The sequence below is a fragment of the Nostoc sp. 'Peltigera membranacea cyanobiont' 210A genome (assembly GCF_002246015.1).
GTDB lineage: Bacteria > Cyanobacteriota > Cyanobacteriia > Cyanobacteriales > Nostocaceae > Nostoc.
The window spans coordinates 57,672-115,342 of record NZ_NOLJ01000006.1 but is presented as its reverse complement, the minus strand read 5'-3'; the positions used below and the strand labels follow the sequence as shown (position 1 = coordinate 115,342).

Annotated in this window: 52 protein-coding genes, 1 pseudogene and 1 riboswitch (2 of these 54 cut by a window edge); of the genes and pseudogenes, 22 read left to right on the top strand and 31 right to left on the bottom strand. The window is 42.1% G+C overall.

Annotated features, from left to right (window positions below; genetic code table 11):
* Positions 1–372 carry the end of a DUF1838 domain-containing protein gene (locus CDG76_RS19610; RefSeq protein WP_094350621.1) on the top strand. The gene continues 444 nt to the left of window position 1, outside the view, so 372 of the gene's 816 nt are visible here — the last part of the coding sequence; its start codon lies off the left edge, out of view; the stop codon is at positions 370–372.
* Positions 373–467: 95 nt separating this feature from the next.
* Here CDG76_RS19610 and glsA read toward each other — a convergent pair whose 3' ends face one another.
* The gene (gene glsA / locus CDG76_RS19605; RefSeq protein ID WP_094350620.1) at positions 468–1,439 is read right to left on the bottom strand and encodes a glutaminase A; all 972 of its coding nucleotides are present in this window, start codon (positions 1,437–1,439) and stop codon (positions 468–470) included.
* Between the two features lie 899 nt (positions 1,440–2,338).
* Between glsA and CDG76_RS19600 the strand changes: the two genes are divergently transcribed.
* A complete protein-coding gene (locus CDG76_RS19600) occupies positions 2,339–3,442 on the top strand; it encodes a septal ring lytic transglycosylase RlpA family protein (protein WP_094350619.1) in 1,104 nt (367 codons plus the stop codon).
* Position 3,443: 1 nt separating this feature from the next.
* Here the strand turns inward: CDG76_RS19600 and CDG76_RS38480 are convergent, their stop codons facing one another.
* Positions 3,444–3,590 (bottom strand): hypothetical protein, encoded by a 147-nt coding sequence (locus CDG76_RS38480; RefSeq protein WP_223265299.1) that lies wholly within the window; start codon positions 3,588–3,590, stop codon positions 3,444–3,446.
* A 64-nt stretch (positions 3,591–3,654) separates the two neighbouring features.
* Between CDG76_RS38480 and CDG76_RS19595 the strand changes: the two genes are divergently transcribed.
* The 5 genes from CDG76_RS19595 (at position 3,655) to CDG76_RS19575 (ending at position 9,237) form a co-directional block, all read left to right on the top strand.
* Positions 3,655–5,262, top strand: a complete 1,608-nt coding sequence (locus CDG76_RS19595; protein ID WP_094350618.1) for a bifunctional pantoate--beta-alanine ligase/(d)CMP kinase — start codon at positions 3,655–3,657, stop codon at positions 5,260–5,262.
* Between the two features lie 516 nt (positions 5,263–5,778).
* Positions 5,779–6,381: a superoxide dismutase gene (locus CDG76_RS19590; RefSeq protein WP_094350617.1), complete on the top strand. Its 603-nt coding sequence runs from the start codon at positions 5,779–5,781 to the stop codon at positions 6,379–6,381.
* 270 nt (positions 6,382–6,651) lie between these two features.
* Positions 6,652–6,858 carry a hypothetical protein gene (locus CDG76_RS19585; RefSeq protein WP_069070599.1) on the top strand — a complete coding sequence of 69 codons (207 nt, stop codon included), beginning with the start codon at positions 6,652–6,654 and terminating at the stop codon, positions 6,856–6,858.
* 72 nt (positions 6,859–6,930) lie between these two features.
* Entirely contained in the window at positions 6,931–8,067 is a 1,137-nt protein-coding gene (locus CDG76_RS19580; protein WP_094350616.1) for an AIR synthase related protein, read from the top strand.
* A gap of 483 nt (positions 8,068–8,550) precedes the next feature.
* Positions 8,551–9,237 carry a PHP domain-containing protein gene (locus CDG76_RS19575; protein WP_094350615.1) on the top strand — a complete coding sequence of 229 codons (687 nt, stop codon included), beginning with the start codon at positions 8,551–8,553 and terminating at the stop codon, positions 9,235–9,237.
* Between the two features lie 71 nt (positions 9,238–9,308).
* On the opposite strand, the gene arsH is transcribed toward CDG76_RS19575, so the two are convergent.
* The 12 genes from arsH to CDG76_RS19515 form a co-directional block, all read right to left on the bottom strand.
* Entirely contained in the window at positions 9,309–9,977 is a 669-nt protein-coding gene (gene arsH / locus CDG76_RS19570) for an arsenical resistance protein ArsH (protein WP_094350614.1), read from the bottom strand.
* Positions 9,978–10,096: 119 nt separating this feature from the next.
* Positions 10,097–10,570, bottom strand: a complete 474-nt coding sequence (locus CDG76_RS19565; protein ID WP_094350613.1) for a phosphatase domain-containing putative toxin — start codon at positions 10,568–10,570, stop codon at positions 10,097–10,099.
* An 11-nt stretch (positions 10,571–10,581) separates the two neighbouring features.
* A complete protein-coding gene (gene arsC, locus CDG76_RS19560; RefSeq protein WP_094350612.1) occupies positions 10,582–10,986 on the bottom strand; it encodes an arsenate reductase, glutathione/glutaredoxin type in 405 nt (134 codons plus the stop codon).
* Positions 10,987–11,017: 31 nt separating this feature from the next.
* Positions 11,018–12,082, bottom strand: coding sequence for an ACR3 family arsenite efflux transporter (gene arsB, locus CDG76_RS19555; RefSeq protein WP_094351057.1), 1,065 nt, complete (start codon positions 12,080–12,082; stop codon positions 11,018–11,020).
* A 181-nt stretch (positions 12,083–12,263) separates the two neighbouring features.
* Positions 12,264–12,590 carry an ArsR/SmtB family transcription factor gene (locus tag CDG76_RS19550; protein ID WP_094350611.1) on the bottom strand — a complete coding sequence of 109 codons (327 nt, stop codon included), beginning with the start codon at positions 12,588–12,590 and terminating at the stop codon, positions 12,264–12,266.
* Positions 12,591–12,671: 81 nt separating this feature from the next.
* Positions 12,672–13,376, bottom strand: coding sequence for a precorrin-2 C(20)-methyltransferase (locus tag CDG76_RS19545; RefSeq protein ID WP_094350610.1), 705 nt, complete (start codon positions 13,374–13,376; stop codon positions 12,672–12,674).
* Between the two features lie 2 nt (positions 13,377–13,378).
* On the bottom strand, positions 13,379–14,005 hold the full coding sequence (locus tag CDG76_RS19540) for a precorrin-8X methylmutase (protein WP_094350609.1): 627 nt from the start codon (positions 14,003–14,005) through the stop codon (positions 13,379–13,381).
* Positions 14,006–14,053: 48 nt separating this feature from the next.
* Complete coding sequence (gene cobG, locus CDG76_RS19535; protein WP_094350608.1) at positions 14,054–15,622, bottom strand: precorrin-3B synthase; 1,569 nt, start codon at positions 15,620–15,622, stop codon at positions 14,054–14,056.
* Position 15,623: 1 nt separating this feature from the next.
* Positions 15,624–15,707, bottom strand: a riboswitch (adenosylcobalamin-variant (AdoCbl-variant) riboswitch).
* 213 nt (positions 15,708–15,920) lie between these two features.
* Entirely contained in the window at positions 15,921–17,288 is a 1,368-nt protein-coding gene (locus CDG76_RS19530) for an LLM class flavin-dependent oxidoreductase (protein ID WP_094351056.1), read from the bottom strand.
* 147 nt (positions 17,289–17,435) lie between these two features.
* Positions 17,436–18,572, bottom strand: a complete 1,137-nt coding sequence (gene ssuD, locus CDG76_RS19525; protein WP_094350607.1) for an FMNH2-dependent alkanesulfonate monooxygenase — start codon at positions 18,570–18,572, stop codon at positions 17,436–17,438.
* Positions 18,573–18,589: 17 nt separating this feature from the next.
* Entirely contained in the window at positions 18,590–19,636 is a 1,047-nt protein-coding gene (locus CDG76_RS19520; RefSeq protein ID WP_094350606.1) for a sulfonate ABC transporter substrate-binding protein, read from the bottom strand.
* A 121-nt stretch (positions 19,637–19,757) separates the two neighbouring features.
* Positions 19,758–20,534 (bottom strand): dienelactone hydrolase family protein, encoded by a 777-nt coding sequence (locus CDG76_RS19515; RefSeq protein WP_094350605.1) that lies wholly within the window; start codon positions 20,532–20,534, stop codon positions 19,758–19,760.
* Between the two features lie 149 nt (positions 20,535–20,683).
* On the opposite strand from CDG76_RS19515, the gene CDG76_RS19510 reads away from it, so the two are divergent.
* Complete coding sequence (locus CDG76_RS19510; RefSeq protein ID WP_094350604.1) at positions 20,684–21,097, top strand: GNAT family acetyltransferase; 414 nt, start codon at positions 20,684–20,686, stop codon at positions 21,095–21,097.
* Between the two features lie 103 nt (positions 21,098–21,200).
* Positions 21,201–21,548: a VOC family protein gene (locus CDG76_RS19505; RefSeq protein WP_223265298.1), complete on the top strand. Its 348-nt coding sequence runs from the start codon at positions 21,201–21,203 to the stop codon at positions 21,546–21,548.
* A 261-nt stretch (positions 21,549–21,809) separates the two neighbouring features.
* Here the strand turns inward: CDG76_RS19505 and CDG76_RS19500 are convergent, their stop codons facing one another.
* On the bottom strand, positions 21,810–22,295 hold the full coding sequence (locus CDG76_RS19500; RefSeq protein ID WP_094350603.1) for a molybdenum cofactor biosynthesis protein MoaE: 486 nt from the start codon (positions 22,293–22,295) through the stop codon (positions 21,810–21,812).
* A gap of 75 nt (positions 22,296–22,370) precedes the next feature.
* Between CDG76_RS19500 and CDG76_RS19495 the strand changes: the two are divergent.
* Positions 22,371–22,553, top strand: a pseudogene (locus CDG76_RS19495) (hypothetical protein); the annotation flags it as partial.
* 142 nt (positions 22,554–22,695) lie between these two features.
* Here CDG76_RS19495 and CDG76_RS19490 read toward each other — a convergent pair.
* Positions 22,696–23,112 (bottom strand): KTSC domain-containing protein, encoded by a 417-nt coding sequence (locus CDG76_RS19490; protein WP_094350602.1) that lies wholly within the window; start codon positions 23,110–23,112, stop codon positions 22,696–22,698.
* 794 nt (positions 23,113–23,906) lie between these two features.
* On the opposite strand from CDG76_RS19490, the gene CDG76_RS38475 reads away from it, so the two are divergent.
* Entirely contained in the window at positions 23,907–24,116 is a 210-nt protein-coding gene (locus tag CDG76_RS38475) for a hypothetical protein (RefSeq protein WP_223265297.1), read from the top strand.
* Positions 24,117–24,360: 244 nt separating this feature from the next.
* Positions 24,361–25,305, top strand: a complete 945-nt coding sequence (locus tag CDG76_RS19480; protein ID WP_094350601.1) for a tetratricopeptide repeat protein — start codon at positions 24,361–24,363, stop codon at positions 25,303–25,305.
* A 40-nt stretch (positions 25,306–25,345) separates the two neighbouring features.
* Here the strand turns inward: CDG76_RS19480 and CDG76_RS19475 are convergent, their stop codons facing one another.
* A complete protein-coding gene (locus CDG76_RS19475) occupies positions 25,346–25,918 on the bottom strand; it encodes a DUF411 domain-containing protein (protein ID WP_094350600.1) in 573 nt (190 codons plus the stop codon).
* Positions 25,919–26,364: 446 nt separating this feature from the next.
* Positions 26,365–26,826, bottom strand: coding sequence for a pyridoxamine 5'-phosphate oxidase family protein (locus CDG76_RS19470; RefSeq protein WP_094350599.1), 462 nt, complete (start codon positions 26,824–26,826; stop codon positions 26,365–26,367).
* A 639-nt stretch (positions 26,827–27,465) separates the two neighbouring features.
* Between CDG76_RS19470 and CDG76_RS19465 the strand changes: the two genes are divergently transcribed.
* Both CDG76_RS19465 and CDG76_RS38470 read left to right on the top strand, forming a co-directional pair.
* On the top strand, positions 27,466–27,843 hold the full coding sequence (locus tag CDG76_RS19465; RefSeq protein WP_094350598.1) for a hypothetical protein: 378 nt from the start codon (positions 27,466–27,468) through the stop codon (positions 27,841–27,843).
* 10 nt (positions 27,844–27,853) lie between these two features.
* Positions 27,854–30,166: a caspase family protein gene (locus CDG76_RS38470; protein ID WP_223265296.1), complete on the top strand. Its 2,313-nt coding sequence runs from the start codon at positions 27,854–27,856 to the stop codon at positions 30,164–30,166.
* A gap of 332 nt (positions 30,167–30,498) precedes the next feature.
* On the opposite strand, the gene CDG76_RS19450 is transcribed toward CDG76_RS38470, so the two are convergent.
* Positions 30,499–30,693: a DUF2281 domain-containing protein gene (locus tag CDG76_RS19450; RefSeq protein ID WP_223265295.1), complete on the bottom strand. Its 195-nt coding sequence runs from the start codon at positions 30,691–30,693 to the stop codon at positions 30,499–30,501.
* A 349-nt stretch (positions 30,694–31,042) separates the two neighbouring features.
* Between CDG76_RS19450 and CDG76_RS19445 the strand changes: the two genes are divergently transcribed.
* From CDG76_RS19445 to CDG76_RS19435, 3 genes are all read left to right on the top strand, one after another.
* Complete coding sequence (locus CDG76_RS19445; RefSeq protein ID WP_094350597.1) at positions 31,043–31,258, top strand: bromodomain-containing protein; 216 nt, start codon at positions 31,043–31,045, stop codon at positions 31,256–31,258.
* Between the two features lie 61 nt (positions 31,259–31,319).
* A complete protein-coding gene (locus tag CDG76_RS19440; protein WP_094350596.1) occupies positions 31,320–31,871 on the top strand; it encodes an alpha/beta hydrolase in 552 nt (183 codons plus the stop codon).
* 184 nt (positions 31,872–32,055) lie between these two features.
* Positions 32,056–32,613, top strand: coding sequence for an HdeD family acid-resistance protein (locus CDG76_RS19435; protein ID WP_094350595.1), 558 nt, complete (start codon positions 32,056–32,058; stop codon positions 32,611–32,613).
* A 157-nt stretch (positions 32,614–32,770) separates the two neighbouring features.
* Here the strand turns inward: CDG76_RS19435 and tnpB are convergent, their stop codons facing one another.
* The gene (tnpB, locus tag CDG76_RS19430) at positions 32,771–34,045 is read right to left on the bottom strand and encodes an IS200/IS605 family element RNA-guided endonuclease TnpB (RefSeq protein WP_094350594.1); all 1,275 of its coding nucleotides are present in this window, start codon (positions 34,043–34,045) and stop codon (positions 32,771–32,773) included.
* 154 nt (positions 34,046–34,199) lie between these two features.
* On the opposite strand from tnpB, the gene CDG76_RS19425 reads away from it, so the two are divergent.
* The gene (locus CDG76_RS19425; protein WP_094350593.1) at positions 34,200–36,296 is read left to right on the top strand and encodes a glycoside hydrolase family 10 protein; all 2,097 of its coding nucleotides are present in this window, start codon (positions 34,200–34,202) and stop codon (positions 36,294–36,296) included.
* A gap of 295 nt (positions 36,297–36,591) precedes the next feature.
* Complete coding sequence (locus CDG76_RS19420; RefSeq protein WP_094350592.1) at positions 36,592–37,029, top strand: NUDIX hydrolase; 438 nt, start codon at positions 36,592–36,594, stop codon at positions 37,027–37,029.
* 110 nt (positions 37,030–37,139) lie between these two features.
* On the opposite strand, the gene CDG76_RS19415 is transcribed toward CDG76_RS19420, so the two are convergent.
* A complete protein-coding gene (locus CDG76_RS19415; RefSeq protein WP_094350591.1) occupies positions 37,140–37,934 on the bottom strand; it encodes a GH25 family lysozyme in 795 nt (264 codons plus the stop codon).
* A gap of 101 nt (positions 37,935–38,035) precedes the next feature.
* Positions 38,036–38,677 carry a DUF4232 domain-containing protein gene (locus tag CDG76_RS19410; RefSeq protein WP_094350590.1) on the bottom strand — a complete coding sequence of 214 codons (642 nt, stop codon included), beginning with the start codon at positions 38,675–38,677 and terminating at the stop codon, positions 38,036–38,038.
* Positions 38,678–38,835: 158 nt separating this feature from the next.
* On the opposite strand from CDG76_RS19410, the gene CDG76_RS19405 reads away from it, so the two are divergent.
* A complete protein-coding gene (locus CDG76_RS19405; protein ID WP_094350589.1) occupies positions 38,836–39,342 on the top strand; it encodes a pentapeptide repeat-containing protein in 507 nt (168 codons plus the stop codon).
* Between the two features lie 105 nt (positions 39,343–39,447).
* Here the strand turns inward: CDG76_RS19405 and pip are convergent, their stop codons facing one another.
* The 7 genes from pip to CDG76_RS19370 form a co-directional block, all read right to left on the bottom strand.
* Positions 39,448–40,386, bottom strand: a complete 939-nt coding sequence (gene pip / locus CDG76_RS19400) for a prolyl aminopeptidase (protein WP_094350588.1) — start codon at positions 40,384–40,386, stop codon at positions 39,448–39,450.
* A 160-nt stretch (positions 40,387–40,546) separates the two neighbouring features.
* A complete protein-coding gene (locus CDG76_RS19395; RefSeq protein ID WP_094350587.1) occupies positions 40,547–43,969 on the bottom strand; it encodes a two-partner secretion domain-containing protein in 3,423 nt (1,140 codons plus the stop codon).
* A 258-nt stretch (positions 43,970–44,227) separates the two neighbouring features.
* Positions 44,228–44,959 (bottom strand): DUF928 domain-containing protein, encoded by a 732-nt coding sequence (locus CDG76_RS19390; RefSeq protein WP_094350586.1) that lies wholly within the window; start codon positions 44,957–44,959, stop codon positions 44,228–44,230.
* A 227-nt stretch (positions 44,960–45,186) separates the two neighbouring features.
* Complete coding sequence (locus CDG76_RS19385; protein ID WP_094350585.1) at positions 45,187–47,082, bottom strand: sensor histidine kinase; 1,896 nt, start codon at positions 47,080–47,082, stop codon at positions 45,187–45,189.
* Between the two features lie 252 nt (positions 47,083–47,334).
* Entirely contained in the window at positions 47,335–48,045 is a 711-nt protein-coding gene (locus CDG76_RS19380) for a response regulator transcription factor (RefSeq protein ID WP_094350584.1), read from the bottom strand.
* A gap of 533 nt (positions 48,046–48,578) precedes the next feature.
* Entirely contained in the window at positions 48,579–49,529 is a 951-nt protein-coding gene (locus CDG76_RS19375; protein WP_094350583.1) for an AAA family ATPase, read from the bottom strand.
* Between the two features lie 107 nt (positions 49,530–49,636).
* Positions 49,637–50,728, bottom strand: coding sequence for a DUF4350 domain-containing protein (locus CDG76_RS19370; protein ID WP_094350582.1), 1,092 nt, complete (start codon positions 50,726–50,728; stop codon positions 49,637–49,639).
* A gap of 626 nt (positions 50,729–51,354) precedes the next feature.
* Here CDG76_RS19370 and CDG76_RS19365 point away from each other — a divergent pair.
* Positions 51,355–55,860 carry an ELWxxDGT repeat protein gene (locus tag CDG76_RS19365; protein ID WP_094350581.1) on the top strand — a complete coding sequence of 1,502 codons (4,506 nt, stop codon included), beginning with the start codon at positions 51,355–51,357 and terminating at the stop codon, positions 55,858–55,860.
* Between the two features lie 267 nt (positions 55,861–56,127).
* On the opposite strand, the gene CDG76_RS19360 is transcribed toward CDG76_RS19365, so the two are convergent.
* The gene (locus CDG76_RS19360) at positions 56,128–56,439 is read right to left on the bottom strand and encodes a hypothetical protein (RefSeq protein WP_094350580.1); all 312 of its coding nucleotides are present in this window, start codon (positions 56,437–56,439) and stop codon (positions 56,128–56,130) included.
* A 289-nt stretch (positions 56,440–56,728) separates the two neighbouring features.
* Here CDG76_RS19360 and CDG76_RS19355 point away from each other — a divergent pair, with 289 nt between their 5' ends.
* Complete coding sequence (locus CDG76_RS19355) at positions 56,729–57,427, top strand: class I SAM-dependent methyltransferase (protein ID WP_223265294.1); 699 nt, start codon at positions 56,729–56,731, stop codon at positions 57,425–57,427.
* A 135-nt stretch (positions 57,428–57,562) separates the two neighbouring features.
* On the opposite strand, the gene CDG76_RS39145 is transcribed toward CDG76_RS19355, so the two are convergent.
* Positions 57,563–57,671, bottom strand: the 3' portion of a protein-coding gene (locus CDG76_RS39145) for a hypothetical protein (protein ID WP_262984344.1). 14 nt of this gene lie beyond the right edge of the window; the window shows 109 of its 123 coding nt (coding positions 15–123); its start codon lies beyond the right edge, outside the window; it ends in the stop codon at positions 57,563–57,565.

Here is a 57,671-nt window from a genome sequence, read left to right as displayed (position 1 = left end):
AATCCAATTTATCAGGCAGCGGAATTGTTTAAATTAACTGTGCCAACCGCAGATTTATTCAACCCAGCACTTAAATCAGTTTCTGAACTCAAACTTAGTTGGGATCGGATTGGTCAATGGCTTCCCTGGATGAAAATGGGCGATCGCCCCGGTCAACTAATCTACAGTGCTGTTGGCAGCAAAGTCAATGGTTTAACAGAACTGCCCCCCGTGCTACAAGACGAAATTAATAACCGTATTCCTCTATATAAACAAGCCCCAAAAGCATTGATAGATGGGGAAGATATGACTTCTTGGTTGTACTTCCAAAAGCACTTTCAAGCTTATTTAGCTGGTGAAATCTTCCCACTTCCGCAAGCAGAAGAGTTCTGAGTGATGAGTGCTGTTAGCGGATAGCTAGGCTTTAGCCCGTGCTGAGTTGGGAGTTGGGAGACAGTATTTATTCTCCCCTCTACCCAATGCCCACTTCACTCTTGACCTGAACAATCAAATAGATGTAAACCTAACCGTTGGGAAAGTTCTTCGCACACCTTTACCCCCCGCACACTATTACCACGCACATCCAGAAGCGGTGAAAAAACTCCGATGCCCATCTTATTGGGTACAACGGCAATAATCCCACCACAAATGCCGCTTTTTGCCGGAATCCCAATTTTATAAGCCCACTCACCTGCAAAGTTGTACATCCCACAGGTATACATAACACTCAAAATATCTTTGATGTAACGCTTATCTACCGCCCGTTCTTTAGTAATTGGATTAATACCTCTGTTCGCCAGAGTAGCCGCCATCACCGCCAAGTCTTGACAATTCACCATCACAGCACACTGCTGGAAATAAAGATCCAGCGCCTCTTCGATGTTTCGGTCAATCATGCCAAAGTTGAGCATCAAATGCGCCATTGCGCGGTTACGATGCCCTGTACTGCGTTCTGACGTAAAAACTGAAATGTCAACGAATACGTCGCGCCCAATATATCGGCGAAACATATCCAGCATTCGGTTGAGGCGTTCGGTGGGGCCGGAACCTTTGATTAAGCTGGTGGTTGCGATCGCACCAGCGTTTACCATTGGATTATAAGGTCGCTTCGACTGCTCATCCAAAACAATCGCGTTGAATGCATCTCCCGTCGGTTCCACGCCCACTCTAGTTAAAACATAATCCAGTCCATGATCTTCTAAGGCAAGTCCATAAGCAAACACCTTAGAAATTGACTGAATAGTAAAAAGTTGCTCGTAGTCCCCAACTTTGTAAACCTGACCATCTACTGTCACAATGCAAATGCTGAACAAATCTGGGTTTGCCTTTGCCAGTTCGGGAATGTATTTCGCTACTGCACCCTCCCGCAGTGACTTGTAGTGGGAATGCAACTCGTTGAGAAAAGCTAATAATGGCGATGGTTCTATTTCTATATCTCCTTGATGCACTTGGTTTGTCATTAGGCTGATGGCATTTCCCAAAATACCTACTATATATAGAAGAGGTGCAGCTGTACATCCCTACTGTTACAAAGATTTTGTCAAAAATAGCTTGCTCTAAAAAATCATACTTGAGCAATTACTGAGAAAAAACAAGATAAGCTGTACTTTTTGGTACACGCGACATCTGTTATCCGGGCGATCGCAAAGTTTTCTTAATTTTTAAGTCATTAATCATGAAAAATATTCATTTGAGTATTGTCCTTTTTTTTATACTCAGCAATACGGTCAAAGGAAGTTATATTTATCACCAATACTAGTCTAGTTGTGGAGAATAAAAGTAATGATTGATGTAAGTAGAAAAAACTTTGAAAAAATATATTAGACTCAAGCTAATCTGCATAATTTTTTAAGATGTAACTCATATCACGACTTACTCATAGTTAAATCTAAATATTTCATTAAATAAATGATTTTCAGTATTTATGCCGATGCTATTTAATTAAAGTTATATTACCTTCTTATAGGAAATAGCAAAAAGCAATGTGATCTAGAATACACGAATAGTTGCGAGCCTTTAGAAGCGATGTGAATAGGGTATCGCTACTTTAGTGTGAAATAAGCGTAAAGTTTTTTTAATAAATTTTTGACTTACGGAAAAAAGCGTTACATAGCCAAAGTCCGCTTTTGAGAAAGGTTTCGACCTTCAAATTGGAATGGGAATTTGAGAAAGTGGCCAATAGTTACGCTAAAACCCTGATCCCCAAGCCAAAAGGTTCGTGTTAGTCTGTTGCAGTTATAAAGAACAAAGTGAAAACGGAACGAGTTCGAGTTTTTCAAAAGGGAAATCACTTTCATTAGTGATAAATCCCACAAGTTATAAAACTTTAAGTTCTACAGTCGCTTTCAAAAACGGACGCATGAATCAAAGACATTTGTGGACTATTGTTGCCCTGTTTATGGCTGTTTTGGGAGTACCCTCAGTCGGTTGCACTCAAACCACCAAAGGAAATGGGCTAGCATCCCAAAAATCACCCGCCCCTGATGTGGTTAAGGTGGGAGAGTACCAATCAACAGCAGGGAAACAAACCTTGGATGTTGTGATTACAGAAATTCATCCTCACAACATTAGAGGACGTAAGGCGGCAACCCTTTTTATCAAAAATATACCTGTTCTCACATTTTTGAGTTCTGTATCAAATACGAATCTTGAGACTAAAAAAGTTGGTGCAATTGGCAATACTGGGGGCGTACAAGGGTACGCCCTTATTGCTAGCAATTCATCAAATGCATTAAATACTGGCAACATAACAGATGCGAGTAACCAGATTAGCTCCGCTGACAATGACCCGGTTCAGATAGCTGGTGTAATAGCAGCTAAGATCAACCAGTTGAATCGGGAAAACGTGGACGGGAGTAAGATTACCGTCAGTTGGAAAGCAGGGGAAAAATCTACTGCCAATCAAGCGCAAAACAAAAGCGTTCCTGTCCAAGAAAATGGCGATCGCTATGTAATTAAAATTAATGGCGAAGAGTTGGTCGAAATCAGCGAAGGTACGCGATTAGCAGGTAGTACCAACGATCTAGCGCAAGATGCATTGCAAGCAACCAATCGCTTGCGGAGGCTACTAGGTAATGCATCTCCCCTAAAAGAGATTGCAAATTTACCAGTGCGTCAACAAATATCAATACCAAAGCTACCCCAACAGATTGCAGTCGGAGTAGTGCGAGCCACCCTGAGAGGCATGGCTTCTTATTACGGCTATGACGGTTCTGGTAATCGTACTGCTAGCGGTCAGAGATTTAATCCCGAAGCAATGACTGCCGCTCATCGCAGCTTACCCTTTGGTACGCAAGTTCGTGTAACCAACACCCGCAACGGTCGTTCCGTAGTGCTGCGGATTAATGACCGAGGCCCATTCATTCGGGGTCGAGTCATTGACGTGTCTGCCGGCGCGGCTCGGATTTTGGGAATGATGGGCAGTGGTGTTGCACCAGTGCATATTGAAGTTTTGGGGAAATAATCTAGGGACTGGGGACTGGGGACTGGGGACTGGGAAGACAAGGAGAAGAACCATACCCAATCCCCAATCCCCAATCCCCAATCCCTAATACCCAATCCCCAATACCCAATCCCAGTTCCGTATCACTTAATTCCCCTAGTTCAATCAACTCTTCCCTCTATTTCAGATATAAACTAACGGGGGAGGGATCGATAAGAACTAGGGGTATTTTTGTGCGCCTGCTGACAACAGTCGCAGCTTTACGCTGCTATTTAACTAAACGCTGCTCAGAAAACAAGCTAATTGCGGTTACTGAGGATCTGAGACTAGATGAGATGACTGGCTGGTATCAGACGGCAGTCGGTCTGGTGCCAACGATGGGAAATTTGCATCAAGGTCATTTAAGCTTAATCCAACGGGCGCGGCACGAAAATTCGACGGTGATTGTGAGTATTTTCGTCAATCCCCTGCAATTTGCTCCTAATGAGGATTATCAACGCTATCCCCGCACTTTAGAGCAAGACCAACAACTTTGCGAACAAGCTGGGGTAGATGCAATTTTTGCACCGAGTCCTGAAGAGATGGCAGTTCCCCAGAAGAGTATACAAGAATCAAAGGTTACACAAGTTATCCCCCCATCTGCTATGATGACAGGCTTGTGTGGTCGTTCTCGGCTGGGTCACTTTCAAGGTGTCGCTACGATTGTTACCAAGCTTTTCAACTTGGTACAGCCTGACCGTGCCTACTTTGGTCAAAAGGATGGTCAGCAACTAGCAATTATTAAACGCTTAGTGGCTGACTTAAATTTGCCAGTAGAAATTGTTGCTTGTCCAACAGTTCGGGAAGCGTCGGGTCTTGCCTTCAGTTCTCGTAATCAATATTTGACTGCAACGGCAAAAGAGCAAGCAGCGGTGTTATATCGGGGTTTGCGACGAGCTGAAGCTGCATTCATTGCAGGCGATCGCAATAGCAACAAGTTGATAGCAGTGGTACAGCAAGAAGTGGCAATGGTCAGCACGGTCTCAGTGGAATATATTGAATTGGTTGAACCGACTACGTTAATGTCTTTAGAAAAAGTTGAGGAGGAAGGAATGTTGGCGATCGCAGCTCGTCTTGGTGCTACACGTTTGATTGACAATATCATATTGTGCGATCGTCAACCCATTATCGCTATTGATGGCCCAGCTGGTGCTGGAAAATCCACAGTGGCGCGGCAAGTGGCAGCAAACCTGAGTTTAGTGTATTTAGATACAGGAGCGATGTACCGTGCTGTCACTTGGTTAGTACTGCAAAAGGGGATTGCTATTGACGATGAGTGTGCGATCGCCGAATTAGCTAATCAGTGTAAAATTGAACTGACTCCCACCGAAGATTTACAATCGTCCGTGCGGGTTTGGATTGACGGTACTGATGTTACCCAGGTAATTCGCACCATTGAGGTAACATCTCTTGTATCTGCGATCGCGGCACAAGGCGCTGTCCGTCAAGCACTGGTTAAACAACAGCAAAGCTGGGGTAAAAGAGGTGGTTTAGTTGCTGAAGGTCGGGATATTGGTACTCACGTATTTCCCGATGCCGAAGTTAAAATTTTCTTAACCGCTTCTGTCGGTGAACGCGCCCGTCGCCGCCAGCAAGACTTTAACACCCAAGGTCAACCTGAAGTGAGTTTAGAGCAGTTGGAACACGACATCGCCGAACGTGACTGGAAAGATAGTACACGCAAGGTTTCTCCTTTGCAGAAAGCAGCAGATGCGATCGAACTTCAAACTGATGGTTTGGACGTGTCTGAAGTCACGGCACAGATTGTTAACTATTACCAACAGCGTTTATCTCAGTGTTAATTAGTGCTATTTGCTGTTAGTTTTCTAGTTTCAAAGGGTGGTGGGTGAGTGATTATTTACTTACCATCCTTAAAACTGTATTTAAAAATAAAATAGATAATTTGACTATTGGCTATATTATTTGAAAATTAGCACTTATTAAGTGTAAATAGATTTTACATTTATTTAAATATTATAAAATCATCTCGCTTTCGACTGATTTTGCAAATCGTAATTAATCTTACTAAAGATAGAAGTATTAAAGCTTTAATTGCTAAATGCTAGTTAGTTATTGGCCTTTCGCTAGAAGATATTAGTCATTTTTATTTATAGTCAGGAATTACTATTGATTTGACTTATCACCAAAGTACTTTGTTTCCGTCTTCACTTTATCTACACTTTGGTAGTAAAATGACGATGTTAAGTTTTATGTTTCACTAATCAAAGACATAAAACCCCTACAAATAAAAGCTATTAATTTCCCCAACTTTTGCAATAGCTTAAAACTGGAAACCGGTAAAGAGAGGATTTGACACAATGGCATTTGTACAGCCCCCACTACCCTTTGAAAAAGATGCTCTAGAGCCTTTTGGCATGAAAGCTGAAACTTTTGAGTATCACTACGGCAAGCATCACAAAGCTTATGTAGACAACCTCAACAAGCTCACTGAAGGTACAGAACTTGCTGATAAGTCCCTGGAAGAAGTGATCAAAATTTCCTTCCAAGACTCCTCTAAGGTGGGAATCTTCAACAATGCTGCCCAAGTTTGGAACCACACTTTCTTCTGGAATTCTTTGAAACCACAAGGTGGTGGCACACCCACAGGTGAACTCGCAGCCAAAATCGATAAAGATTTTGGTAGCTTTGACAAATTCAAGGAAGAGTTCTCTAACGCGGCTGCAACTCAATTCGGCAGTGGATGGTCTTGGCTCATTGATGATGGTGGTACGCTAAAGGTGATTAAAACACCAAATGCAGAAAATCCCCTAGCTCATGGTAAAAAGGCACTCCTAACCTTGGATGTTTGGGAACACGCCTACTACATTGACTATAAAAACGCTCGTCCAGCGTTCATCAAGAATTTCCTAGAAAACTTGGTCAACTGGGACTTTGCTGCTGAAAACTTGGCTAAAGCTTAATTACTTGGCCAAAGAAAGGCAGAGGGCAGGAGGCAGGAGGAAAGAACTTATTTTTCCTCTGCCAAGAGGGTTTCAAGCCCCTAACAGTCACGACAGTAGTCAGTCAAGTTTAAATTGATGGGTAAGCGAGTTCGTAGTAAGGACTTTAGTCCTTATTTTCTAAGCACTAAAGTCCTTACTACAAACCCGGAAAACTAGCTTAGACATTGTACTAGTATCGTGACTGTTTTTGGTTAGGCGTTGAGGGGGATGGTGGATAAATCAAAATATATGGATAGCAAAGAACTAGCGCAATACATCGAAGCAACGAATAGCATCTCCAAACCTTGGGTATTGGTACAACTGCGCCTCAAAAAATTGCAAGAGCGTCGAGCCACCCTGACAAACGATGTTTATACCAAAGAATTAGAAGACATTTACCAAGACTTGATGAATTTAGGGGAATGGTGGCGCGGTATTGAAGATGAGGTATTTTGAGGTATTTTAAAGTGAGGAGTTATGAGTTTTCCTAACTTTTAACTCCTAACTCCTAACTTAAAACACAACCTGATGGCTCAAGCTCTCGATCAAGTCGATTACGATACTCTCGATGCTGCAAAACGACGCTTCATCGATGCCGCAAAACGCACACTTGGCTTTGCAAGCGCCTATGGCATCGTGCCCGCGTCAGGTTTGGGAGCAAGCGCCAACGCTTTCAGCTTCAACCTCGCTCCGTTTCTGGAGGCGGGGGCTAGAGAACTTTCGATGACACTTGTGCCGGAAGGGCTAGGCACCGCAGACGATACCCGCCCTGACGATCTTTCCGAAGAAGAACTTCGACGATTCTGGTGGAATATTGGGATTAAGATCATCTCGTGTCTGACGAACGATGCCGCAACTTCAGGTATGCAGACTATACTTCTCGGTCTTTATCTGCCGTCGAGTACTCCTGAAACAATCTTTACCCCTGCTTTCCTTGATGGGTTTCTTGATGGCGTAGTTGAGGGCTGCAAACGAGTCGGGTGTGTCTATCTCTCAGGGGAAACTCCTCAACTAAAAACCAAGATGATTCCAGGGCGGCTCGACATCGCAGGCTCAGTTTTTGGGGTTATGCCCGCTGGTGTCGCTCCCATTGATAGCTCGCGTCTGGATACCGGAAATACTATTGTTCTGGTGGAAAGTTCAGGCCCCCATGAGAACGGCTTTACGCCACTACGAAAACTTGCCGAGTCGCTCCCTGATGGCTATAGAACAAAACTTCCGAGTGGGCAGGAATTCTGGGAAGCGATGAATGCTGCGTCGTATCTCTACACCCCACTGGTACAGGCAGTGCTTGGCAAAGGAATTCGTCCCACAGCGATGGAGAATATCACTGGTCATGGCTGGCAAAAGCTGATGCGGTCGGTGAAGCCGTTGCGATATATCATCGAAACGATGCTCCCAGTACCAGAGATATTTACATTTGTTGAGAGTCATCTTGAGGGCGGGGCCGAGACGATGCTTTCGGTGTTCAATTACGGTGCAGGATTCGCATTCTATACAGAGTCTGAGCAGGATGCAGAAAAAATTGTCCTGCTTGCAAGAGAACATCAACTTTCGGCTGTGATTGCTGGAAGAGTTGAAGCGTCTATTTCCCGCGAGGTAGTGATAGAACCCCTTGGAGTTACCTTAAAGGGAGATTCTTTTGGAATTGCGCGAGGGGTATAAATCCAATCCAAGCGTAGGCATAGCCCGTCGTAGACATCGCTAGTTTTCTCAAAGCTATTGTAGACTCACTTATGCGATGCCTGCGGCGGGCTACGCCTACGCTAAAGTCATTATTGGTTAGAAAAAAGCTGTAATTACTGAGATAAATAATATTTTTTACACACAAAAAAAATTTACATTTCAGGCTTATTAGAAATAATTACTCTACTAAACCTTTATTCTCTAAGTCATTTAGCACAGATGCTATAGGCACATTTATAAAACTTTGGATGTAATATTTACTACTACTCAAAAATAAAGTAGTGCTAATCACCCATGACCACTGAGATTAAGATTTGCTAACGTAGTCTTAACATATTGAAAAATTTGCTGAGAAAGCTGAGAAAGTAGCAGCCGATACTAATTTTTAGTGTTGGTTCTTTCTCATCCAGAGATGTAGCGTTTTGGTGTGTTAAGAATATATATTTTTCTTCAGAGGGGGTTATGGTTGTAAATTTGGCCCGTACTACAACTTCGGCAGAACTTTTAAAGCAAGTATTCCGTAACATTGATGCACATAGTTGTCCAAAGTTATTCAACTTTCACATGCACACTGTCTTCTCAGATGGCAAGTTGCAGCCGAGTGCATTGATGGAGCAGGCGATCGCTATTGGGCTAAAAGGGTTAGCCATCACCGATCATCATGGTATTATCGGCTATCAAGCAGGCCTTGCTTGGTTAGAAGATTGGAAGTGGAATAATCCTCATGCAACCACTCCTCACCTGTGGAGTGGCGTGGAAATCAATGCCAACCTTTTGAATATAGAAGTTCACATTTTGGCTTATGCTTTTGCCACAGAACACCCTAGTATGAAACCCTATCTGCAAAGAAGGCCGACTACAGGGCAAGAATATCAGGCAAGTAACGTGATTGCCGCTATTCATGAGGCTGGGGGATTGGCAGTTCTGGCTCATCCAGCTCGTTATAAGCGATCGCATTTCGACTTAATTCCAGCTGCATCCGAAAAGGGCATTGATGGTGTGGAAACTTTCTACGCCTACAATAACCCTAACCCCTGGCAACCCAGCGTATTGGAATCAGAACAAGTGCAAAAGTTGGCTGATGAATACTTTCTTTTCAATACCTGTGGTACTGATACCCACGGTTTGAGTCTGCTACAACGCTTGTAAAGATGAATCAATTTTTTAAAATCTCCTGGTTCAATCTGCCAGGAGGTTATCTTTTTTTGGATACTCAATAGTCAATTTGTTTTATTAGAGTTAACTTCAAGAGATTGAGAAGCTATCTTGATTGTCTCTTTGGCAGCTTTTTCCTTACGTTCGCTATAGCGGTCTGTGAGATAATCAACTTTGTCACGCAATAGCAAGGTAAATTTGTAAAGTTCTTCCATCACATCGACAACGCGATCGCGGTAGAGCGAATCCTTCATAGTCCCGTCTTTGTTAAACTCCTCGTATGCTTTAGCGACTGAAGATTGATTCGGGATAGTAAACATCCGCATCCAGCGCCCAAGAATTCTTAATGTGTTGACAGCGTTAAAAGACTGAGATCCTCCACTCACTTGCATCACAGCCAAAGTTCTCCCTTGAGTCGGGCGAACGGCTCCAATACTAAGCGGAATCCAATCAATTTGGTTTTTCATAATGCCAGAAATTTGACCGTGCAACTCTGGACTAGACCAGACTTGGCCTTCTGACCACAAGCTTAATTGGCGCAACTCCTGCACCTTTGGGTGGCTGTCAGGTACGCTGCCGTAAATCGGCAGTTCACGGGGATCGAAAAACTTTACCTCTGCCCCAAATTCTTCAATGATGCGTGCGGCTTCTTCTGCCAAGAGGCGGCTATAGGAACGCTCACGCAGGGAGCCATACAAAAATAAAATTCTGGGAGGATGGTCAAATGTCGTCATGGTAATTGCTTAGGGATTTCCAAGAAATAAAGTATCCAAGAAAACGAACCACAGAGGCGCAGAGGACACGGAGAGATGAAGAAGAGAGAGGATTGTTGTATGAGATTTTTAGATATTTTTTAATTTGGAAGTCCCTTATTTTCCTCCAACTGTCGCAAAAAGGTGCTTTGGGCTTCTCGCAATTCGACATCAGGATTTGCGTGTTGGATTTTCTGTATTGCGTCGTTATAAGAGGAGCCAGTGTAAATCAGGTAAGAAGCCAGTATCGTTCCCGTTCGTCGCCTCCCACTGGTGCAATGAACTGCAACAGCGTTGCCAATGCCTTTTTGACTGTCAATGAAGTTTTGTAATGCCTGAAGCTGCTCTAGGCTGGGTGCAGTGCCACCTTTGATTGGCAACCAGAGATGAGGAATGTTTGCCTTTTCATACAAATCTAGGTTAGAGGGGTCATCCATAACGGAGACGATCGCACCAACACCAGTACCCTGTAACTCTGTCAGTTCCTTTGCCATTGGCTTACGAACACCTGCCAGTTTCCCCCGAATCACCCACCAGAGGTTCTCTGAAATTGGTTGAATTGTTTCTTGCTCCATTGGTTCGAGCCTTAGTGTAATTCTTGATTCACAGACTCAATTAATTGAGTGACCCGTTCTTTGATTTCATCGCGGACTCTCGGAAAAATTTCTGGTTGTTCTGCTGGATCGTCTAACTGCCAGTCTTCAAATACTTCTCGCACAACCCACTCTGGCGGTAAATTCACCCCACAGCCACACAAAGAAATCACTACATCAAAGTCTTTCGCTTGGAAATCACTGAGGGGTTTGGAGTGTTGATCGGTAATGTCGATACCAATTTCTTTCATGGTTGCAATCGCCTCTGGTCTAACCTGACTTGCTTCTAATCCAGAGCTAATCACTTCAATTTTTCCTTTACCAAGGGTTTTAGCAAAGCCTTCCGCCATTTGAGAACGGGCAGAATTCTTTTTGCAGACAAACATCACACGTTTCATGGTTCAAATCCTCCGAATAATTTGACTAAATTTAAAAGGTTCTCGATTCAGATGGCAAAAAATAACGTTTTTCAAACCAGAAAGCCACATTAACCAGACCGATCAATACAGGCACTTCCACCAGAGGCCCGACGACGGCGGCAAAAGCAACACCCGAATTAATGCCAAATACTGCGATCGCCACTGCGATCGCTAATTCAAAATTATTTCCTGCCGATGTAAACGCGACACTTGCGGCTCTAGAATAATCTGTTTTAACGCGCCAAGCCATGTAAAAGCTAACCAGAAACATGATGAAGAAGTAGACGATCAACGGAATTGCAATCTTCACCACATCTAAGGGGATCTGAACAATCAAATTCCCTTTCAAGCTGAACATAACGACGATTGTAAATAAAAGAGCAATCAGTGTGATCGGGCTGATTTTAGGTACAAATTCCTCGTGATACCACTGCTTACTTTTCACTTTTACTAAGAAGTAACGAGTGAAAAATCCAGCTAAAAAAGGAATACCAAGATAGATAAACACACTTTCAGCAATCTCAGCAATGCTGACATTAACAACACTGCCTTGTAAGCCAAACAGTGGCGGCAGTACAGTAATGAAAAACCAAGCATAAGGACTATAAAAGATGACTTGAAAGATACTATTGAAGGCAACCAATCCAGCCGTGTACTCTGTATTGCCTCGTGCCAAGTCACTCCACACAACTACCATTGCAATACACCGGGCTAATCCAATCAGAATTAATCCCGTCATATATTCTGGATAATTATGTAAGAAGATAGCTGCTAGAGCAAACATCAAAATTGGCCCAATGATCCAATTCTGAATTAGTGAAACACCAAGAATTTTTCCGTTGCGAAATACATCCCCTAATTCTTCATACCGCACCTTGGCTAAGGGCGGATACATCATCAGAATTAACCCGATGGCGATCGGTATATTGGTTGCTCCCACCTGGAACTGGTTGATAAAGGCTTCTACTCCAGGAAAGAAATAGCCTAGACCAACACCGATAGCCATTGCTAAAAAAATCCACAAGGTTAGGAAGCGGTCAATAAAAGAGAGGCGTTTGGAAGTCTTTTTGTTCATCACAATTAACCCCATACATGAATGCAGGAGCTTCGAGTAGGAATTTCAGATTATTCAATCCAAAATCTAAAATTCGTGAGTTATATCAAGAGTATATCTCCATCATTTCAAAAAAAATTGATTTGTCAATCCGTAAAGAACTATAAATAAATAAAACATTACAAAAAAAATTGATGGATTTTTAACTCTCGCAGGGGGGACGAATAGGTAATATGGGGCTAAAGCGGCGGAATTCTGCTAAATACTGCTCTAAAGCAACAAACTGCGGCAGATTGAGGCTGTAGTAAATCCAGCGCCCTTCTTGACGAGCGCGAACTAAACCCGCTTCTTTCAGTGTTTTGAGATGAAAAGACAGTTTAGACTGAGTGGTTCCCAGGTGGTCACACAGGTCACAGACGCATAGTTCTTGAGAGCGCAGCAGTTCTAATACCTGAATCCGTAGGGGGTCAGACAGGGCATGAAAGCCAGCAGCGATCGTATCAGGAGTGAAGGTGCTATTAGAAGCCATCAACTTTTCTTGAAGTATTTCTTTATGGTAAAGTCTAAATCATCGGTTAAACAATACCTTTACTGAAAAGAAAAGCTCAGTCTATAGTCGATTCTTAGTTGGAATTACAATCATTGAGAAATAGGGTACTTCGGCTGGATCGACTTCATCTAGGGGGATGATGCGTTGCTGTGATGTTGATGCCCGCTCAATATATCTTGCTCGTGAGGCTAGCCCTAATTTATGCAGGATATCTCGTACTTTGGTAAAGTGACGACCTAGTTTCATAATTGCGGCTGCGTCGGTCATCAGCAGATGTGTAGTCAGTTCTTCTGCTGGCAATGGCGCAGGTAGGACGGTGAGGATATCGGTGTAGTAGGTGAAAGGTACACCCAATGCTACCGGACAAGCCATCAGTGAAGAAACTCCGGGGACAACTTCTGTTTCGTATTGGTCGCATAACCGCGTGAACAGGTACATAAATGAACCATAGAAAAATGGATCGCCCTCGCATAGCACCACGACATCTCGACCGGCTGCTAAATGGTCGGCGATTGGTTGAATTTCGTTGTCATAAATAGACTTGGCCTTTTCTGGTTCCAAAGCGCGGGGGAGGTGAAATAACACCTCGATTTGATTGCCAGGAAGATACTGCGCCACGATCGCTCTAGCGATACTTTCTTTATCTGTGGCTGATTGATAGGCTACCACAGGAGCCGCACGTAATAACCGCAGCGCTTTGAGGGTCAATAGTTCGGGATCGCCTGGGCCGACACCAATTCCATAAAGACGACCTTTGGGTTGCATATTCATTCTTCCTCCGTTGCCAGGGCGTTAACTGCTGCGGCTGCGATCGCACTTCCACCGCGCCGACCGTGTAAGGTTAAAAATGGTACATTTCTGCTATCTGCTGCCAGTGCGGCTTTTGATTCGGCTGCACCAACAAACCCCACTGGAAAGCCCAAGATAATCGCAGGTTTGGGCGCTCCTTCATCGAGCATTTCTAACAGTCGAAACAGTGCTGTGGGTGCATTCCCAATTGCGATCACCGATCCTTCCAGGTGCGATCGCCATAATTCTAGAGCTGCCGCCGACCTTGTAGTACCCATACGCTGGGCAAGTTCTGGCACTTCTGGTTCGTTAAGGGTACAGATAACTTGATTGTTTGCAGACAACCGCCGTCTGGTAACGCCATCGGCAACCATTCGGCAATCGCACAGAATTGGCGCTCCTACTGCCAGTGCTGCCCTTGCGGATTGCACTGCTGTTGGTGAATATCCTAAGTCAGTGACAATATCCGTCATCCCACAGGCATGAATGAGACGTACAGCAACTTTTGCTACATCTGGTGGCAGCACATCTAGGTTTGCTTCTGACCGGATGATTGCAAAAGAATTACGGTAAATTTCGTTGGCATCTCGGATATAGTCGGGCATTAAATTTGGGATTTTAAATTTGGGATTGACGTATAAAAATCGAAAGGCTTAGATTGCCAACTTCTCTAAAAACTTAGGAATCTTGTTATTCACGAATGATTGAGGAAAAATATTAAATAATTGCTGTAATTGTTCTAGTGCATATCGATTAGCAAATTCCCCAAAGGACTCATTAGAATTTAAGCGTTGAATTTTATATACATATAGCATCCGCTCTATTAATGCAGGTAGTTCAGCAAAAGTTACATATTGATATAGTTCACGTCCGAATTTCTGATTACTGTCACCAACATAAATGTGATAGCCTTCCACGGTTCTATTTTCAGCCTCAATGCTGATGCCGAGGAGAGTAATATCACTTTTGCTATGCTGGGCACAAGATTTTTCGCAGCCAGTGAAGTGGATATTAACTGGGTAATCGAGAGTAACGCGAGTTTTAAGATACTCTGCCAATGCCAACGCATGACTTTTAGTGTCAGTGGCAGAAGCGGCGCAACCTTTTTTTCCAGAACAGGCAACTAATCCACCCTTGATATTGGTTGCAGAAGAATCTAATTCTAATAAAGCAATTTCACTTTGGACATCAGCAACCCATTGCTGAGGAATATCTGTAAGGAGTAAATTTTGCCAAGGGGTTAGCCTGAGAGTTCCACTACCGTATTTTGCTGCTAAATCTGCTAAACCGCGTATCTGTCTACTTTCCAATCGGCCAAGAGGCAAGACGACACCAATGTAAAATAAGCCTTGCTGACGTTGGGGATGGATGCCAATATGCTGATATTTCTCCCCCTTGCCTTTCTGGGGGAGTAGGTCTTTTCTGATTTCACTGCATAAAAGACGGAAAGGTAGACGCTGCTCAACTTCTTGGAGATAATTTTCACAACCTAAAGTATTCAATAACTCTCTCAAACGTAGCCGCCGCTTACTCGTAGGATGACTATAAGCTAGATAGACATCCGCCAAAGCTGCTAAGACGGGCAAACAGTCCTCTGGTGATAACAAAACTCCCGTATCGCTGGGGGGTTGACCTTTGTCGCCAACACTCAGATAGAGGCGAAAGTAAACATTATCGTTAAGTAAGACAGCTGCAAAAGCGATATCATTCAAGCGATCGCACACCTGAATTATTCCACCACCATCAAAGCAAACGCTAAATTTGGCCGACAGTCCCGAAAGCGCCGGATGTGCAGCAATATAATCATCCCAACCTTGGACAAAGGGGCGAGTGTCGATTAACTCTAGCGGGTCGATACCAGCAGTTGGACTGGTCATAATATTGCGGATTTGGTCTACAACAGTATTGTCAGAACCCAATCCCATATTTTGTAGGTACTTCAGAACCTCAGCATTTATCCCCGTGCGGATTTCACGAACTTGGAGGTTAGCTCGGTTAGTCACATCTATATAATCGCCACCGTGCTGTTCTGCTATATCTGCGATCGCACGGCACTGCTGACTACTAATAATTCCACCTGGTATTCTAACGCGAGATAATATACCATCTGCGGCGGGAGTAGCATAAAACAAGCCAGGACAAGTGGCAAATCCAGAAACCAAACTTATAACTCCTTCCCTGTGCAACGCAGGGAGTAGACGGTGCGTGTGTCTTGAGGACATCCTGAGAGTTGGCATTCTGACTTGGGTTATCCCATCACAGCTGCGGCACAGTCCCGGAATTTCACCGGAGTTTCCCAACTCCCAGCTTTAGTAATTTAGATTTTGTTTAGGTTATAGATTTCAACCAGACATCATCCAGATAATTATCTTACATTACTATTGCGATAAATTTTAACTGAGCTTATCCACTACCGATCGTAAAGATATAGTTCTTGAAGCTAATCTATAAATTGAATTTAGTCATGGCTCAGGCAGGAATGCTTGAGCCTTTTTGCTGCAAAACTTGCTTTAGAAAGAGTTAGGCGATCGCCGCTTCACGAGTAGCAACTTTGCTAAACTGATTTACTGGACGAGGTAAACCAAGATTTTCCCGCAGGGTTCGTGCTTCATACTCTGTAAGGAACAGACCGCGACGTTGCAATTCAGGAATTACCAAGTCTACAAACTCATCCAATCCTCCCGGCAACCAGGGCGGCATAATATTAAAGCCATCTGCCCCGCCATTGACAAACCAATCTTCTAGCTGATCGGCAATTTGTTCTGGTGTGCCTAAAATCTGACGATGCCCACGCGCTCCAGCTATCGACAAATACAGTTGTCGAATCGTTAAATTCTCTCTCTTAGCTAGGTCAATCAGAAGTTGCTGACGGCTTTTACCCCCGTTAGTCTCTGCTAGCTCCGGCAACGGCCCGTCCAATGGATAGCCGGATAGGTCAAATCCACCGATCATTGAGCCAAGCAAATTTAAGCCGACCACCGGATCGATCAACTCCTGAATTTGATCAAATTTGTCCTTAGCTTCTTGCTCGGTTTTGCCGATAACTGGGAATACACCTGGCATAATCTTAAGATGGTCAGGTGAGCGCCCGTATTGAGCCAGTCTCGCCTTCACATCTGTATAAAATGCCTGAGCTTCTGCAAGAGTCTGCTGGGCAGTAAAAATTACCTCCGCCGTTTGTGCAGCCAGATCCTTACCATCTTCGGAAGACCCAGCTTGAATAATTACCGGATAACCCTGGATGGGACGCGCCACATTTAGCGGCCCACGCACTGAAAAATGTTCGCCTTTGTGGTTGGGAACGTGCAGTTTATTTGGATCGAAGTAAATACCCGACTCCTTATCATGTAAGAAGGCATCGTCCTCCCAACTATCCCAGAGCTTGGTGACGACATCCACAAACTCTTTGGCACGCTGATAACGTAGGGTATGCTCCATGTGCTTTTCCCGATTGAAGTTCAGCGCTTCAGCTTCAGTAGCAGAAGTTACAAGATTCCAACCGGCACGGCCACCGCTAAGATAATCTAATGATGCAAACTTGCGGGCGAGGTGATATGGCTCGTTGTACGTGGTCGATACTGTCGCCGTCAAACCAATGTTTTCCGTCACCACAGATAAAGCCGACAACAGGGTGAGAGGTTCAAAGTGGACGAGTTTGCCATTTCTGCTCAAAAGGTCGGCGCTTTGATTACGGTCGCGCACAGCCACGCCGTCTGCAAAGAAGATCATGTCAAATTTGCCGCGTTCTGCCGTCTGTGCCAGCCTTTTATAATGTTGAAAGCTTAAACCAGCATTAGCTTGCGCTTCGGGGTGTCGCCATGACGCTACGTGATGGCCAGTGCTGGGCAAGAATGCACCTAGTCTAAGTTGAGGTTTTTTCGTACTCATGCTTTTTTCTGTTTGGTAAGAAAGTGTTTTTAAACGCAAAGGCACGCAAAGTAAGCGCAGAGGAACGCAGAGTTTTGCCGAATTTATGCAATGTTGTACTAAGGTGTTATGAGTTAAATCACGCTAGTTTTTTGAATTTGGAATTGCTTATACAGGTTGGGGTTTGAGTAAATCTGTTTTGGTAACAAATTCACTGAATGTACTTGCAACCTGCTGCGGTAATGCGATGCCTGGAGTTTGTAACGGCAACCTGGGAAACAGTAATTCTGCGACTCGATAAGCTTCTTCGAGATGGGGATAACCTGAGAAAACGAAGGTATCAATTCCTAAATCGGCATATTCCAGCATTCGCGCTGCAACTGTGTCTGGATCTCCAACTAAGGCAGTCCCAGCACCTCCACGCACTAAGCCAACTCCTGCCCATAAGTTGGGGCTAATTTCTAAATTTTTGCGATTACCATTATGCAGTTGAGCCATGCGGCGTTGTCCTTCTGATTCCGATTGAGCAAACCGCTGATGTGCAGCTGCTATGGTTTCATCATCGACATACTGAATCAGTTCGTTAGCTGCATCCCAAGCTTTTTGCGTAGTTTCGCGGACTATGACGTGCATCCGAATCCCAAAGCGGACTGTTCTACCTTGTTCTGCTGCTAATCGACGTACCTTTGCAATCTTTTGGGCAACTTGAGCTGGTGGTTCACCCCAAGTTAAATACACATCAATGTGTTTGGCAGCAACTTGGAGCGCCGCATCTGAAGAACCGCCAAAATATAAGGTGGGATAAGGCTTTTGTACGGGAGGAAATTGGAGTTTTGCGCCTTGAACTTGCAAATGGCGACCACTATAGGTTACTTCTTCACCTTGCATAAGCGATCGCCAAATTGTCAAAAACTCATCTGTGAGTTCATAACGCTGGTCATGATCTAAGAAAATCCCATCTTTTGCAAGTTCTTTTGTGTCGCCACCAGTGACAACATTCAGAATAATTCGACCATTAGAAATCTGGTCAAAAGTCGCAGCCATTCTAACCGCCAAAGAAGGCGACATAATTGCCGGACGAAAGGCTACAAGAAACCGCAAGCGTTCCGTAACTGAAATTAATGAAGTAGCTACAATCCAAGTATCTTGTTTTTGTCCAGTACCAATCAACATCCCGCCATAGCCCAATTTATCAACAGCTTGGGCGATTTGCTGCATATAGGGATAAGTGGCTGGTCGCCTGCCGATTGTAGTACCTAAATAACGCTCATCTCCCTGTGTCGGCAAATACCAAAAAACTTCCATTTTCTTATCTCCTGGCGCTATTTCTGGCTAATGGTTTCCGGTGTGATGGCTGCATATTGTTCGCTAGTCAGCATCGCTTCCTTAATATTGATGGATTTAGGAATCACTTTTTCTTTGGCAAACAAATCTGCAATCTTCTGTTGTTTTTCCATGATTTCGGGTGTAATTGGTCTTAACCCGTAAGTTCGCCTTCCAACCATTGTTGTTAAAATATCTTCATCAATTTTGAGGTGAGGAATAGTCAGTTTTACAACTTCTGCTCGGTTTTTCTCAGCCCATTGACCTGTGTTATCTATCTCCTCAAGAACTAATCGTACTAATTTCGGATTTTCTGTGGCAAATTTTCGCGCCGCCATGTAATATCCGCCCTGAGTAGAAATGCCACTAGCATCTCGCAAAACACGAGCATTTGCTTTTTTTTGGGCCACAGCTAAATAAGGGTCCCAAGTTACCCAAGCATCTATTTTGCCTTGAATAAAAGCATCACGAGCTTCTGAAGGAGGGAGGCTAATAGCTTGAATATCATTATATTTCAAACCAGCCTCTTCCAAAGCTTTTATTAATAAGTAATGGGAAGCAGAACCCTTTTGAAAAACTACTTTTTTACCTTTGAGATCGGCTAAAGTCCGAATCGGTGAATTATTTTGAACGATAATCCCGCTTCCTTTACCAGTACTGGGTTTATTACTAGCAACATAAACTAAAGATGTGCCAGCCGCTTGGGCAAATATCGGGGGAGTCTCGCCTACAGAGCCAATATCAACCCTACCGACATTCATCGCTTCCATCAGTTGTGGCCCAGCGGCAAATTGTGCCCATTCCACGGAAATACCTAAAGGCTGTAGACGTTTTTCGATCAATCCTTTAAGTCTGAAAATATCCCCAGAACTTTGATATCCCATTCGGACAACTTTGGTTTTCAACTCAGTAGTTTGATTTTCTGAGTTTGCGGTTTGGACTGAGCAACTGATTAAAGTTGTTGAGATTGTTAATAATCCAGGTAAAAGGAATAGTGAAAAACGTTGGAAAATCTTAACTCGTGGCTGTTTGAAGGCAGGAATCATGGACGTGATACTTTGTTTTTTAATTTGCTTTTGGACTTATTTGGCTAATATTTGCCTATGTTCAGTCGTAGAGGCGCACAGATGTGCGCCTCTAATGTTGTATTGCTCGTAACCTCAAGATTTAGACTTTTTGAAGCTGAAGGTTCTTTTGGAACAGTTCTTGAACATTTTTCCAAGCATCGGCGGCAGCTTCGGCATTGTAGCTGGCGCGATGATTGCAGAAAAAGCCATGTCCCGCACCGGGATAACGGAAGATAGCATGAGTAATCTGATTTTTCTTCAATTCAGCCTCAATCTGTTCTGTATGTTCTAAGGGGATTCCCTGGTCATCAAGACCAAAGAAGGCATAAATGGGGCCTTTAATCTCTGGAGTGCGGGTGATGGTTGGTTCTCCACCGCCGGGAGTTGAGTTGGGAATACCGCCGCCATAGAAGGAAGCTGTAACTTTAATATCTGGTAAGGTGGCAGCTAAGTAAACGACGTGACCACCAAAGCAGAAACCAATAGAGCCGATCGCATCTCCTTGTACATTTGGTAGAGTTCTTAAATAAGCGATCGCAGCTTTAATATCACTCAATATTTCCTCTGCTGTTGTCTGCTCCTTATACCCTCTCCCTTGCTGCACATCTTCAGGAGTGTATCCACCCTCAAAACCGGGAGCAGTGCGTTGAAATAAAGTCGGTGCGTAGGCGTAGCCCGTCGAAGACATCGCCACATACCCCTCTTTGGCAAATTTCTCAGCAACTTCCCGAATGTGAATATTAACCCCAAAAATTTCCTGAATCACAATCACGGCTGGGAAGGTTCCTTTTTGTGCTGGTTCAGCTAAGTAAGCATCAATTTGCAAATCTCCGTTAGGGACTTTAACTTGAGCAGTGCGAATTTCTGTGTTTGTCATCTTGGGATTAGCCTGTAATTGCTTTCAGGACACGATGTTTTATCGTAATTTTTGTGCAATACTACTTAAAATACATCAATTTACCGTAGTTTAAGAGTAGTATTTCACAAACAATGTGCAAAGGCAAGTCCTTTGATTTAGAGATGTAGATGAATATAAGACCATACCAAGAATCTGATGCTGAATTAGTCAGTGCTTTGTGGGATGAGGTCTTTCCTAATAATCCGTCGCACAGTAGCCCAAAATTGGTAATCAGTCAGAAGCTTGCTGTACAGCCTGAGTTGTTTTTCGTTACTGAGATTAACTCTGTAATTGTAGGCACTATCATGGCAGGATATGACGGGCATCGCGGTTGGCTATACACAGTTGCGGTCAGTCCTCAGTATCAACGACAGGGTATTGGTAGCAAGCTAGTGCAGCACGCAGAGAAGGTATTGATAGCGATGGGATGCCTCAAAATTAATCTCCAAGTTCGTGTCTCCAACGCAGAAGTAGTTGAGTTTTATAGAAAACTTGGCTATCTCATTGAAGAACGCATCAGTATGGGAAAGCTTGTCGCATAGATGTTTGGTGAGTTTGAACAGAAAAACTTTAGAAATACGCCAGTCTTACGGCAAAAGTTGATTGTAGCAGTACCAAATTTAACCCAAATTAGGAGAAAAATTTATGAAGCTTAATGCAGTTCATCATATTCAAGTAACCTATCCTTTTGAAGTGGAGGAAGCAATGCTATCTTTCTACAGCGAAGTTTTGGGACTGACTGAAATTGCCAGACCTGATGTCATCAAAAATGATTCAGGAGCGTGGTACAAGTTGGGAGATATTGAACTGCACGTTAGTAGAGAGAAAAACGCCAATAATCAAGCATCTAGACGGCATTTTTGTTTCCAAGTCGATAACTTGAACGCCTTTGAAGAACACCTAAAAGAGTATGGGATAGAAATTATTCCCGATCAACGACCACTTCCAGGATGCGTGCGGTTTTCCTCCGAGATCCCGGTGGGAATCGTATAGAGATTGCAGAGTTAGTTAAGAGTACTTTTGCACAGCGACAAACAATCGATTTTGTAGCCTGAAACTCTTACTGTGGAAACAATCGACACCAATCAACGTTCGCGCAGCGTCTCGTAGAGAAGTTATGACGGTTTTCAAGGTTCTGGTGAGTGGTGTCGATGAGTTCAATAGATTTGGAAAAAGAGCATAGCATTTTACCTATGCTTGTCAAGATTTTGTCAATCTGACTCCTGATTTCAGAAATCAGAATTCTTTTTCAAATCAACAATTTTCTCCTGATGTTTCACACGCACCAATACTTACCCAGGTGCTAGAACCGTCTTGCCAATGTTCTTTCTTCCATATAGGGGCATTGTGTTTGAGCGTATCAATAGCATATTGGCAAGCTTCAAACGCCTCACTCCGATGAGGAGAACCCACAGCTACTAAAACGCTGATTTCCCCAACTTGCAAACGTCCAACACGATGATAAATCGCTACTCGATTCACATCAGACATAGATAAGCGAATATCAGCAGCAATTTGATAAAATATCCGCAATGCCATCGGTTCATAAGCTTGATACTCTAAAGCAATCACAGGTTTACCATCGGTTTGATTGCGAACCATACCACTCATCACAACCACAGCACCATTGGCTGGATCGTCAGATTTGGCGTAGATTTCTTCCAGAGATAATGGCGCAAAGGTAATGGCAAAACTATCTTCGGCTCTTGGTTTAACAGCAGAGGTAAGTGTGGTTGTCATAACTGCGTTGATATTATATAGGTTTTTTCTATTGTCTCTGAAGAAAGCATTACTAGTCTATGTTGAGTGGCTAAGATGGATGGAGCAACTACCATTCGCACATTGCAAAATATAAATCCGCTCTTGCCGATTATTGCTGTGAGTGGACTAGTAACAAGTGAGCAAGTACCGCTCGATAAAACGGCTGAGTATACAGCCTTTTTACCTAAACCTTACAGCAGTTTTCTTTTGCATGAGGTACAAAGTCACTGGTTTTGAGGCAGGAGGCAGAAGGCAGGAGGCAGGAGGGAGAAGAATAATTTGATTTGTGAATCCTTCCTTGGTTCTGTACCTCATTTAGCTGCAAACTGCTGTATACAACGCAAGAATTATTGAAAACCCTACATGCAGTTATTAGTCATTAATCTGCATGATCTAGACGATCGCAGTCATATCTACCTTTAATCTCTTGATTGAAAAAGCTGCCAATTGAGTCCGAGGAATGTAAATCTTCCCAAGTATCCTCGTCTACGCCTAAGTACTGATAAACCGCTCCACTTTGAAACTCAACTTGCAAAATCTGTTCGTTGCGATCGTAGCCTACAGCCATAGCCATTGATGAGACAACTGGTAGCATGACAATTGGTTCTTCTTCAAAGGGTAATGCAGTCGTTTCAGCAATCGCTTCGTTTAGTTCTTGCAATCCTTCATAAGCTTGTATCGGTGCCGGAATTTCCAAAAACTCTAGTTCGTTGCCTCGGTCGAGCAACAACTGCAAATATCCATCAGAATGAGCGATCGCTACTAAACTGCTCAAGTCTACCTTAGATAGCTTCATTTATTTTGTACTCTCCTATTGGCGTAGTCGGGAGTGGTAAAGTTTTATGCAATATCAAGCGCTTTTATAGTACATTTATACTAAAAAAGCGCTTAAGTGTCAAGTTTTTCCTTCTAAGAGAGAATTTTAGGTGTGTAGAGACGCTTTAGCAAAGCAGCAGGCAGTGTTTTTCTCTGACATTCGGGGAAATACCCATGATATCAAGTCAGGTTAATCACTTATGATTACCGCATATGTGCAAAATTCCGAAAAGCCTCTTTCCCCTCGCTATGTGGTCTTAGAGGATGTTTGAAAAGTCTGTAGTAGTGTATCAAATATTTGTTTACCCCACCCTAACCCTCCCCTTATAAAGGCTACGGTGTATACACAAGTCTGAAATAGTTTACTCACCTGCTTTTTCGTGTCAGTTTTACCCCACCCTAACCCTCCCCTTGCAAAGGGGAGGGAACTAGACTTCTTGTTTCCCCCCAATAAACGGGGGGATTAAGGGGGGTAAAAATGTGATTAAAATCACAGCCAAACACTTTTAAAACAACCTCTAAATGATAAGTCTTTAGCCGGACACGATATTACTCCTGAATTCTGCTACAAGTACTTGAAAATTTCAACCAATCTTTTCTGTGTCTAGACTTAACTGAGTCTCTATTGCTGTTTGTATCACTCAATTGGCTCACCCTTTTGGGTGAGATCATAGATCAACCGATCAGATGACCTGACTGAAGGAAGTTGAGATTAATAATAAAGACGACTCTATTACTAAGGAATACGGATTGCATTTTACCTAAATATAACTTATGAAACTTACTAACTTAATAAATTCTGCACTGATTTTTGCTTCTATCACTCTTGTACCTGGAATCGCTGGCGCTCAAACAGCTACTACTAACAACAGTGAAACAATAGCTGTTAACTCTAATAATTTATCCACTAACTCGACTTCTGCGAATTACCTCCAGCCTTTGAATCTAGTTACTTTACGTATTGCTAGATTATGCTGCTGCTGATTAATTTGGTTTTTCTTGTATCTTTTGAGGAAGCTAAGTTTTTCAGTATGGTATATTTGTAGGCTTGTTACTAAGGATAAATAAAAGCCTTTGGTACACAGCGATCGCTGTGTATGAAAAGATATAAGAAAGCTTGATATTGAAGAATAATTTTTAGATTTTGACATAAGTTGCACTTATCCTGTGCTAAAGCCACAGAAAATTGTATAATCGACAGCTTATCGAGCAAAAATTTCTATAGAGAATGACAGAAGTAATAAGATCCGGGGTCCTAAATAATATTGAGTCCATTGAGTTTGAAGAGCAGTGCTTAGAAAAAGCCAGAGAAACAGGCGATCGCAATGCAGAAGTCATTTCTTTGGCAAGTTTGGGCAATGCTTACCAGTCACTAGGTGAGTACCACCTAGCAATTGAGTTTTATCAGCAGTGGTTAGATATAGCTAAAGAAATAGGCGATCGCTTAGAAGAAGCCAAATCTTTATCTGGGTTGGGTAACGCTTACCAATCACTGGGCAAATACCAGCGAGCGATTGAATTTTATCACCAGTGGTTGAGTATTACCAGGAAAATAGGCGATCGCACTGGCGAAGGTATTTGCTTGGGAAGCTTGGGTAATACTTATGAATACCTGGGTAAGTACGAGCAAGCGATTGAATTCTATCACCAGTGGTTGAGTATAACCAAGAAAACAGGCGATTGGACTGGGGAATGCATAAGCCTGGGAAGTTTGGGCAATACTTATGAATCATTGGGATCTTACCAACTAGCAATTGAGTTTTACCAACAATGGTTAGGGCTGGCAAAATTCATCAGCGATCGCAATAGTCAAAGCATGGCCTTGAGTGGATTGGGCAGTGCTTATAAGGCTTTAGGAAAGTACCAAAGGGCGTTGGAGTTTTATCAGCATTCATTAGAGATCAGAAGGGATCTTAATGACCCAAATGGGGAAGCCAATGCCTGGTTTAATTTGGGTTTGGTATTAGAAAAAATCAATCGAGAATCAGAAGCGATGGATGCCTTTTGCAATGCTCGTGAAATTTATCACACAATGGGACTCGATGCCAGCCTGCAAGATTGTAACCATGCCATTGAGCTTCTTTCTCAAAAAGTTGCAAGCGCAGCATCTACTTTCTGGTTGAGGAGATGGTTAAGTCATTTGTCGCAGTCGATCAAAACTGGTTCTAAATAAAGAGTGCTAAGTTCCGAGTTAAAAGACCCTTTTAATTTACTCAGGACTCACCAGGATACTTATTGAAAACTGCAACTGAGTTATTGCGATCGAAGGAAAGCACAGAAAACGGGTCTTTTCGATTCCCCATTTCCATTCCAGGAGTGCCTACAGGCATTTGCGGAACAGATAAACCAACAACATTTGGCTTTTCTTGAAGCAGACGTTTGATGTCGTCTGCTGGAACGTGTCCTTCGATAACATATCCATTAACAATTGCTGTGTGGCAAGATGACAAGTTATCCGGCACGTTGTATTTTTGTTTGACTGTTTCGATGTCAGGCGTAGAGAAATCTGTGATTTTAAAACCCTGTGTCTTTAAATGCTCAATCCACCCGCCACAACAGTTACAATCGGGACTGTGATATACAGTGGCATTTAGCCCTGTTGATTTTGATGGTGTCTGTTGCTGGATGTGCCTAGTGCTAAAAACAGCTTGAGCATGACTCATAGGAGCAGTGCTTCCCAAGATGCTCAACACCCCTAATGTTAGAACCACTATTTGCACAGTGGCAGGCATCAAGATGGGAAGTAACCATTTTTGCCAGCAATAAATCAATTGTTTGTGCGACATCTGATACTTCCTAAATACAACATTGCTTCCAAAACACTCTGCGCTCCTATGCGTTTAGAAAGACTACGATTTTACATAAAAGAGATATGAGTAAAATTAAATATGTGTTATCCATAACCCTTGTAGAAACATAGCAGTGCTATGTCTCTACATTCATTTTTGCTCATATCTCTAAAACTGTACTATATCCTATAAAGCAAAAGCGATTCCTTATTAGTCATCATATTTTCATGAAAACAAATGGAGCGATGTCTACGACGGGCTACGCCTACGCTTTTCTTGAGGCGATCGTCTCATGATTGATATTTTAGTGGCTAGTCACTTCAAATAATGTTCGGTTAAGAGACGCGATGAATCGCCGTCTCTACAATAATCAGTCTACAAGTCTGAAATAATTCGTAATTCAATTGTTAATTACGAATTACGAATTACGAATTATTTATTACTTAAAGACGTGATGGTGTCAAAAAACTAATTGTTTGTGGCTTGAAACTCGATACACTATCCCAATAATTAACTTGGTTAATATTCACCTTCAGTAAAGCAATATCAGGTTCGTCTAGTCCTTTAGGAAACCAAGTTTGAAGTTCCGGCTTCCATAGCTCTCGCATCTTGTTGCGGTCTTTTACAAGTTGTGCTGTACCTGAGATAGAAACGTATCGTTGCTGTTCGGGTGATGAAAAACTAATATTGACCTGCTCATGGTGTTCAATTTCAGTCACCTTATGGGAACCAGCATAAGTAAAAAACCAGAGTATACTATCAGAGTTAATCTCACCACTCTTTGACATTGGGTAACTATGCAAGCTGCCATCATCATCGACTGTGGTAAACATACCATAATCAATATCTTTGATTAGCTCATGCAGTTTTTTAATCTGTTGATCGCGGTCTGTAGAAGTTGTCATTGTTTGTACTTTTTTCTCTATTTATCTAATTTTTTCTGGGCTGTAATATTTGATTACAACCAGATTTAATGCTGATAAAGTTATTTTTCAGTATTAACCTTTTTAGTTTCAATTGCGTGAGCCTAAAGGTGTAATTATAATAAAAATAGCTTTTTTAGTTATATCTATAGAGATATTGGTTGAAAGTGACTATTCTATGCATAGACAATTTTTAGGTAGAGTTAGGTTAATTTTGTGCTTATTTCTTTAGACATAAATTTGATAAATTTTGTACTAAATTCAAAGTGACTCTGTAAATATGCCTGACGATTAAAAATTACGGCTGTACATAGCTTGCTTCCCGTTCGCCCTTAGCGTTCCATAAAGAACGCTACAAAGCTGACGCTTAGATATTCTGCAACTGTAAAATTTTATAATATGACACAGCAGTAGCGATCGCTCTGGTATTGCTAAATTAACAAGGTAAATGTGGTAAGCAAGAGTATCTATTTTTACTTTACAGTACTCTTCATATTCATAGCACGCTATACATCTTGTCAAAATTTATATTTATGACAATCTAGACTGGAATTATCACTAATTGGATTGTATAAGATACTTGTGATAATTTAAGCATTAACCACAATTAGAGGTGTAAGAATGGCGAGTACATCCAACGTCCAGATTACCATCGCCTTGCAAGAGCCTGATTTAGATGACGATGAACTGCAAGACGAAACGCAGAGACTATTGCAACAGATGCTGCAACTGGATGAAGTGGAAGATGCTAGTCTTTTCCGTGAAGCAGAAGCGCCAGCAGGAAGTAAGTCACTTACAGGACTGGCTGTGGGTTGGCTAACAGCCCAGGTGAATGCCAAGAATATTAAAGCACTGATGGGATTTTTAGGCGATCGCCTTGGCAACAAAACCATTGAACTAGAAATTGAGGCCAATGGCAAGAAACTGAAAGTCAAAGCCAGCAGTCGGCAAGAGTTAGAAGCAGCAATTGAGGCAGCACAGAAATTTGTAGCAGGATAGAGTATTTCAAATGGTTAAGGTGGCGTTGCTGATTGGAGTTAGTGAGTATGAGCCGGGGTTGAACCCGCTACCAGGTGCTGTAAAAGATGTTGAAGCGATGCAGCAAGTGCTGTTACATCCAGAAATGGGCGGCTTTACTGAGACAGATATTATGGTGCTAAAAAATCCCCAGCGTCAAGATATGGAAGAAGCTATCGAAAATTTATTTGCCCATCGTCAAAAAGATGATCTGTTAGTTCTCTTTTTCTCTGGTCATGGCATTAAGGATGACACTGGCAGACTGTTTTTAGCAACCCGCACCACACGCAAAACTCCCAGAGGTGATTTAATTCGCTCATCGGCAGTAGCAGCCAGTGTTGTCCATGAAAGCATGAGCCGTAGCCGTTCTAAGCGGCAAGTTGTCATTTTGGATAGTTGCTTTAGTGGTGCTTTTGCTGAAGGTTTATCAGCCAAAGACGACGGTACTGTAAATATCCGTGAGCAATTAGGAGGAGAGGGGCGAGCTGTTCTCACTTCATCCAGTTCAACTCAATATTCTTTTGAACAACAGGGATCAGACCTCTCAATTTATACCCGTTATTTGATTGAAGGAATCACAACTGGGGCGGCAGACCTAGATGAAGATGGCGTTGTCTCAATCGACGAGTTGCATGATTATGCCAGTAGGAAGGTTAGAGAAATACAGCCGACGATGAGGCCAGAAATCTACACAAGTAGAGAGGGCTTTAAGATTCGACTTACAAAAGTTCCGCAAGGTGATCCTAAACAGAAGTATCGTAAAGAAGTGGCACGATACAGTAACCGTGGCGATGTTTCTTTTGTAGGTCGCAAGATTTTGGATGCGCTCAGAAGCCGCTTGGGACTATCCGAAATGGAAGCAACTACAATTGAAGATGAGATGTTAGCAGTTGCTCGTCAGGAATTTAGACAAAAGTTACAGCAATATGAGCAAGACTTTACTGAAGCACTTCAGCAGACAGTAGCCCTAAGTGAAGATGATCTTAATGCACTAAGACAGAATCTTCAGCAAATTTTGGGGCTGAGGAATGAGGATACAATGCCAATTGAGGCGCAGGTTAAAGCAAGAATTGAAGCATATAAGCGACACCTTCAACAGTACAGGCAGTCGTTAGCTAAAGCAATGCGACAAGAGTATCCCCTAAGTCAACCTACTCGCCATCAATTGCAACAGATGCAGCAGGAATGGCGACTTAAGAATGAGGATTTAGCTGCAATTGAAAATAGCCTGACAGCAGATATGGAGGCATATCGACAAAAGTTACAGCAGTTTGAGCAGGCATTTATCAGAGCAGTGCAGCAGGAATATCCTTTGAGCGAAACAAACCATAACCAACTGTGGCAACAGCAGCAACTCTTAGGTCTAAAAGCTGAAGATATTCACCCAATTACAGCCCGAATTACAACAGAGAGAGAGGCTTATCAACAAAAATTGCAGCAGTATGAACAAGTAATAACTCAAGCAATTGAGCATCAGTACCCATTCACGGAAGAGATTCGTGAAGAGTTAAGGCGATATCAGCACGTTTTGGAAATTAGGGATGAAGAAGTAGCGCGAATTGAAGAAAAAGTTGTTCAACAAAGAAACACAAATCAGCCTCAAATTCAGCAGTCAAATACTTATGAACCATCAGTAGCCCAATCATATTCAATTAATATAGATGCCGATACGTTTTTGGAAGAGGTAAAAGCAGATGAATTCCCGACTCAGTTTTTATCAAGGCGAGTAACTCAGGTAATTCCAGAAACTAAGCCAGTCAAAACTCCTAAATTACCCTTATATTGGATAGTTCCATTAATATTTGTGCTAGCAGCAGGTTTTTTAGGATTGTTCGTCAAGCAACTGCGATCGCCATCAGGGGCTTCTCCAATTTTTTCCAATCCATTACAAACTCAAAATCCTACCATCGAAGCGACACCTTCACCGCGATCGCTAGCTAATCTTTCTCCTGGTTGGGTAATTAAAACCAATAATGACATCTCCTTGGGAAACAACCAATCACTCCCCCGTAGGACTTTTTTAGAAGTTATTGAGAAAAAATCAAATCCCAATCCTGCTTCTAGGAGTTTTTTGGTGTCTATGCGAGTCTGTGCTAATAAAAGTACACAAACTCCAGCTAATACTAATAACCCAGATGTAACTACCTCAGTTCCACCAAATTCAAAACTTTTGCCAGCTACTGTATTGCTAAACTCCTCCCAAATCAACCGTTTTGGCATTGTTTTACAATCAGATGCACCAAATCCATGTAGAACTGTCACGCAACCGCCAGTTACCGAACCATCTGACACTAGTCCAACTTAATCAAATAATCGATAGAACTACAGCCTTGAGTACTGTATAATTTCAATAAATTTATTAATCACCTCTGTTAATTTCTCAGATTTTATTTGACCTGCTTGATATAAGATAATTTGTTAATCGGCAGTAAAAATTTGATTTGGTCTGATATTACTTGGCTGATTTAATCGACCGTAACTAAAATTACTATTATTCAGTTCAATAGCATAGATATCACTAACTGATTGGCTAGTAATTTGGCAAAGAATCAGGTCATTCCCCTGAAGTGTAGCAATAACTAAAGCAGGTCTAAGTTAAGTCTGAAAAGGGAAACTGAACAATAACAATATCTCCTTTTACAAATCCTGCCATGCTGTATCTTCCTCTGGTCTTAACCAATCTTTTCGCAGTGATGATTCACTCATAATGGTGATTTCTAAAATTTTATCTTTTTGGTACTTTGCTTGTAAGAACTGAACAAAATCTAAAATTTCCTGTAACAGAGGTTCAGGTAATTTTTCTAGTTCTTGTGTAATCTGTTCTTTAAGCATAATTGTCTGATTATGTGTTTGGGAAATATCTAAAATAATATTTATCATATCTATTTTTGAATGAAAATATAAAATCAAACAAATCCTGCAACTGTAAAATTTTATATAACACCAGTAGCGATCGTAGATCGTCATGACAATAGTTATTACATTTGCGATCGCCACTCATAACTTGTTATTTGCGTATTAAAGTATTAAAATTTACTGTGCAAAGTAGTTTTACCCTAAAATGTTAAAATTATACCCTATGAATGAGCCTCTTCAACCCATAGCAGGAGTATCACTTTCCATTTAGCGTCTACTATAAACAACTAGGAAATAAAATTGCAGGATATCTGCCTTTTAAATTATGGACTGGAAGTACAGGTGGAAAAATGGTTATCGACCAAGCCGAGACGAAGCAGCAAAAAATCCTCATTTGTTAGATGAGAATCAGTTTGAGAACGAACAAGACCGAAAGCTTGCTGAAGAAACTGCAAGCAAGCATTTGGGCGTACCTGCACCAACTTTAGACGAAGATAAATCAATACTACCTCATGCGGCTTCGCCTAATGAAAAGGTTTAATACTAACGATATAGGCATTGTTTGTCTATATCTGCTCCATACCATTATCAAGTTTAAGAAAATGCAGATTTCTCAACTTTTCAGTCGATTAAACAATAAAAAATTTAGTAAGTTACTCACTCAGACAGTAGCTTTAGGCTTAGGTGCTATCGTTCTATTTTCAACTACTAATGCTAATGCTGCCGAGCAAGTTGTTTTAAAGTATGGTACTTTTCAGGGGCAAATATCGGTTGAAGAATTAAGTCAGTTTACTGAAACTGGCAAGACTACTCCAACATTAAGAGCTTATTTACAGGCGGCGCAACAAGATCCCGCAGTAGCTCGTAAGGCACTGAAAGCACCAATAAAAGCTGATGCTGCCTTTTTAAATAGCTTACTGTCTAGTTGGGCAGGGCCAATTTTAGTTAACCAAATTGGTGAGGTAGTTCACCCTCCAGCAGGAGAACTAAATCAGGAGGCATTGCGAAGCGCTTTAAGTACATCTATTCAACAAAATGGTGAAGTTACACTACTTGGAGCCATTCAAAATTATCCAAATACTTCTGTTGAACTTGAAGGAGATCGTCTCATCTCTGTTTATGAACGCCTTAGCAGTCTTGCAGAACTTTTATAAGGATTACTTACAGACAAGAGATTTGTCACGAGATGATTTGTTTAGTGTCTCAAGAGTGATAAATTTTAGTCACTATTAGGATTAAGTTAATACTGAAGAGTCTATCTTAGGGTTCATACCCTGTTACTTAGAAATTCCCTAACCTAAATGTAGAGTTTAGTCTAAGAATAGGAAAAGGATTTTTATGACAACCGATATTTCTAGAGATACTAACAAGAATGTGAATGGGTCACTGATAACAGGTGTTCTCTTGAGTATTTTAGGGGTTATTGCGATCGCAGCGCCTAACTTCACCACCATATTCGCCGAAACTTGGATTGCAGGGATTTTGATTTTCGCCGGATTTACAAAACTAGTTTATGCAACGCAAACCCGCGAAGCAGGAGGTTTTCTTTGGAAACTCCTTTTGAGCGGGCTTTATATTGCTACCGGCATCATGCTGTTTGTTTACCCTTATACGGGCGTTTTGACACTGACTCTGTTACTTGGCACATTTTTGTTGACTGAAGGCACATTCGAGTTAATTCTGGCATTCAAGTTGCGTCCACAACAAAACTGGACGTGGATATTAACTAATGGCATTATTACCCTCGTGTTAGGTGCAATGATTTGGTTCCAGTGGCCCTTCAATGCGCCTTGGCTAATTGGGACATTAGTTGGTGTCAGCATTATTTTTAGCGGCATTTCACGCGTAATGCTGGCGTTGAATGGGCGTTCTACCTTAAGTGGAGAACTACCTTAAATAGAGAATAGGGAAAGGTTTTCTAAATGCCTAATCCCCAATCCGCAATACCAAAAAAGTTTACAAGACATTGCAGCAGCAATGCCTACTCCTGGCTATGCCTACGCCAACAAAATTGCTAAATTAACAAAGGAATTGAACCTCCCATGACTAAAAGTCACGCGATTCCTGCTTCAACGATCCGAGCCTGAATTACTCCAGGTCTTACAAGTTCTCCACAGGCGTTTAGAGCATCCGGCGCACCGACGGCTGCTGTCTTGAAAAGTCTCTTTGCTGCTGGGGATACCCCAGCAGTATTAATACCCCCGCTTTTCGCTGTTAAAATTCTCAACCCCTCACTCAGAATATTTAAACTTGCATTCAGGTCTCTCAAGTTGTAATTACCACAGATAGGACAAGACCATTCACGCAGCTTTAAATCTTTAACTAATGGGTTAATAAAACCACAACATTTACAAGTCTGAGACGAGGGGTAAAAAGTGTCAACTTTCTGCAAAATTCTGTCATGCCAGTTAGCTTTATATTCGAGCATTGTAACGAATTTCGACCAACTAGCGTCTGAAATACTCAAAGCTAATTTGTGGTTCTTTACCATATTAGCAACTCGTAAATCCTCGATACAGATAATGCTGTTTTCTTTGATGAGACGGGTTGAAAGTTTGTGCAAAAAGTCATCTCTAAGATTAGTAATTCTTTGATAGGTACGAGCCAGCTTGATTTTCGCTTTGACCCGATTATTACTACCTTTTACACTACGGGATAGTTCTTTATGTGCCTTGCCTAGCTTCCTTTTTTGAGTTCTATAATATTTAGGATTATCTACCGTTTCATTATTGCTAGTAACGAGATAAGATTTGATTCCGAGGTCTAGCCCAATACTTTGCGTTACTTGGGGATATTTTTCTATCTCTGCTTTGCACAGAATACTAGCAATATATTTACCAGAAGAAGTGCGAGTTACGGTAACGTTTACAACATGACCAGTAATGTCCTGAGACTTATAAAACTTTACCCATCCTAGCTTGGGAAGCTTTAAACGATTCTCTGTTACCTGAATGTTTTTGTTAGTCAGGTTAGTTTTGTAAGACTGTTTGGAGATATGCTTTTTTTTGAATTTCGGAAAGCCTACGCTTTTCTTGCCTTTGACTTTCTTCAAGTCAGCAAAAAAGTTTTTGTACGCTGCCTCTAAATTCTTGAGTGAGTTTTGTAAGGCAAACTTATCTACATCTTTGAGCCATCCAATCTCTTTTTTTAGGAGAGTTAATTTTTGGCTACAAGCGTTGTAGGTTAATGTTTTTTGTTCAGCCTGATAGAACTCTTGTTTTAATGCAAGAAAGTGGTTATATACAAACCTTGCACAACCAATACTCTTATTAATTAAGACTTCTTGGTTGTGGTTAGGAATGAGTGTAACTTTAAACGCTTTTTGCATTTTTATTTTTATATTTTGCTATAATTATTTTACCATAATCTGCAACCATATACTATTCTAAACATGGAAATATGGAGCGCCTAACTCGTGACTTTTAGTGATGAGTGTGCGGCTTGCAGAAATCAAAATCAAGGCCAGCTAGCTGCAATTAACAATGGTATCTATTGCTACTCCCTTCTCGGATATTCAAAACCATTGGGCACGCTCATTTATTACAGCCTTAGCCCAACGCGGTATTGTCAGTGGGTTGCCTAATGGCACTTATCGCCCCGATAATTCACTTACCCGTGCTGAATTTGCCGCTATTATCGCTAACGCATTTGGGACAGTTTCCAAGAAGCGGCAGTATGTTTCCTTTGTTGATGTACCCACGAATTATTGGGCAGCAGCAGCCATCAAAACAGCTTACGAAAAAGCATTTATTAGCGGGTTTCCTGATAAAACTTTCCGTTTTGCTAACCGAATTACTAGAGTAGAAGTCTTAGTTTCCTTGGTAGCAGGCTTAGAAATTGCTACCAAGATAAAACCTGACCTCCTCTCAAAACTCTCACAAATTTATCAGGATTCTGTTCAGATTCCTGAATATGGTAGAAATCACGTAGCTATTGCCACCAGTGCTGGATTGGTGGTTAGTTTTCCAAATATTAAATTACTCAATCCTAATCTCGCAGCCACTCGTGCAGATGTGGCAGTGATTATTTATCAAGCCCTGGTGTATTTAGGTCAGGCAGAAAAAATTGCCTCTAGTTACCTAGTACAGCCGCCAATATTAACGCCGACACCAATTCCAGCACCAACTCCAATTCCAACTCCAACTCCGACACCAATTCCAATACCAACTCCAACGCCAACACCTATAGGTAGTGTTAGGGTAAATCATAGCCGGGAATTCCGGGGGGCATGGGTAGTATCTGTGTGGAATGGTGATTGGCCTTCCAAACCGGGACTTTCTGTTGCTCAACAAAAAGCAGAACTTACCGAGATTATTACTAAATTACAAGCGCTAAACTTCAATGCTCTGATTTTCCAGGTGCGACCAGAGGGAGACGCTTTGTATGAATCTCAATTAGAGCCTTGGAGTGCTTGGATTACAGGAACTCAGGGGAAAGCACCAGAACCATTTTACGATCCTTTAGCGTTTGCGATCGCAGAATGTCACAAGCGCAATATTGAACTCCATGCTTGGTTCAACCCTTACCGTGCTAGCACTTCCACCGACCCAGCTAAAACAGTCCGTCCCCACATCGCAGCTACCAATCCAGAAAGCGTTTATTTGTGGAAAACTCAACGCTGGATGGACCCAGGACTAAAAATAGTTCAGGATAGGGCGTATAACGTAATTCTTGATGTAGTGAAGCGCTACGATGTTGATGGCATTCACTTAGATGATTATTTCTATCCATATCCCATCGAGGGACAACCTTTCCCCGATGATAAAACCTACGCTGCATATAAAGCAGCTGGTGGTACACTCAGCCTTAACGATTGGCGACGAGACAATGTTAACAAAATGGTACAGCGGCTTTGGCAAGGGATTAAAACAACCAAACCCGACGTTAAATTTGGTATTAGTCCTTTTGGCATTTATCGCCCCGGACAACCCGCTGGTATTACTGGATTGGATGCTTACAACGTACTCTATGCCGACTCAAAGAAATGGTTAGAAGAAGGCTGGATTGATTATATCGCTCCTCAACTTTACTGGCGCACAGACCAAGCACAACAAAGTTATTCAGCGTTGCTAAAGTGGTGGACGCAGGTAAACACAAAACAAAGACACGTTTACGCTGGTAATAATCTGACAGAACCAAGCAACAAGAGTCGGGAGAGTGATGAGATTGAAAAGCAGGTGATAGTTAGTCGTAGCCAAGCTGCACAGTTATCACTGGGGAATATCTTCTTTAATCTCAGTGTTTTAACAGAAAATAGTCAGGGCATTGCTGATAAATTCCAAAGTCTGCTGTATAACAAACCTGCGCTACCGCCAACTTTGCCTTGGCAGGATACAACACCACCACCTCCACCCATTGGATTACAAGTCAATAACCGCAAACTGAGTTGGCAGCCTGGAGATAATCAGCCAGTTCGTTCCTGGACACTTTATCGGCTGAGTGGCGATACTTGGACAATTCAGCGAATTTTGTCTGCTGGCACAACCTTCGCTACCGTCCAACAAGCGGGAAGCTATGCCGTGTGTGCAGTGGATAGATTAGCTAACGAGAGTGCGGGAACAGTTATTACAGTTAGTTGAACAACATTGCTGCCCAGACTACCCACAACTTTTATGGATACAGCTGACGAATAGGAGTCTGACTCTTCAAGATAAAACCAGTCTGATAATAATAGCGTAACTGCGGAATTAAAATCATCATCACCCGCTCAAACATTGATGCTGGAAATTTTTTGAATAATTAACTCTTATAAGTAAAAATCTGTTTTTAACCTTTTCATAACTTAAGATTAACCAAAATTTATCCGGTATCAGCTCTAGACTTTCTGAAGTAAGCATTGTACAAAAAAGCTAGTCAGTACAGGATGTAAATTACATGAGTCGAAAAGCCAGCAAAGTGTTGAAACAGTCTGGGGTAATTCCTTACAGAGTGAACAATGGTAAAGTTGAAATATTGCTAATTTCAACCCGTGACTTTCAACACTGGGTGATTCCCAAAGGAGATATTCCTAATGGCATGAGTCCACCTGCTTCAGCAGCAAAAGAGGCGTGGGAAGAAGCAGGGATAATTGGGCAAGTAGATGCAAATGAACTGGGAACTTACAAGTACCGCAAACAAGGCAAAATTTACTGCGTCAAGATGTATTTACTATCAGTCGATATGCTGAGTGAAGATTATCCCGAAGCAAGTAAAAGAAAACGGCAGTGGGTAGAAGTAAATAAAGCTATCAGGCGGGTTAAGTTTAATTCACTCAAACGAATCCTTAAAGGTTTTTTCCAGGTAAAATCTCAATTTTGTTCATTACGATGTTAAGTAGTGGACAAAAAAAATTAACCTATATTATACAATACAAAACTAATAAAAGGTTTGTAGTCAAAGCTCCAAACCTTACTATAAACCTTTGTTTATTCACGCCCACTCACTTAAATCCATAATAAAGCTACCCAAGTTTTTATACCGACAATTCCATCAGCCTGCAATTTCTTAGATGTTTGGAAACTAACAATTGCATTCTTAACTGACTCAGAAAAACGCCCATCGATGGCATCAGTATATAATCCAATATCTTTTAATTGCTGTTGTAATTGTTTTACTCTTAGCCCAGAATCTCCTAGCTGCAATCCATTAAATCTATTCAAATCGGCTCGACCACTAACACCAGTTACACCAGATATATCACCTTCATATTGATGGATTAAGTATTGTCCCTGCCAAGCACCAGGAATAGTTGGGTTCCTAGTTCCGTAGTGGGCAATCCATAACGGATAACTAGCAAAATCAGATGGATTACCAAGTTCTTCTTTCCAGAAATTGGGGTAAGTATAAATAATTGGTTTGATTGGTTTTTTTGTTTGTTGTAAAAGGGCTTTTTCCACCTCTGCTAACCACAACTTCGCTGCATTAATTACAGCTTGGCTATTTACTTTATCAGTTACCTCTACATCTATGACAGGTGGTAAGTCTCCCGGTTCTAATTTGCCCAAAGTTTTTAAGAATTCCTTTGCTTGCTGAACCGGGTCGGATGTATGGGGGTGAAAGAAATGATAAGCACCCCGAATCAGACCAACAGCTTTCATGGTCTGCCAGTGATGAGCAAAAGCAGAATCTTTAATGCTTACTCCTTCTGTGGCTTTAACAAACGCAAAAGTTTTACCAGAGTTTTTTACTGCTGTCCAATCTACTCTGCCGTCTTGATCGGCAACATCAATTCCTTCCATAGAATTTTTTAACCTTTTTGATTAGTACAATCTTGAACTTATCAGAGGCTTTGATTAAATTTATGCTTTTTCTGGGTATTTGAGTAAATTACAGAAATTTACTAGGGTTGAGTGTTAACGGCTCGGACTGGAGTCACTCTAACTTTGCCTGTACAAGGCTTGATTTGTTCTGTGAGGGTAAAGTGCTGGTAAGCATTAGGAGGTGTGATTTGAATTTTACTAGACATTGGGCAGTTTTGATCTGGAGAACTAATGTGGTTGTAAGCTATCTGAAATGAGGCTTGTTTTCCAGGAGCTAGAGTTACTTGTTGATGAGGTTGCTTACTCGAAAAGTAAGTATCCTGGGAGCGAATAACTTTAATCCCCTGCAAAGGTTGATCTTTTGCATCCAGTAGTGCCAATCCCGGATAACCGTAGAGGGTGCAAGGGGATGAGACGTTATTGGTAAAGGCGTAGGTAAGTGCAACATTCCCAACGCCAGCATCTTCGGAGACTCGGCGCACTGACAATTGACTAGTTTCACAGCGCGTCGGATTTCTGGCAGTAGTGGCTTCAGGGGTAGAATGCTCTATAGGTTTTGCAGTCGGTGTAGGTGTTGAGGTCAACACAGCTTCTTTCGTCGGCTGCTCAGTGATTATTGGTAAGGCTTGCGGCTGTTTTGTAACAGAAGAAGAACCGAGACAGCCAGTTGTCATCGCAGTTAGGAGCAACAACATACTGCTTTCCACAATTAGAATTCGCATATCTTCTTTTTTTGTAGTGAACTACTTACACTGATGCTTCATATACATTGTAAGTTTCCAAATTTACAAGAGTTAGTGTTGCTGTTCATGTACCATCTGTTGATAACGTTATCAGTATCCCTGTCATTATATGTATTGGAAGATGCAAGAAGTAAATTATGGAAGATGAAAGAAAGTTTATTAATCGTCGAAAGTTGCTTAAGAAATACGCAGCTGGCGAGAGAGACTTTGCTGGGATTAGAATCAGTTCGTCCGGGCTGGATGGAGAAGATTTACAGGAAATTGACTTGAGCGAAGCCGATTTGATAGGTGTTGATTTGAGTGGCTCCAACCTGAGCCATGCCAACTTGAGTGGAGCCAAAATGCTTTGTGTTAACCTTACTAATGCCAATCTTAGTTATGCCAATCTGCGAGGAGTTGACTTAAGTGGTGCTGATTGCATAGGGACTGACTTCTCCAATGCCAATCTGAATGATGCTATCTTTACTGCTGCTATATTTGATGGGGCTAACCTCTACAGGGCGGCGATTGGTGGTACTGCCAAATTCATAAAAACTGATTTCAGAGGAGCCAAAAATTTCCCTCCTCTCGGAGAAGGTGTTTTGGTGTATCAAACCTTTAGAGAAGATGGAAGTTTCTTCAAAGGGCCTGATTGGATTGAGTGAGGTACAAGAACCCCACCCCCAACCCCCTCCCCGCAAGCGAGGAGGGGGCTATCATGTACTTTATATGATTGGGAAATACTATAGAAATCTAAATATTCAACCGAATTAAATATTATCTGTTGCCTCAATCAAAGCATTGCAAATTCCTGGTTCACTCATCGAATGTCCAGCATCAGGAACCACTATAAATTCCGCTTCTGGCCAAGCCCGATGTAATTCCCAAGCTGATATCATTGGGCAAACTACATCATAGCGTCCCTGAACAATTACAGCCGGAATATGGCGGATGCGATCTACATTTAAGAGTAATTGATCTTCTGTTTCCAAAAATCCCTTATTCATAAAGTAATGGCATTCAATACGTGCGAAAGCTGAAGCAAATTCACTCTCGCCAAACTTTTGCATAAGTTCTGGATCTAAGAACAGTCTACTGGTACTACCTTCCCAAATTGACCAAGCACGCGCTGCTGTTAATTGAATTTCTAAATCTGGATTGGTCAAGCGTTTGTAATATGCTGCGATTAAATCATCACGTTCATCTATGGGAATTGGTTTAAGATATTCTTCCCAAGCATCAGGAAAAATATAGCTAGCACCCTCTTGGTAGAACCAGCGCAACTCTTTTTGTCTCAGCATGAAAATACCGCGCAGAATTAATGCTGTGCATCGAGAGGGATGGGTTTGACTGTAGGCTAATGATAAAGTGCTACCCCAACTACCACCGAAGACCGCCCACTTTTCTATACCTAAATGTTGGCGCAGTTTTTCGATATCACTGACTAAATCCCAAGTGGTGTTGTCTCGTAATTCTGCATGGGGCGTACTTTGACCACAACCGCGCTGGTCAAACATGACTAACCGCCATTTTTCTGGGTGGAAATATTGCCGATAAAAAGCTGGACATCCACCACCAGGGCCCCCATGCAGCAAAACGATGGGTTGACCTTGGGGGTTTCCTGACTCTTCAAAATGGATAGTATGAAGGTCGGAAACTTGTAAACTACCTTCTAAGTAAGGCTCGATCGCTGGGTAAAGTTGTCGCATTTTGCATATTTTATCAGTAATAGTCTGTCAAATTCATTTTGACGGTTAGAAAGACGCGATAAATCGCCGTCTCTACAAGTTGTCATGCGTTATGTCTTGGTGAAACAACTCCGCTTCTATAAAATGTGGCTTTTAACCGCCCTTTCATCTAAAAATTGCTTCACTGACATTCTCGACTGAGTACCAAGCGGCCATCAGCAAGTCGATAAAGCCCTTGTGGTTCAACTATTGCATCGCCTTTTTTCCAAGTCTGCGATGTTGGTTCAACATTACGCACTTCACCAGTCGAATAGCTGGAAATTAATCCATCTCCTGGACTATTACGTAAACCACCGGAACCAGTGATGAAGAATGTACCTTTTTGTTTAGAACTGTGTGCAACGCAACTATTAGCGATGAGTGCATTAGTGTCGATGACATTTGGAAATGCTCCACTGAAGCTGTTTTGAATAGAAGTGGTATCGGGCGCGTTAATATTGGTTATACCTGATATACCTAATTGAGAACTTGCTGTGATATCGCTTTTCTCGGTTAGTTTTGGACGCGACTCAATACCGAAAATACCTTGTGAGTTGATTTGCACTCTTCCACCGGAACCAGTGTATGCATTGGCGCTGATATCGCTGTTTTCTTCGGGGATGGCGACGATGAATTTAGAGTTGATGTTGATGTTACCGCCATTGCCACCAGCTTGGCTTCTACCTGCGGTGGTTGAAATTAAACCGCCACTACGCAAAAATAATAAATCAGCTATATCGAGAGTGATATTACCACCATTACCTGCATTTGTCAAAGAAGCGATCGCACTACCTTTACCAAGAACTTCCAGAAAATTAGCCTTAATTCTGATATTTCCAGCGTCACCCGTACCGAGGCTGCCGGAGACAATTTCAGCATCATCACGTACACTAAGGCGATTGGTAGCAATATCTATATCACCACCTTTACCATTAGCCCCTTCGTCAACTGATGATAGTAAGCCAGTTGCAGAACCAGTCAGGATAATGTTATCAGCTTTTACCGTTAAATTACCCGCGTTTCCATTTCCCTGAGTTCCCGATGATATTTGGGATTCTTCTTGTACATTTAATAGTTGAGTTTTGATGCTGATATTGCCTGCGTTACCCTTAGCTTCACTGTCAACCTGAGTTCTGACACTGCTACTTCCACGTAAATCAATAAGATTAGCATTAATCCCAATATTTCCCGCATTACCTTGACCGAATGTAGAGGCAGAAATTTGTCCGTTATTGCTGAGGTTTAAGCGTCCTGTTATAACGTCAATGCTTCCCCCAGAACCAATTCCTCGCGTTTGTAATTCGGCAAATAAACCTGATGGTGCTGAACCATTTAATCCTTCTCCACCAACCCCACTAATATCAATAGAATCAGTGGCATGAACCACCAAATTACCCCCTTGTCCTTGCCCCAGTAATACTGAGGTTGATATATTTCCACCATTACTCAATCGCAACCTTTCCGTGTCAATAGTTATTGTGCCACCTCGGACATCGGTATTACTTCCAGTAACATTCGAGGATAAGTTACTCATCTCATAAAAACCCCCGAACCGAGACAGAATTTCTTGTGTTAGAGGCTCAGACAAAAATTCTTCCGCATCAGCTTGACTTAGTCTAGCCAACAACTGTTCTTTAGGTACGAAAATAAACCCATCCAATTCTACATCTTTGGCGCGGATAGTAATATTCCCGGCATTACCACTGCTTCTAGTGGATGTGCTCCTTATATTTCCTCCTTGACTGACAGTGACTCGCGGTGTTTCAATCGCTACATTACCTGCATTTCCTGAGCCAGAAGATGTACTACTTGATACATTGCTAGAGAAACCGCTAATCTCTACGTATTCACTAGCTTTAATAAAAATGTTAGCTGCATTTGCACTGCTAGAAGTATCTGTACTGATATAACCCGCATCTTTGAGATTGAGTCGCTGGGTTTCAATGGTAATATCCCCTGCTGTTGCTTGAGTTGTACTTCCAAATGGAGCAATACCTGTAGATATATTACTTTTAGTCACCTCAACGGCATTCCGAGCCTGAATGAAAATAGAACCGACATTTCCACCACCAGATCCAGTTGCTGTTACTCCCTCCCCTAATAAATTATTTTGAAGTCGCAAAGTGCCTGTTTCAATCCGCAGATTACCTGTTGAACCTGAACTTAAGCTTCCGAGTCTTAAAGAGCCTTTATCAGTGATATTGACGGCATCTGTTGATCGCACAGTCAAGTTTCCTGCATTACCTGCACCTCCAGACCCAACAGAGACAAAGCCACCATTGATATTAACCGAGTCCGTAGCATTTAAAGTCAGGTTCCCTCCACTGCCTTGACCAAAACTCAATGCAGAGAGAATACCGCTATTTTCTGCTATTCCATCTCCGGTAATTGTGATTTTCCCGGCATTGATAGTAACATCACCACCCGCACCCGTAGCAGAGGCTCTGCTGTTAGAAAAAATCCGACTGCTGTTAGTGAGAGTTACTGCATCGCTGGCTTGAATTTGAATATCACCACCCTTGGCTGCACCAGAAGTACTACTCTGAATTCCAGAGTTGTTAGTGAGAGTTACTGCATCGCTGGCTTGAATTTGAATATCACCACCCTTGGCTGCACTAGAAGTAGCGCTCAGAATTCCAGAGTTGTTATCCAAACTAAATTGATTAGCATCAACAACAATGGAGCCGCCATTGTTACCGAAAAGATTGGAACTGTTTAGCCCAATTTTTCCACCAAATAGTTCAAGTGAACTATTGCCACTTGCAACGAGGAAGCTATCATTCGTTAACCTGATGGGTGCGCGTCCAAAATTTTCTGGGAACTTAAAACCCAATGACGAGCCATTGAGATTCAGTCCAATGGTTGTATTTCCCCCTACTGCTCCCAGTTTCACTTGTCCATTTTGAGTAAACAAAACACTACCATCCAAGGTGATTTCACCGCCGATCAATGCTAAGGTGCTACCATTGCCAACACTCAAACCATCAACAGCATTTCCCTGAGAATTCCGAATCACTGCTTGGCTAGTAATGCCTCCTGGTTGCGAACCAAACTGCAAGCCAATTGGTACATTGATAGCCAACAAGGGCGGCGCTTGGGGATTTGTGGCGCTAAACTCTACGCCATTGGCAAAGACTAAACTATTTGCTGTCGTCCCCAAAAAAGAACCCTGGATATTTAACTGGGCATTTTTCCCAAATACAATCCCATTGGGATTTAGCAAAAACAAATTTGCATTACCTGATACCCCCAAATTCCCGAAAATATTCGATGAGTTTCCGCCAGTAACGCGAGAAAAGATATTTGTTATTCCTTGCGGATTGGCGAAATAAACACCTCTACCTTCGCCAACGTTAAAATCTTGAAAACTGTGAAATAGGTTAGTGCCACGAGATGCACCGCCCTGAATTCGGTCATTATTTTGATTAATAGGAATGACTTGCGATCGCTCCTTTCCCAGGCTATTATCGGGAGTTAACTGAGCAAAAGCAGGATGAATAGAAACTGCAATACCTGCCACGCATCCCAGCCATCCTGTGACAGCAAATAACAAAATTTTTACCATTTCTATTCTGCTACTATTTCTATAACGGTTTTAGTTGTTTAATACAGACCTCACCCTAACCCTCTCCTAAGAGGAGCTACGGTGTACACACAAGTCTGAAATAGCTGATTAACCAAGGTTTTACCCCACCCTAACCCTCCCCTTTCTAAGGGGAGGGAACTAGATTTCTTGTTTCCCCCCAATATATCGGGGGGATTAAGGGGGGTAAATTCAGTGTTTGGAGTGAGGCCAGAGTGTGTTGCATCAAAATGAAAACTGCTATATTCTTTCGCTGGCAATTTTCTGGAGATATTCAATTCGTTGCTGAATCTTTTTTTGATCTACGCGATCGCCGATAAGCATTTCGGACTGTGCTAGTTCTTTAACTAAAGTTGCTCCAGTTTCCCCCAGTTTCCCATTAGCAGTTGCTTTTAATGCTTCTTCCAGTGCTTCATACCACAGCTCATTTTCAGCATAATAATTTATGCTTTCTGGAATGCTCGTAAATCGATTTTTAGCAAGTGATTGAGGATTGATAACGGTAAATTCTGCACGTCTAATAATCGTGTCGTTTTTGCAGTCAATTGCAATTTGCCATAAATATGTTTTACCAACTGTGAGTTCGGGGTAATCAATGGGAAGTTTTAGTTTGTTAATCCCGACTGTTGTGGGTATTTCTTTAACTTGCCCAATTTTTTTAACGGTGTTAGCTGAATCAAATTCATACAGTTGGAATCGCGCATTTTGGGAACTTGACATATACCAAGCTAACATTGGACGCGTGGAAGTGGTTTTACCGATAAATGTCTGAGGTGCAAGCTGTGTCAGTGGTATGCCGCTAGCTGAACATCCACGCGAACCACCCCCACGGGTATTGTCGCTGGCTGGTTTGCGATCGCGTGGTTTAAACTGAGCAAATGCTGGGACTGCGGTCATAAGAAAAACTACTCCTACAACCAAGCTTGTAAGTCTGCGCTGATTTTGCCAAAATCCAAAATGTTGATGACTCATGGTAAATGCTGTTGATTGTATGTTTATCTAAAACTTTTTAAGAATTTAGAATTTTGGCGACTAAATATCATGTCCGTATAATTAGTTATGATTTCCACAGTCATTGCATCCCACCCCCAGCCCCTCCCCGCTTGCGGGGAGGGGAGACAAAGCATAGCTTTGGCGGGGTGGGGTTCTTCAGGTTTAATAAGTAATCTAGCGGACATGATATAACGCCTCATTCTTTCTTAAAATTCCTTCGTAGGTGTCCAACTAAGTTCGCATATAGTTCCACGTGGAGAAAGGGATTCACGGCGAAACTCTCCTCCTAATTCTTTAGCAAGCATTTTAAAATGTTTTGTGCCTTTATTTTCTAGTTTTGATTTAATGCCCAAACCGTTATCTCTCACAGCTAAATTGTATTTATTTGCACTATAAACACCCGATGCTTGAACTCGCTTGACTCCTTGAGCGTGTTTACCAACATTACATAGAGCTTCTTCCAAAAACAGACATATTCCGCGTTTGTGTTCTATAGTTAAATATTTATCATCAATCGGTTCAAAATTGCGAATTTTTACTTTTAATGTTTGAAAATGTTCAAAATCTTTACGTTCTAATGTACTTGAATAAACTTCATATAATAAATCGTGCAAAGGTCGTTTCAATTCAAGTATTAATCCGCTACCTAAACGCAAACTCTCTTCTGCGGTTAATGCTTCGAGTTTGAGAAATTCACCAAGTTCTCGAATCTCGTGATCGAGTTTTTCAAATTGCCCAACCAGTTGTTCGTAGGGGATATCTTTAGCACGCAGATGCTTTAATCCATAAGCGAGAGTTTGCAAAGGGCCATTATGAATTACGGTAAATGTGTGTTGAATTGTGTTTTGACGTTCGTTAATTTGCGATCGCAAGAATTTATCATGCTGGTAAAACGCAAAAGCACTTAAGCCAAGCCCATTTACAGCTAAGATCAGCAAACCAGGTGCTACCGGAATCCATATACCCCACACCCACAACATCATATACCCGCAGCTAAACAGAGCAAATCCGGCGACGCCAACACTAAGTATATTTTTCCAAACAGATTGAGTAAGCCGTCCGATAATTATCGGCAGAAAACCCCAAACAAAGATCCATGCATACTCTTCTATATCTCGCCAACTATGCAACATTGGGCGACTGTCGATTACACTACTAAGAATTTGACCGATTGCATGAGCGTGATATTCAATGCCATAAATTTGACCGTTTAATTCTAAGTTTGCCAATGCAGATGTATAAAAAATATCGCCAGTACTCGTGTTGCGGTTGCCAACTAATACAATGCGATCGCGCAATAATTCTGCATCTACTTTTCCATTTAAAATGTCGCGTAGCGAGACAACATGAAAAGGCTTGGAAGTATTGCGGAAATTCATTAAAATTGACAATCCGCCATCATCAACATTAACGTATCCGCCAAAATTATGAGTGATTCGGGGTAATTCAATCCCCCGAAATCTCATTGTATTCAAGTCATTTTTTCCTGTTTCCAATTCAATTTCTTTCGCTTGAAAGTATTTAACAACTAACCGCAGCGCTAAAGAATATTTATCTTCGTTGATATTGTTAGGATTATTAGGGTTTGTTGTAAATAACAAATAGCGCCGATTTTTGCTATCCCGATCGTTAGGTAAATCGACAAATCCAACTCGTTCGGGTGGCAAATTCTGGGGCGGAGAAGTTTGTTCGGGTGGTAATATTTTTTGAATCCCGATAATATTAGGATTCTGCTGCAACACCTGCGCAAGTTCTTTACCACCAGGTTCAACAGGAACATTTTTGAAGATATCCAGCCCAATAGCTAACGGTTTATAAGTTTCCAGCTTGGTGAGTAACTCTGCAATCTTCTCATCTGGAATGGGATATTGCTTAACCCATTCAATATCCTTTTCATCAATACCTACAATTACTACACGTTCATCAAGTTTTTCTACTGGGCGCAGATATAACATCTTATCGAAAAGCATCCATTCCCAAGATTGCATTCCTCCAGTTATACGTATCAATATCACCATAAACAGTACCATGATTCCAGGAGGTGCAGCCTGTAACCACAACCCAAATTCTTGGCGAATGCGATTCCAGATTCTCCTGCTCATATCATGTCTAGATAATTAGTTATAATTCCCACAGTCATTGCACCCCCACACTCATACCAATTAAAAATTAAAAATTAAAAATTAATAAAGCCAGACAGAACAAAGGTTTGGGAGTATGTATCTGTCGCATTCTTTTTTCAAATTGGTGTCAGATGGTTCACTTGATAAGACAAAGCGTAGTTTTGATTCTTTGGGGTTTTTCGAGTTTAATAAGTAATCAACGAACATAATCTCATCTCGCTTTTTCCCGGATTAATCGATTAAACCTTCATCACGGGAACGAATTTCAGTTTGAATTCGCATATTCTTACCACTTTGCTTGCAGTCTTCAGGATATACTCCCAACACATCCTGAATCTTCGTCCAGTAAGTACGTACTGCTCTTTCTGATTTATACATTCGATCGGCGATCGCTTTATCTGTCAAACTCTCTTCAAAAGCCAACCGCAACACTTCCAACCATTCTGGTTTGAGTTCGATTCCCGTTTTGATGTCTTTGGTGTGAGTTGCACCATGAAGGGACAAATTAACCCGCATTAGCATTTCATCTTCGGGTAATCCTTTATCTGCGATCGCAAATCCAGCTTGATGATTATCAATCTCGTGTTTGATCCGAATTAACGCCTTCACATAACTAGTTTGTACCATGAAATTCTGATGGGGATATTCTTGGAGCAAAGTTTGCAACAGCTTAATTCCGGTATCAATTTCTGCTGTTTCCCCTTGGCGATCGGGAATTGATAAATCCATCACAATCAGGTCAAAGTGATGATATTCAAGTTGAAAAAGAGTCTCTTTTGCCGTCTGAGCCTTAATGATAGCAGCTTCGGGATACTGTCTACTTAAGACATCGAGCGTACCAGTTAAAATTAATTGGTGGTCATCTACAACAAGAATACCCAGCTTTTTTTCCACTGGTAAATATCCAAAAACTTGATGTTCTTTTAAATTTACTACTACCATATTTTCATCCAAATTCAAAGTTTATTTAAGCTTTATGAAAATTTTCTTTGTCTTTGGCGTTTAACTTGGGAGTCATATCTTGCATCTTTTAGCCCTAACTCATTGAAGTATGCGCTTATTTTAATTGGAGATGAATTTTCAAGCTATGCAGAAAAGTGCAAATCTAGAGGTGCGATCTGATTTTGAATTCGGAATCATTAATAGGACTTACGCACGGGTAACGGAAAACGAACCACAGAGGGCGCAGAGTTCACGGAGGAATGAGAGTTTGAGAGGGTTTTTGCGTAAGTCCTAATTAATAATTAGCCCTCACCCTAAATCCCTCTCCCAAACTTGGGAGAGGGACTTTGAAATATCTCGTTCCCATGCTCTGCATGGGAATGCCTGATTTAGAGGCTCTGCCTCCATTCAGACATTGAGTCAGAGACTCAGTGAATGCATTCCCAGTCAGAGACTGGGAACGAGGAAATTTTGGGAGAAGGGGTTGGGGGATGAGGGCTAATTTTAGGATTTACGTCAGAGGTTTAATTTTTTCACCTCGGAACTGGTACTTGATTAATTACCGACGCAATTACTGCATCCATTTGTAAACCATCCAGCATCGCTTCTGGTTTCAAGATGAGACGATGACGTAGCAACGGAGATGCAACTGCTTTTACATCATCTGGTGTGACAAAATCTCTTCCCGCTAACCATGCTAATGCTTGAGATGTCTGCAACCAAGCACCGGTAGCGCGGGGTGATGCACCCAAAGTCAAATCGGGATATTGACGCGATATTGTCACCAACGCCAACAAATAATCAACGATCGCTTCTGATACTTTAACTTCTTTGACTGCTTGTCGTGCTTGTAAAATTTCGGCTACTGTTGCGATTGGTTTCAAACGGCTAATATCTAAACGTCGTGCTGCAAAACCCGCCTGACGATTGAGTAACATTTGCTTTTCAGCAGCTTTATCGGGGTAATCTACCACCAGCTTAAATAAAAATCTATCTAACTGTGCCTCTGGTAAAGGATAAGTACCCTCAAATTCCAGGGGATTTTGTGTCGCAATTACCCAAAATAAATCTGGTAAAGGCAAACTTTCACCATCCAGTGTTACCTGCATCTCCTCCATCGCTTCTAGCAGCGCTGCTTGTGTCTTGGGCGGAGTACGGTTGATTTCGTCTGCTAGCAATACCTCAGTAAATATTGGCCCTTTTTTCAAAGTGAAATTGCGGCTATTCAAGTCAAAAATATTAGTACCAGTAATATCTGAAGGTAAAACATCTGGTGTTAATTGAATCCGGCGAAACTCCCCTTGAATTAACTGCGCTAGCACCTTTACTAAAAGGGTTTTCCCAGTTCCCGGTACTCCTTCTAAAATTACGTGCCCACCCGCTAGCAGTGCTACTAAAATTTGCTGTATTAAGCTAGATTGTCCGACAATTACTTGATTAAGACCTTGACCAAGACGAATTAAGATAGGATGGGTTTCGCTCATATTTTTGTTTATAAATCATTTACTCAGAAGTACTTAGGCACAGAGATTTTATGCAAAATTTCAAAAAAATAATTACAAATTACGTTAGCGTAGCGGGGCGTAGCCCATTACGAATTACGAATTTCCCTAATGCTTCGCCATTTCCCCAACCAGCTTAACAGGTCACGTTCACTGATGGGTTGTTTGCGAGATTGTAGCTTTAAAACTGCATCTAATTCTGCTGCACTTGCACCTGTTTTTTCCATCCAAAAATCAATCAAGGCTTGACGTTCTAAAAGTACTTGCCCTAATCCCAAGGCTTTTTGGAGTTGTAGTTGTTCTTGTTTACCTACCATTTCAACAACAAAGTCGGTGGTATCAGCTTTCTGCAACACCCCGGCTAAAGCTTGGATGTATGCTTCGCTATTATCTACAACTGGTGTATCTAAAGCTACTGGCTTACCAAAGCGGCGATTCTGCGCCCAAACTAGCACTAATAGCAGGATACCTACCTGTATCAAGATTGGAAGTAAAGGAGTTTTGGCAAAAAAGCTAGATAAATCTCCTTCGTTTTCTTTCTTCCTGACATCGGCATCTTTATAGCCGTGGATGTATTCATCGACAAAGACTGTGTTACTTTTTTCAGTAACCAAACTAGCTAAATACTTGAAATTACTTAAATAATCTTGGTAGGCGTTGGCAGCTAAATAAGGAGTGGTAGAAAAAATCACCTTTCCTTTTTTGTAATTTTCTTTCCAGACAACAGCACCAAAGCGATCGCCTAAATTAACTTGTTTGGAGTTAGCTTTTTTATATCGTCTACGTGTATCAATTTTAATATCACCTTCAGGAGATTTTTGCATAGTGCTAAACTCCGCTTCTGTAACCCGCGCCTTCGCACCCAAAATTACCAAAGTATTCCCTTTTTCTACCCATTCCTGCTCTTGACTATCCAGTGTGTCCCTGGGATAGCCGCCTACCTGTAGGAAGGTAACTGGGCTGTTCTCTGGCTGAATATCACTAAAAGGCTTTTGCCAGCGTTTAATAGAAATTCCCTGTTGTTGCATAAAAGCATACCAAGCACCATAGCCATCAGAGTTCCGGTTGTAGGTAGAGCCAGTGTTAATTTTAGTATTATTGGGAGCCGCGAACAAACTAAGTAAAACGATCGCAGCGAGTGCGATCGCTCCCATCCAAGCAAGGCGATTTGAACGTTTCATTTTCGACTTTCACAATCATTACTTCGTTTCAGGATCACAAGTGTTAATACTTACTTATTTCCCAGGCAAAGTCAAAAATTTAATTAAATTTATCAATACCTTTACCAATTTACGAGGATCGGCTAAGTTCAGGCGGGACAACTACCAAGATTTTTCTTTCATCCCCTCCATATCCGTTCCGTGTTGATATTGGTCGATGTGCAGTGCTTGTACCGATTAAATCAAATGGGGTTTCTAAATCAAGTATCAATGCAGACACATTGCCAAGAGCAAAGGAAATTATCATTCTCGGTGACAGAAAAATTAAATCGGTTATCGTTTCCATGCTGAATATGGAAACGATAAGGAAAATAAGAAACCTACCTAACCCCTCTTTGCACGGCGATTGTTCATATCCGTGTCGATATTGGTTGATATGAAGTGCTTATATTGACTAAACCAAATGGGCTTTATCTAAACAAAGTATCAAATTAGACATATTTGCCGAGGCTGTTTAATTTAAAAAAAGTGAAGCTGGGGAACTTAGCGATCGCATTTTTACATAGCAAGAAAAATAGCGATCGCACTTGGGGCGTCTACCAACGCCTGATTTCGCTTGTGATTCTTATCTATTAGGAAAAACGGTTATGCCAGCAGAAGAAACATCGATTAACCTCATAAAAGATATCAATCCTGGTGGAGCTTCCTCTTCACCGCAAAATCTGACGAATGTCAACGGCACGCTGTACTTCAGAGCCAACGACGGCAGTGGCGGTTTTGAACTGTGGAAGAGTGATGGCACCGAGGCTGGTACCGTCCGCGTCAAGGATATCTTCTCTGGCACGGTTAGCTCTACCCCGCAATATCTGACCAATTTCAACGGCACCCTGTACTTCAATGCCAACGACGGCAGTAATGGCACTGAACTGTGGAAGAGTGATGGCACCGAGGCTGGTACCGTCCGCGTCAAGGATATCTTCTCTGGCACGGGTAGCTCTTTCCCGCAATATCTAACGAATGTCAACGGCACACTGTACTTCATTGCCTACGACAGTAGTAATGGCACTGAATTGTGGAAGAGTGATGGCACCGAAGCTGGTACCGTCCGCGTCAAGGATATCTTCTCTGGCACAAGTGGCTCTAACCCGCACTATCTGACGAATGTCAACGGCACCCTGTACTTCAGTGCCAACGACGGCAGTGGCGGTTTTGAACTGTGGAAGAGTGATGGCACCGAGGCTGGTACCGTCCGCGTCAAGGATATCTTCTCTGGCACGGGTAGCTCTAGCCCGCTATTTCTGACCAATTTCAACGGCACCCTGTACTTCAATGCCAACGACGGCAGTAGTGGCAATGAACTGTGGAAGAGTGATGGCACCGAGGCTGGTACCGTCCGCGTCAAGGATATCTTCTCTGGCACGGGTAGCTCTGACCCGCAATATCTGACCAATTTCAACGGCACCCTGTACTTCAGTGCCAACGACGGCAGTGGCGGTTTTGAACTGTGGAAGAGTGATGGCACTGAGGCTGGTACCGTCCGCGTCAAGGATATCTTCTCTGGCATAAGTAGCTCTAACCCGCAAAATCTGACCAATGTCAACGGCACGCTGTACTTCAATGCCAACGACAGCAGTGGTGGTTTGGAACTGTGGAAGAGTGATGGCACCGAGGCTGGTACCGTCCGCGTCAAGGATATCTTCTCTGGCACGGGTAGCTCTAACCCGCAAAATCTGACTAATGTCAACGGCACCCTGTATTTCAGTGCCAACGACAGCAGTGGTGGTTTGGAACTGTGGAAGAGTGATGGCACCGAGGCTGGTACCGTCCGCGTCAAGGATATCTTCTCTGGCGCGGGTAGCTCTAATCCCAATAACCTAATTTACACCAATGGCAAACTCTACTTTGTTGCTGACAATGGTAATACTGGGCGCGAACTTTTTCAGCTTGACCTCAACAGTACCCCCACTGACATGAGTCTCAGTGCCAGTAGTGTTAACGAAAATGTTCCTGCCAACACAGCAATTGGCAACTTTAGCACTGTTGACCTTGATTCAGACAACACCCACACCTACACCCTAGTTTCGGGTACTGGCAGCACCGATAACAGCGTCTTCACAATTGTGGGTAACGAGTTACGGATTAATAGCTCCCCCGACTACGAAACCAAGAATAGCTACAACATCCGTCTACGCACCACAGATCAGGGTGGCTTATTCTACGAAAAAGAAATTGCGATCGCAGTCAACAATACCAATGATGCCCCTACAGTTGCCCTTCGTACAACTGTAGGCTTTAGCGGTCACTTCACCAACGTTTATGGAAATACGAACTTACTTGATGGCTCGATCGCAGTTGGAACAGCACTGACAGGCAGCTACACATTCAACCCCTCGACCCTCGATTCAGATAATGCCTCTGATGTTGGAGATTACTGGCATTATGCAACAGGGTATGGAATTGTTGCCCAGGCAGGAAATTATACGTTTCAGACTGCCCCATCACAGGTCAACTTCGTGTTAGAGGTTGTGAATCGTGATATGGATAATTATTTGCTGCGGAGCTACACAAACTCACCCATTGGCACTATTCCCATTACACACATTTCTTGGCAGTTGGATGATTCGACAGGAACTGCACTGAATTCTGACTCTCTGCCTCAGATGCCACCTGATCTCTCAAAATGGTCATCTCCATTTGGTTTTGATATTGAGGGTGGGGAATACTTTGATCAGTTTCTCTTGAGAGCAGTGATTGAATCGATTGATTCAGTAACAGAGGGCGGAATTGCCAGTCAAAATGCAGTTGAAGATTCCCCCTTCACATTCACTGTTCCCTCTGACACCTTCAGCGATCCAGATGGCGATCCGCTCACTTACACCGCCACTCTAGCCGATGGTTCTGCGCTTCCTGCTTGGTTGACCTTCAACGGCAACACCTTCAGTGGAACTCCCACAAATAACAACGTTGGTAGCCTCAACATTAAAGTTACCGCCAGTGATGGAACGGCAACTGTAAGCGATGTTTTTGCATTGACAGTGGCTAATACCAACGATGCCCCAACAGTGGCGAATACCATTGCTGACCAAACTGCTACAGAAAACACCGCCTTCAGTTTCGCTCTACCAGCAAACACCTTCAGCGATGTCGATGCGGGAGATAACCTCGTTTACACCGCCACTTTGGAAAATGGTAATCCACTTCCTGTTTGGTTAACCTTCAACGGCACTACCTTTAGTGGTACTCCTACAAATAACAACGTTGGTAGCCTCAACATCAAAGTTACTGCTAGTGATGGAACTGCAACTGTCAGCGATATTTTTGCATTGACAGTGGCTAATACCATTAATCAAATCCCTAATGTGATTAATGGCACAACAGTAGCAGACAACCTGACTGGTACTGTAAAAAAGGATATTATCTCAGGATTTCTGGGCAATGACACCCTGCAAGGATTAGGTGATAACGACACCCTTGATGGCGGCGATGGAAATGATTTCTTAGATGGTGGTGGAGGAGATGACAGTCTCATTGGGGGCAAAGGCAATGACACTTATACTGTGGACAGCATTGGCGACACGATTATTGAATCTGCCAGTGCAGGCACAGATTTAGTCAAGTCTTCGGTTAATTGGGTGTTAGCAGCTAATCTAGAAAACTTGACCCTGATTGGAACCGAGGCAATCAATGGTACTGGTAACAGTCTTAATAACATCTTAATTGGGAATACTGCTGCTAACACTTTGAGTGGAGAAAATGGCAATGATAGCCTAATTGGTGATTCCGGCAATGATACCTTGTTGGGAGGTTCCGGCAATGACACCTTAGATGGAGGTTTGGGAGGTGATAGTCTCAATGGTGGAATCGGCAATGACACTTACATCGTAGACAACCTCAGCGATACGATTACTGAAGGCTTAAATGCAGGCACAGATTTAGTTAAGTCTTCGGTAAGTTGGATGTTGGCAGCTAATCTGGAAAACTTGACCCTGACTGAAAGCTCGGCAATCAATGGTACTGGTAACAGCCTTAATAACATCCTCATAGGAAATACTGGTGCTAACATCTTGAGCGGGGAAGATGGCAATGATAGCCTAATTGGTGGTGCAGGTAATGATACCTTGTTCGGTGGTGCAGGCGATGACACCTTGGATGGAGGTGTAGGAATTGATAGTTTCGATGGTGGAGTCGGCAATGACATTTACATCGTAGATAACCTCAGCGATTCTGTTACTGAAGGCTTAAATGCAGGTACAGATTTAGTTAAGTCTTCGGTAAGTTGGATGTTGGCAGCTAATCTGGAAAACTTGACTCTGACTGGAAGTTTGGCAATCAATGGTACTGGCAACAGTCTCAATAACATCATCACGGGAAATACTGGCGCTAACGTCTTGAATGGAGCTGATGGTACTGATAATCTGATTGGCGGTTCCGGCAATGATACCTTGTTTGGTGGTGCAGGCGATGACACTTTGGATGGAGGTGCGGGAATTGATAGTTTCGACGGTGGAGTCGGCAATGACACTTACACCGTAGACAACCTCAGCGATATGATTACTGAAGGTTTAGATGCAGGTACAGATTTAGTTAAGTCTTCGGTGAGTTGGGTGTTGGGAAATAACCTAGAAAACTTGACTCTGGCTGGAACTGGGGCAATCAATGGTACTGGTAACAGCCTTAATAACATCCTCACGGGAAATACTGGCGCTAACATCTTGAATGGAGTTGATGGCAACGATAGCCTTTTTGGTAGTTCCGGCAATGACACCTTGTTCGGTGGTTTCGGTGACGATTTACTAGCTGGTGGAATTGGTCGAGATGTGCTGACTGGTGGAACTGGGCGAGATAGCTTCAATCTGGCTGATACCCGTACTGGAGGCTATGATAGCATCGCTGATTTTACTGTTGGAGATGATACTATCTTCGTTTCTAAGGTAGAATTTGGACTGAGCCAATCTCAGAATACTACACTTGATTCTGGCTTATTCCGACTTGGGACTAGTGCGGCAACAGCAAGCGATCGCTTTATCTACAATCAAGCTACTGGGAACCTATTCTTTGATAAAGATGGGGTTGGTAGTGCTGCACAAGTTCAGATTGCCCAGTTCTCAAATCAGGCGCTGCTTACTAGTGCAAATATTACTGTGATTGCTTAATGAAAGCTAACTAAGTCAAACCCTCGCGATCGCTGACACATTGCTGAGGGCAAAGGAAATTATCATTCTCGGTGACAGAAAGGTTAAATCGGTTATCGTTTCCATGTTCAGCATGGAAACGATAACGAGAATAAAAAACCTACCTAACCCTCTTTGCACACAGGTTTAACGGGGATATTATGGCTATTTAACCGCAGATATTGGATCGCTATAATCACTAGTGTTAATACTTACTTATTTCTTAGGCAAAGTCAAAATCTACTTGCTTTAGTCTCTCAAAGCGATCGCATTCAGGTCTTCCGAGACAGCTTCTTCTAAACTAAGTTTCAGAACTGTTTCAAAAAGTAATGAGTTAGCATTATCCTGTAGTTCATCCGATAAACTTTGACTATAAATTAGCAGCGTTATATCTTGTATAGCTGGATGTGTGAAAAGAGTTCTGAGAACATTTGTCAAATCTTCTGCGTTAGCGAAGCTCGCCGTTGGCGCAGCCTCTCGTAGAGAAGGCATCGCAGTTTGTAAATTAGACCAGTCAGGAAAAATAATCAAATTAATATTTCTTAATTCATTAATTAACATGGCGTTGCAATTATTAATGATATGATTACCTATTAAACTCGAAAAATCCTAAAAAGCCTTCAGTTTCCCCAGCGACTCAAAAAACTTTTGCACTGACTTTTTGGTGTGGCAGAACATACTTAAATAATGTAAATGACTATGGAGTTCATGTGTACTATCGCTAATCGATAGAACCTAAATAATTGCTGTAATCCTGTATAGGCATGAGTTACAAGTGCGATTCTTGGAAATAGTGGAAATCCTGCATCTGGCTGCATTATCGCTTATGTTTTAAAGGAGAAGATTGTTCGTGCTATTTGAGCGGCGTTATATGGACGAGAATGAAAAACGAATCCTTGACTCATGGCAGATGAATGCTAAATTATGGACACAAGCAATTCGTAATCAACAAATTGAAAGCCGTGCGATCGCCACAGATGCCGCTATAGTTAAAGCAATAACCCAACTTAATCCAAAAACATTCTTAGATATTGGATGCGGTGAGGGATGGTTGTCTCGACAGCTTTTTTCTTTAGGAATTGATGGCTGGGGTGTTGATTTTTGCGCCGATCTCATCGAGACAGCAAAGGATAGTGGTGATTCTCGTTTTGTTGTTTGTTCGTACTCGGATCTTGCATCACAAAGATTTAGCACAATTAACTATTTCTCTTGCTTGATTTGCAACTTTTCAATTTTAGGCGAATGCGCTCTTGATGAGATCGCTAAGGCAGGTCATAGTCTGTTAGAAGACAAAGGCAAAATAATCATTCAAACACTTCACCCGATAATTGCTTGTGGTGACTCTACATACTCCAATGGGTGGCGCGAAACTTCATGGCAACCAAATGCAGATCGACCATTCTACCCTACTCCTTGGTATTTCAGAACCCTGGAATCATGGATCGACGAATTCCATGCTTTGAATTACCGATTGCTAAATTTATATGAGCCATCCGATCCTAAGACAAATAAACTAATTTCCATTATTTTTGTCTTTGAACGGGAGTAAAGTATTAAACAGATTTGCTCTATTTAGCTTTTCCCTTTAACCGAGCAGTATTGTGTTGTGCAGCATCTATTTCTGTGTTAAACCGCAGTACCAAGTATGGAAATTATCCAAATTCAAATATTGGAAAAGTTGGATCTAAAAAGCTTCACCTGTGAAGTTATAACCTTTCTCTGCACTCGCGATCGCTATCAATTTGATAGCTTCTGCTTGGTTAGCTGCTGCTTTTATTTGCTGTTGTAATTGT

Bases quoted from the DNA above. Each gene is read 5' to 3' on its own strand.
- glsA (WP_094350620.1), bottom strand. From the start codon at position 1,439: ATGACAAACCAAGTGCATCAAGGAGATATAGAAATAGAACCATCGCCA.
- CDG76_RS19600 (WP_094350619.1), top strand. From the start codon at position 2,339: ATGAATCAAAGACATTTGTGGACTATTGTTGCCCTGTTTATGGCTGTT.
- CDG76_RS19590 (WP_094350617.1), top strand. From the start codon at position 5,779: ATGGCATTTGTACAGCCCCCACTACCCTTTGAAAAAGATGCTCTAGAG.
- CDG76_RS19585 (WP_069070599.1), top strand. From the start codon at position 6,652: ATGGATAGCAAAGAACTAGCGCAATACATCGAAGCAACGAATAGCATC.
- CDG76_RS19580 (WP_094350616.1), top strand. From the start codon at position 6,931: ATGGCTCAAGCTCTCGATCAAGTCGATTACGATACTCTCGATGCTGCA.
- CDG76_RS19575 (WP_094350615.1), top strand. From the start codon at position 8,551: ATGGTTGTAAATTTGGCCCGTACTACAACTTCGGCAGAACTTTTAAAG.
- arsH (WP_094350614.1), bottom strand. From the start codon at position 9,977: ATGACGACATTTGACCATCCTCCCAGAATTTTATTTTTGTATGGCTCC.
- CDG76_RS19565 (WP_094350613.1), bottom strand. From the start codon at position 10,570: ATGGAGCAAGAAACAATTCAACCAATTTCAGAGAACCTCTGGTGGGTG.
- arsC (WP_094350612.1), bottom strand. From the start codon at position 10,986: ATGAAACGTGTGATGTTTGTCTGCAAAAAGAATTCTGCCCGTTCTCAA.
- arsB (WP_094351057.1), bottom strand. From the start codon at position 12,082: ATGAACAAAAAGACTTCCAAACGCCTCTCTTTTATTGACCGCTTCCTA.
- CDG76_RS19550 (WP_094350611.1), bottom strand. From the start codon at position 12,590: ATGGCTTCTAATAGCACCTTCACTCCTGATACGATCGCTGCTGGCTTT.
- CDG76_RS19545 (WP_094350610.1), bottom strand. From the start codon at position 13,376: ATGCAACCCAAAGGTCGTCTTTATGGAATTGGTGTCGGCCCAGGCGAT.
- CDG76_RS19540 (WP_094350609.1), bottom strand. From the start codon at position 14,005: ATGCCCGACTATATCCGAGATGCCAACGAAATTTACCGTAATTCTTTT.
- cobG (WP_094350608.1), bottom strand. From the start codon at position 15,622: ATGTCCTCAAGACACACGCACCGTCTACTCCCTGCGTTGCACAGGGAA.
- CDG76_RS19530 (WP_094351056.1), bottom strand. From the start codon at position 17,288: ATGAGTACGAAAAAACCTCAACTTAGACTAGGTGCATTCTTGCCCAGC.
- ssuD (WP_094350607.1), bottom strand. From the start codon at position 18,572: ATGGAAGTTTTTTGGTATTTGCCGACACAGGGAGATGAGCGTTATTTA.
- CDG76_RS19520 (WP_094350606.1), bottom strand. From the start codon at position 19,636: ATGATTCCTGCCTTCAAACAGCCACGAGTTAAGATTTTCCAACGTTTT.
- CDG76_RS19515 (WP_094350605.1), bottom strand. From the start codon at position 20,534: ATGACAAACACAGAAATTCGCACTGCTCAAGTTAAAGTCCCTAACGGA.
- CDG76_RS19510 (WP_094350604.1), top strand. From the start codon at position 20,684: ATGAATATAAGACCATACCAAGAATCTGATGCTGAATTAGTCAGTGCT.
- CDG76_RS19505 (WP_223265298.1), top strand. From the start codon at position 21,201: ATGAAGCTTAATGCAGTTCATCATATTCAAGTAACCTATCCTTTTGAA.
- CDG76_RS19500 (WP_094350603.1), bottom strand. From the start codon at position 22,295: ATGACAACCACACTTACCTCTGCTGTTAAACCAAGAGCCGAAGATAGT.
- CDG76_RS19490 (WP_094350602.1), bottom strand. From the start codon at position 23,112: ATGAAGCTATCTAAGGTAGACTTGAGCAGTTTAGTAGCGATCGCTCAT.
- CDG76_RS38475 (WP_223265297.1), top strand. From the start codon at position 23,907: ATGAAACTTACTAACTTAATAAATTCTGCACTGATTTTTGCTTCTATC.
- CDG76_RS19480 (WP_094350601.1), top strand. From the start codon at position 24,361: ATGACAGAAGTAATAAGATCCGGGGTCCTAAATAATATTGAGTCCATT.
- CDG76_RS19475 (WP_094350600.1), bottom strand. From the start codon at position 25,918: ATGTCGCACAAACAATTGATTTATTGCTGGCAAAAATGGTTACTTCCC.
- CDG76_RS19470 (WP_094350599.1), bottom strand. From the start codon at position 26,826: ATGACAACTTCTACAGACCGCGATCAACAGATTAAAAAACTGCATGAG.
- CDG76_RS19465 (WP_094350598.1), top strand. From the start codon at position 27,466: ATGGCGAGTACATCCAACGTCCAGATTACCATCGCCTTGCAAGAGCCT.
- CDG76_RS38470 (WP_223265296.1), top strand. From the start codon at position 27,854: ATGGTTAAGGTGGCGTTGCTGATTGGAGTTAGTGAGTATGAGCCGGGG.
- CDG76_RS19450 (WP_223265295.1), bottom strand. From the start codon at position 30,693: ATGCTTAAAGAACAGATTACACAAGAACTAGAAAAATTACCTGAACCT.
- CDG76_RS19445 (WP_094350597.1), top strand. From the start codon at position 31,043: ATGGACTGGAAGTACAGGTGGAAAAATGGTTATCGACCAAGCCGAGAC.
- CDG76_RS19440 (WP_094350596.1), top strand. From the start codon at position 31,320: ATGCAGATTTCTCAACTTTTCAGTCGATTAAACAATAAAAAATTTAGT.
- CDG76_RS19435 (WP_094350595.1), top strand. From the start codon at position 32,056: ATGACAACCGATATTTCTAGAGATACTAACAAGAATGTGAATGGGTCA.
- tnpB (WP_094350594.1), bottom strand. From the start codon at position 34,045: ATGCAAAAAGCGTTTAAAGTTACACTCATTCCTAACCACAACCAAGAA.
- CDG76_RS19425 (WP_094350593.1), top strand. From the start codon at position 34,200: ATGGTATCTATTGCTACTCCCTTCTCGGATATTCAAAACCATTGGGCA.
- CDG76_RS19420 (WP_094350592.1), top strand. From the start codon at position 36,592: ATGAGTCGAAAAGCCAGCAAAGTGTTGAAACAGTCTGGGGTAATTCCT.
- CDG76_RS19415 (WP_094350591.1), bottom strand. From the start codon at position 37,934: ATGGAAGGAATTGATGTTGCCGATCAAGACGGCAGAGTAGATTGGACA.
- CDG76_RS19410 (WP_094350590.1), bottom strand. From the start codon at position 38,677: ATGCGAATTCTAATTGTGGAAAGCAGTATGTTGTTGCTCCTAACTGCG.
- CDG76_RS19405 (WP_094350589.1), top strand. From the start codon at position 38,836: ATGGAAGATGAAAGAAAGTTTATTAATCGTCGAAAGTTGCTTAAGAAA.
- pip (WP_094350588.1), bottom strand. From the start codon at position 40,386: ATGCGACAACTTTACCCAGCGATCGAGCCTTACTTAGAAGGTAGTTTA.
- CDG76_RS19395 (WP_094350587.1), bottom strand. From the start codon at position 43,969: ATGGTAAAAATTTTGTTATTTGCTGTCACAGGATGGCTGGGATGCGTG.
- CDG76_RS19390 (WP_094350586.1), bottom strand. From the start codon at position 44,959: ATGAGTCATCAACATTTTGGATTTTGGCAAAATCAGCGCAGACTTACA.
- CDG76_RS19385 (WP_094350585.1), bottom strand. From the start codon at position 47,082: ATGAGCAGGAGAATCTGGAATCGCATTCGCCAAGAATTTGGGTTGTGG.
- CDG76_RS19380 (WP_094350584.1), bottom strand. From the start codon at position 48,045: ATGGTAGTAGTAAATTTAAAAGAACATCAAGTTTTTGGATATTTACCA.
- CDG76_RS19375 (WP_094350583.1), bottom strand. From the start codon at position 49,529: ATGAGCGAAACCCATCCTATCTTAATTCGTCTTGGTCAAGGTCTTAAT.
- CDG76_RS19370 (WP_094350582.1), bottom strand. From the start codon at position 50,728: ATGAAACGTTCAAATCGCCTTGCTTGGATGGGAGCGATCGCACTCGCT.
- CDG76_RS19365 (WP_094350581.1), top strand. From the start codon at position 51,355: ATGCCAGCAGAAGAAACATCGATTAACCTCATAAAAGATATCAATCCT.
- CDG76_RS19360 (WP_094350580.1), bottom strand. From the start codon at position 56,439: ATGTTAATTAATGAATTAAGAAATATTAATTTGATTATTTTTCCTGAC.